General features: G+C 66.1%; 44 protein-coding genes and 2 pseudogenes. 25 read left to right on the plus strand and 21 right to left on the minus strand.

The genetic code is table 11. The features are described from left to right. Both AC1DOX_RS27565 and AC1DOX_RS27570 read left to right on the plus strand, forming a co-directional pair. Positions 1-428: pseudogene (locus AC1DOX_RS27565) on the plus strand (copper resistance protein CopQ); the annotation flags it as partial. A 210-nt stretch (positions 429-638) separates the two neighbouring features. Then, positions 639-1,247: a TetR/AcrR family transcriptional regulator gene (locus AC1DOX_RS27570; RefSeq protein WP_441623916.1), complete on the plus strand. Its 609-nt coding sequence runs from the start codon at positions 639-641 to the stop codon at positions 1,245-1,247. 184 nt (positions 1,248-1,431) lie between these two features. On the opposite strand, the pseudogene xth reads toward AC1DOX_RS27570, so the two are convergent. Then, positions 1,432-2,217, minus strand: a pseudogene (gene xth, locus AC1DOX_RS27575) (exodeoxyribonuclease III); the annotation flags it as partial. Between the two features lie 224 nt (positions 2,218-2,441). On the opposite strand from xth, the gene AC1DOX_RS27580 reads away from it, so the two are divergent. Both AC1DOX_RS27580 and AC1DOX_RS27585 read left to right on the plus strand, forming a co-directional pair. Then, positions 2,442-4,838, plus strand: coding sequence for a helicase C-terminal domain-containing protein (locus AC1DOX_RS27580; protein ID WP_477101604.1), 2,397 nt, complete (start codon positions 2,442-2,444; stop codon positions 4,836-4,838). Positions 4,839-4,947: 109 nt separating this feature from the next. After that, positions 4,948-5,292 (plus strand): thioredoxin family protein, encoded by a 345-nt coding sequence (locus tag AC1DOX_RS27585; protein WP_441623912.1) that lies wholly within the window; start codon positions 4,948-4,950, stop codon positions 5,290-5,292. Here AC1DOX_RS27585 and AC1DOX_RS27590 read toward each other — a convergent pair. Beyond that, positions 5,289-6,209 carry a LysR family transcriptional regulator gene (locus tag AC1DOX_RS27590; RefSeq protein WP_441623910.1) on the minus strand — a complete coding sequence of 307 codons (921 nt, stop codon included), beginning with the start codon at positions 6,207-6,209 and terminating at the stop codon, positions 5,289-5,291. The two genes, AC1DOX_RS27585 and AC1DOX_RS27590, sit on opposite strands and share 4 nt — an antisense overlap. 99 nt (positions 6,210-6,308) lie before the next feature. Here AC1DOX_RS27590 and AC1DOX_RS27595 point away from each other — a divergent pair, with 99 nt between their 5' ends. After that, positions 6,309-7,736 (plus strand): aldehyde dehydrogenase family protein, encoded by a 1,428-nt coding sequence (locus AC1DOX_RS27595; protein WP_441623908.1) that lies wholly within the window; start codon positions 6,309-6,311, stop codon positions 7,734-7,736. 57 nt (positions 7,737-7,793) lie between these two features. On the opposite strand, the gene AC1DOX_RS27600 is transcribed toward AC1DOX_RS27595, so the two are convergent. Then, the gene (locus AC1DOX_RS27600) at positions 7,794-8,267 is read right to left on the minus strand and encodes an Lrp/AsnC family transcriptional regulator (RefSeq protein ID WP_092137733.1); all 474 of its coding nucleotides are present in this window, start codon (positions 8,265-8,267) and stop codon (positions 7,794-7,796) included. A gap of 261 nt (positions 8,268-8,528) precedes the next feature. Here AC1DOX_RS27600 and hppD point away from each other — a divergent pair, with 261 nt between their 5' ends. The 3 genes from hppD (at position 8,529) to AC1DOX_RS27615 (ending at position 12,404) form a co-directional block, all read left to right on the plus strand. Then, positions 8,529-9,602, plus strand: a complete 1,074-nt coding sequence (gene hppD, locus AC1DOX_RS27605) for a 4-hydroxyphenylpyruvate dioxygenase (RefSeq protein WP_441623905.1) — start codon at positions 8,529-8,531, stop codon at positions 9,600-9,602. A 159-nt stretch (positions 9,603-9,761) separates the two neighbouring features. Continuing rightward, complete coding sequence (locus AC1DOX_RS27610; protein ID WP_477114075.1) at positions 9,762-11,153, plus strand: amino acid permease; 1,392 nt, start codon at positions 9,762-9,764, stop codon at positions 11,151-11,153. Between the two features lie 54 nt (positions 11,154-11,207). After that, entirely contained in the window at positions 11,208-12,404 is a 1,197-nt protein-coding gene (locus tag AC1DOX_RS27615) for an amino acid aminotransferase (RefSeq protein ID WP_477114076.1), read from the plus strand. Between the two features lie 72 nt (positions 12,405-12,476). On the opposite strand, the gene AC1DOX_RS27620 is transcribed toward AC1DOX_RS27615, so the two are convergent. Then, the gene (locus tag AC1DOX_RS27620) at positions 12,477-13,619 is read right to left on the minus strand and encodes a 3-deoxy-7-phosphoheptulonate synthase (RefSeq protein WP_441623901.1); all 1,143 of its coding nucleotides are present in this window, start codon (positions 13,617-13,619) and stop codon (positions 12,477-12,479) included. A gap of 114 nt (positions 13,620-13,733) precedes the next feature. Then, complete coding sequence (locus tag AC1DOX_RS27625; RefSeq protein WP_441623899.1) at positions 13,734-14,696, minus strand: GlxA family transcriptional regulator; 963 nt, start codon at positions 14,694-14,696, stop codon at positions 13,734-13,736. 183 nt (positions 14,697-14,879) lie between these two features. Here AC1DOX_RS27625 and AC1DOX_RS27630 point away from each other — a divergent pair, with 183 nt between their 5' ends. Next, positions 14,880-16,070 carry an MFS transporter gene (locus AC1DOX_RS27630; RefSeq protein WP_441623897.1) on the plus strand — a complete coding sequence of 397 codons (1,191 nt, stop codon included), beginning with the start codon at positions 14,880-14,882 and terminating at the stop codon, positions 16,068-16,070. Positions 16,071-16,301: 231 nt separating this feature from the next. After that, the gene (locus tag AC1DOX_RS27635; RefSeq protein WP_477114078.1) at positions 16,302-17,285 is read left to right on the plus strand and encodes a Bug family tripartite tricarboxylate transporter substrate binding protein; all 984 of its coding nucleotides are present in this window, start codon (positions 16,302-16,304) and stop codon (positions 17,283-17,285) included. Between the two features lie 18 nt (positions 17,286-17,303). Here the strand turns inward: AC1DOX_RS27635 and AC1DOX_RS27640 are convergent, their stop codons facing one another. Next, positions 17,304-18,218: a LysR family transcriptional regulator gene (locus AC1DOX_RS27640; RefSeq protein WP_441623893.1), complete on the minus strand. Its 915-nt coding sequence runs from the start codon at positions 18,216-18,218 to the stop codon at positions 17,304-17,306. A gap of 98 nt (positions 18,219-18,316) precedes the next feature. Between AC1DOX_RS27640 and AC1DOX_RS27645 the strand changes: the two genes are divergently transcribed. Beyond that, positions 18,317-19,288, plus strand: a complete 972-nt coding sequence (locus AC1DOX_RS27645; RefSeq protein WP_441623891.1) for a 3-hydroxyacyl-CoA dehydrogenase family protein — start codon at positions 18,317-18,319, stop codon at positions 19,286-19,288. Between the two features lie 19 nt (positions 19,289-19,307). Continuing rightward, entirely contained in the window at positions 19,308-20,150 is an 843-nt protein-coding gene (locus AC1DOX_RS27650; protein WP_441623889.1) for a beta-keto acid cleavage family enzyme, read from the plus strand. A 119-nt stretch (positions 20,151-20,269) separates the two neighbouring features. Here the strand turns inward: AC1DOX_RS27650 and AC1DOX_RS27655 are convergent, their stop codons facing one another. Next, positions 20,270-20,887, minus strand: a complete 618-nt coding sequence (locus AC1DOX_RS27655) for a DUF5666 domain-containing protein (RefSeq protein WP_441623887.1) — start codon at positions 20,885-20,887, stop codon at positions 20,270-20,272. 262 nt (positions 20,888-21,149) lie between these two features. Next, the gene (locus tag AC1DOX_RS27660; RefSeq protein WP_477114077.1) at positions 21,150-21,491 is read right to left on the minus strand and encodes a hypothetical protein; all 342 of its coding nucleotides are present in this window, start codon (positions 21,489-21,491) and stop codon (positions 21,150-21,152) included. A gap of 375 nt (positions 21,492-21,866) precedes the next feature. Here AC1DOX_RS27660 and AC1DOX_RS27665 point away from each other — a divergent pair, with 375 nt between their 5' ends. After that, a complete protein-coding gene (locus AC1DOX_RS27665; RefSeq protein WP_441623883.1) occupies positions 21,867-22,574 on the plus strand; it encodes a glutathione S-transferase N-terminal domain-containing protein in 708 nt (235 codons plus the stop codon). Between the two features lie 24 nt (positions 22,575-22,598). Here AC1DOX_RS27665 and AC1DOX_RS27670 read toward each other — a convergent pair whose 3' ends face one another. Continuing rightward, complete coding sequence (locus AC1DOX_RS27670) at positions 22,599-23,414, minus strand: IclR family transcriptional regulator (protein WP_441623881.1); 816 nt, start codon at positions 23,412-23,414, stop codon at positions 22,599-22,601. 103 nt (positions 23,415-23,517) lie between these two features. Here AC1DOX_RS27670 and AC1DOX_RS27675 point away from each other — a divergent pair, with 103 nt between their 5' ends. Together AC1DOX_RS27675 and AC1DOX_RS27680 are read left to right on the plus strand one after the other, a co-directional pair. Beyond that, entirely contained in the window at positions 23,518-24,501 is a 984-nt protein-coding gene (locus tag AC1DOX_RS27675) for a Bug family tripartite tricarboxylate transporter substrate binding protein (RefSeq protein ID WP_092137718.1), read from the plus strand. A 227-nt stretch (positions 24,502-24,728) separates the two neighbouring features. Then, positions 24,729-27,071, plus strand: coding sequence for a cytochrome P450/oxidoreductase (locus AC1DOX_RS27680; protein ID WP_441623879.1), 2,343 nt, complete (start codon positions 24,729-24,731; stop codon positions 27,069-27,071). 9 nt (positions 27,072-27,080) lie between these two features. On the opposite strand, the gene AC1DOX_RS27685 is transcribed toward AC1DOX_RS27680, so the two are convergent. The 3 genes from AC1DOX_RS27685 to imuA are packed head-to-tail and all read right to left on the minus strand — an operon-like array spanning position 27,081 to position 32,988. Next, complete coding sequence (locus tag AC1DOX_RS27685) at positions 27,081-30,521, minus strand: error-prone DNA polymerase (protein ID WP_441623877.1); 3,441 nt, start codon at positions 30,519-30,521, stop codon at positions 27,081-27,083. Positions 30,522-30,536: 15 nt separating this feature from the next. Further along, positions 30,537-32,165, minus strand: coding sequence for a Y-family DNA polymerase (locus AC1DOX_RS27690; RefSeq protein ID WP_477101607.1), 1,629 nt, complete (start codon positions 32,163-32,165; stop codon positions 30,537-30,539). Continuing rightward, positions 32,074-32,988, minus strand: coding sequence for a translesion DNA synthesis-associated protein ImuA (gene imuA, locus AC1DOX_RS27695; protein WP_441624366.1), 915 nt, complete (start codon positions 32,986-32,988; stop codon positions 32,074-32,076). Before imuA ends, AC1DOX_RS27690 begins: the two co-directional genes overlap by 92 nt. 285 nt (positions 32,989-33,273) lie before the next feature. Between imuA and AC1DOX_RS27700 the strand changes: the two genes are divergently transcribed. After that, on the plus strand, positions 33,274-33,597 hold the full coding sequence (locus AC1DOX_RS27700) for a hypothetical protein (RefSeq protein WP_441624368.1): 324 nt from the start codon (positions 33,274-33,276) through the stop codon (positions 33,595-33,597). 7 nt (positions 33,598-33,604) lie between these two features. Here AC1DOX_RS27700 and AC1DOX_RS27705 read toward each other — a convergent pair whose 3' ends face one another. Both AC1DOX_RS27705 and AC1DOX_RS27710 read right to left on the minus strand, forming a co-directional pair. Further along, positions 33,605-34,534 carry a hypothetical protein gene (locus AC1DOX_RS27705; RefSeq protein ID WP_441624370.1) on the minus strand — a complete coding sequence of 310 codons (930 nt, stop codon included), beginning with the start codon at positions 34,532-34,534 and terminating at the stop codon, positions 33,605-33,607. Continuing rightward, positions 34,531-35,139, minus strand: coding sequence for a nitrogen fixation protein NifQ (locus AC1DOX_RS27710; RefSeq protein WP_441624372.1), 609 nt, complete (start codon positions 35,137-35,139; stop codon positions 34,531-34,533). The genes AC1DOX_RS27705 and AC1DOX_RS27710 overlap by 4 nt, the downstream gene beginning before the upstream one ends. A gap of 337 nt (positions 35,140-35,476) precedes the next feature. Between AC1DOX_RS27710 and AC1DOX_RS27715 the strand changes: the two genes are divergently transcribed. From AC1DOX_RS27715 to AC1DOX_RS27740, 6 genes are read left to right on the plus strand one after another with little or no spacing between them, the layout of a single operon-like run. Continuing rightward, positions 35,477-36,214, plus strand: a complete 738-nt coding sequence (locus AC1DOX_RS27715; protein WP_441624374.1) for a c-type cytochrome — start codon at positions 35,477-35,479, stop codon at positions 36,212-36,214. Positions 36,215-36,227: 13 nt separating this feature from the next. Then, positions 36,228-37,562, plus strand: a complete 1,335-nt coding sequence (locus AC1DOX_RS27720) for a c-type cytochrome (RefSeq protein ID WP_441624376.1) — start codon at positions 36,228-36,230, stop codon at positions 37,560-37,562. 5 nt (positions 37,563-37,567) lie between these two features. Next, a complete protein-coding gene (locus AC1DOX_RS27725) occupies positions 37,568-37,753 on the plus strand; it encodes a hypothetical protein (protein WP_092137708.1) in 186 nt (61 codons plus the stop codon). Beyond that, complete coding sequence (locus tag AC1DOX_RS27730) at positions 37,750-38,334, plus strand: cupredoxin domain-containing protein (protein WP_441624378.1); 585 nt, start codon at positions 37,750-37,752, stop codon at positions 38,332-38,334. Before AC1DOX_RS27725 ends, AC1DOX_RS27730 begins: the two co-directional genes overlap by 4 nt. After that, on the plus strand, positions 38,321-39,943 hold the full coding sequence (locus AC1DOX_RS27735) for a cbb3-type cytochrome c oxidase subunit I (protein ID WP_441624380.1): 1,623 nt from the start codon (positions 38,321-38,323) through the stop codon (positions 39,941-39,943). The genes AC1DOX_RS27730 and AC1DOX_RS27735 overlap by 14 nt, the downstream gene beginning before the upstream one ends. Before the next feature lie 32 nt (positions 39,944-39,975). Then, a complete protein-coding gene (locus tag AC1DOX_RS27740) occupies positions 39,976-40,773 on the plus strand; it encodes a c-type cytochrome (RefSeq protein ID WP_441624382.1) in 798 nt (265 codons plus the stop codon). A 114-nt stretch (positions 40,774-40,887) separates the two neighbouring features. Here AC1DOX_RS27740 and AC1DOX_RS27745 read toward each other — a convergent pair whose 3' ends face one another. The 6 genes from AC1DOX_RS27745 to AC1DOX_RS27770 all read right to left on the minus strand — a co-directional run bounded on the left by AC1DOX_RS27745 (position 40,888) and on the right by AC1DOX_RS27770 (position 48,365). Next, the gene (locus AC1DOX_RS27745; protein ID WP_441624384.1) at positions 40,888-41,382 is read right to left on the minus strand and encodes a DUF1579 domain-containing protein; all 495 of its coding nucleotides are present in this window, start codon (positions 41,380-41,382) and stop codon (positions 40,888-40,890) included. Positions 41,383-41,591: 209 nt separating this feature from the next. Further along, the gene (locus tag AC1DOX_RS27750; protein ID WP_441624386.1) at positions 41,592-41,996 is read right to left on the minus strand and encodes a DUF2880 domain-containing protein; all 405 of its coding nucleotides are present in this window, start codon (positions 41,994-41,996) and stop codon (positions 41,592-41,594) included. A 75-nt stretch (positions 41,997-42,071) separates the two neighbouring features. Further along, on the minus strand, positions 42,072-45,188 hold the full coding sequence (locus tag AC1DOX_RS27755) for an efflux RND transporter permease subunit (protein ID WP_441624388.1): 3,117 nt from the start codon (positions 45,186-45,188) through the stop codon (positions 42,072-42,074). 6 nt (positions 45,189-45,194) lie between these two features. Then, positions 45,195-46,349 (minus strand): efflux RND transporter periplasmic adaptor subunit, encoded by a 1,155-nt coding sequence (locus tag AC1DOX_RS27760; protein WP_441624390.1) that lies wholly within the window; start codon positions 46,347-46,349, stop codon positions 45,195-45,197. A gap of 2 nt (positions 46,350-46,351) precedes the next feature. Beyond that, positions 46,352-47,749 carry a TolC family protein gene (locus tag AC1DOX_RS27765; protein WP_477112641.1) on the minus strand — a complete coding sequence of 466 codons (1,398 nt, stop codon included), beginning with the start codon at positions 47,747-47,749 and terminating at the stop codon, positions 46,352-46,354. A gap of 187 nt (positions 47,750-47,936) precedes the next feature. Continuing rightward, positions 47,937-48,365: an auxiliary protein of the heavy metal cation-transporting efflux system HmyCBA gene (locus AC1DOX_RS27770; protein ID WP_441624394.1), complete on the minus strand. Its 429-nt coding sequence runs from the start codon at positions 48,363-48,365 to the stop codon at positions 47,937-47,939. Between the two features lie 356 nt (positions 48,366-48,721). Between AC1DOX_RS27770 and AC1DOX_RS27775 the strand changes: the two genes are divergently transcribed. From AC1DOX_RS27775 to AC1DOX_RS27785, 3 genes are all read left to right on the plus strand, one after another. Continuing rightward, positions 48,722-49,105 (plus strand): hypothetical protein, encoded by a 384-nt coding sequence (locus tag AC1DOX_RS27775; RefSeq protein WP_441624396.1) that lies wholly within the window; start codon positions 48,722-48,724, stop codon positions 49,103-49,105. A 252-nt stretch (positions 49,106-49,357) separates the two neighbouring features. Next, the gene (locus tag AC1DOX_RS27780; protein WP_092137700.1) at positions 49,358-49,552 is read left to right on the plus strand and encodes a hypothetical protein; all 195 of its coding nucleotides are present in this window, start codon (positions 49,358-49,360) and stop codon (positions 49,550-49,552) included. Between the two features lie 165 nt (positions 49,553-49,717). Then, positions 49,718-50,542 carry an isocitrate lyase/PEP mutase family protein gene (locus AC1DOX_RS27785; protein WP_477101610.1) on the plus strand — a complete coding sequence of 275 codons (825 nt, stop codon included), beginning with the start codon at positions 49,718-49,720 and terminating at the stop codon, positions 50,540-50,542. A 1-nt stretch (position 50,543) separates the two neighbouring features. Here AC1DOX_RS27785 and AC1DOX_RS27790 read toward each other — a convergent pair whose 3' ends face one another. Continuing rightward, complete coding sequence (locus AC1DOX_RS27790) at positions 50,544-51,449, minus strand: LysR family transcriptional regulator (protein ID WP_441624400.1); 906 nt, start codon at positions 51,447-51,449, stop codon at positions 50,544-50,546. Positions 51,450-51,687: the final 238 nt, after the last annotated feature.

Below are 51,687 nucleotides of genomic sequence, written 5' to 3' on the forward strand. Positions count from 1 at the left end.
GCGTGAACGACGCCCGCAGCACCTTCACCGACGGCGCCCGCGTGAACGACCAACGTAGCCCGTTCACCGACGGCGCCCGTGTCGGCAAGACCGACCCCTACACCGATGGTGCCCGCATCGTCGCCGGTCTGGATCGCACCGGTGTATCGAGCGAACCCTCGCGCAGCTTCGACGTGTTCACCGACGGTGCCCGTGTCGGCAAGACCGACCCGTACACCGATGGCGCACGCACCGTCGCCGGCCTGGATCGCGTAGGTGTATCGGCCAGCCCGGCCCGTACGGTTGACTCCTTCACTGACGGCGCCCGCGCCGGCAAGTTCGATCCCTACACGGATGGTGCCCGCATCGTTGCCGGTCTGGATCGCACCGGCGTATCGAGCGAACCCTCGCGCAGCTTCGACGTGTTCACCGACGGCGCCAACGCCTGAAGTCCGCGGCCCGGTAGCGATACCGGGCCAACTGCCTGACCCTGTATCTGGAGTTTCATCATGAGTTTGCGTGACAGTGCCCTGATCCTGGGCGGATGGGTTGTCCTTTGTATTGCCAGCGGATCGGTGCTTTCGCTTGTCGCGCAGTCGCTGTCTGCATAAGAGATATCGACAAGAACCGGAGAGTTCTCCCACAAGGAGACAGTCGCCATGAAAACGCAACCTGTACGCGAACAACTGCTTGAGCACGCTTCCGTGCTGATTCGGCGCAGGGGCTATAACGGCTTCAGCTATCGCGACCTCGCGGACCTCGTGGGCGTCAAGACATCGAGCATCCACTATTACTTCCCGTCCAAGGACGATCTGGTGCTGGAAGTGGTCCGGCTGTATCGCGAAAGCCTGTCTGCGCGCCTCCAGTCCATCGAAACCGATATGCCGCTGGCCGAGCAGGCCCGGCAATATATCCAGCCGCTACGCAATGGCATCGAGGGTGGACAGGTTTGCCTGGCCGGCATGCTGTCCGCCGAAGTGATGGCGCTGCCGGAATCGGTACGCGCCTTGCTGAAGGAACACTTCAGCATGAATGAAGCGTGGATCACGGGCCTGCTGAAGCGGGCCGAGTCCGAACGCGGACGCCCGTATCCGGTACCGCCGCAGGCGCTGGCCAAGGTGCTCTATGGCGCGATCCAGAATGGTCTCATCACGGCCCGGATGTCGGGCTCGACGGACAGGCTGGATGCTGCAGCGGACATGTTGCTTGGCGCGGTCAGCGATACGCAGCAGGCGGCCGCCCGAGAACCGGAAGCCGTGACCGCTTAAATCATCGACTGAATCGAATATGTGGCGCCCGTCGTTTCGCGACGGGCGCCTTTGCTTTTTTGGATGCAGCCGTCGTCGCCGGCGCTTTCCCGGTTGCAGCCTTCTTGACGATGGCCGTCTTTACCGCGGTCTTGCCGGCCGCCGTAGTCTTCGCGGTCTTGTCTTTCGCGGGCGACGCCTTCATCGCGCCTGTCTCCAGCTCGACCCATGCGGGCGCATGGTCGCTCGCCCGCTCCTCGCCTCGCACCCACTTGTCCACGCCGGCGTCCCGCATGCGCGGCGCCAGGTCGACGCTCAGCAGCAGATGGTCGATCCGCAAGCCCGAGTTGGTCTGCCAGTGCTGGCGGAAATAGTCCCAGAACGTATAGACCCGCTCGCCCGGAAAGCGCGTACGCAATGCATCGGTCCAGCCCTGCGCCAGCAAGCGTCGATAGCATTCGCGGCTTTCCGGCTGCAGCAACGCATCCTTGAGCCAGGAGCGCGGGTTGTAGATATCCTCATCGGTCGGCACCACATTGAAGTCCCCCGCCAGCACCACCGGATGCCCGGAGTCCAACAGGCCCGCCGCGTGGCGAATGAGCCGTTCGAACCATGCCAGCTTGTAGTCGAACTTGGGCCCCGGTTGCGGGTTGCCGTTGGGCAAGTAGAGGCAGGCCACCAGCACGCCATTGACTGCCGCTTCCAGATAGCGGCTCTGGCTGTCGTCTTCCGCGCCAGGCAAGCCGCGCCGCGCTTCGATCGGATCCGCATCCTTCGCCAGGATCGCCACACCGTTCCATGATTTCTGCCCGTGCCAGATCGCACCATAGCCCGCCGCACGAATCTCATCGATCGGAAACGCCGCATCGACGGTCTTCAGCTCCTGCAGGCAGACTACGTCAGGCGATTCCCGCGCAAGCCACGCCAGCAGCGCCGGCAAGCGCGTGCGAATGCCGTTGATATTGAACGTGGCGATTTTCAGGCGAGGCATCGGAGTGGGCTCCCTGTAAAGACGTTGGCAACGATGCGCGTTCTTGCCGGCGGATGCACCGCCGCGCGCACGATTCTATGGCGCATCGGCATGCGCGCCACAACCCGCCGCACGACTCCTTCCAGCTACGCGGCGCCGCATGCACATCCATCCCAGGCGGCCTTCACTTCGGCGATGGACACTGTATATTCATACAGTTCTTTCGCCACCCCGTTTTTTGCGCCTTGTCCACCACCTCCTGCCCGCTCACTCCGGAGACCACGCCCCGCTACGTCGTGGCCGTGCGCACGCTTTGCGAATTCACCGCCAAGGCGGGGGATCTCGACCTGCGCTTCACGCCGTCGCCCACTGCTCAGGAAGGCGTGGCAGGACACGGCGTCGTGACGGGCCGCCGTGGTCCCGGTTATGAAACGGAGGTCTCGCTGTCCGGCATGTTCGGCGGCTTGCGCGTGCGCGGCCGCGCCGACGGGTACGATCCGGCAGCCAACCGGCTCGAGGAAATCAAGACCGTACGTGGCGAAGCCGTCGAGGTCCCCGACAACCATCGCGCCCTGCACTGGGCGCAGGCAAAGATCTACGGCTGGCTGCTGTGCGAAGCGCGCGGCCTGGCCGACATCGAGATCGCCATCGTTTATTTCGACATCCTGAGCCAGCGCGAGCGCACGCTGCAGGAGCGCTTTGACGCCGCCACGCTGCGCGCATTTTTCGAGGACAGTTGCCGGCGCTTCCTGCGCTGGGCCGAGCGTGAGATCGCGCATCGCCAGGCACGCGATGCCGGTCTGGTCGCATTGGCCTTTCCGCACGGCGATTTTCGCCCCGGGCAGCGCACGCTGGCCGAATCCATCTACAAGGCCAATGTGTCCGCGCGGACGCTGCTGGCACAGGCGCCCACCGGTATCGGCAAATCGATCGGCACGGTCTTTCCGGCGCTGAAGGCGATGCCGTCGCAGCAAATCGACAAGCTGTTCTTCCTCTCCGCGCGTTCGACCGGACGCGCCGTGGCATTGCAGGCCACTGCTAACCTGCGCGATATACACCACGATGTGCGCGGCGATGACCGCCCCGCGCCGCTGCGTGTGCTGGAACTGATGGCCCGGGACAAGTCGTGCGAGCATCCGTCGCTGGCCTGCCACGGCGAATCCTGCCCGCTGGCGCGTGGATTCTATGATCGCCTGCCGGCGGCACGCGAGGCAGCCAGCACAGCCCCCGTCCTGGATCGCGAAGCCGTGCGCACCATCGCTCGCGCGCATGACGTCTGTCCCTACTACCTCGCGCAGGAGATGATCCGCTGGAGCGATGTGGTGGTGGCGGACTACAACTACTTCTTCGACCGCAGCGCGATGCTCTACGCGCTGACGGCCCTCAACGACTGGCGCGTCAGTGTGCTGGTCGACGAAGCCCACAACCTCGTCGAGCGCGGTCGCGCCATGTACACGGCGACGCTCGATCACCTCTCGTTCCGTGCCGTGCGGCAGTCGGCGCCGGGGGTGCTGGCGCGGCCGATGGATCGCCTCAACCGGCAATGGCGCGCGCTGGCCAAGGACAGCGACGCGGCCTATGAAACCCACGACACGGCCCCGGCGCCCTTTGTCGATGCCCTCGCGCAGCTTTGCGGTGCCATCGTCGAATTCATGAGTGCAAACCCGGGCCAGCATGACGCCACGCTGGAGCGCTTCTATTTCGACGCCCTGCACTTCCTGCGCCTGGCCGAGCAGATGTCCGAGCACGGCGGCAAGCATTCCCTGTTCGACATCACGCGCACGCCGCGCCTGCGCAGCGGCGTGAACGCCCAACTGTGCATCCGCAACCTGCTCCCAGCGCCGTTCCTGCGACCACGGTTTGCCGGCGCGCATTCGACCTCGCTGTTTTCGGCCACGCTGCAGCCGGAGCGCTACTACGCGGACATGCTCGGCTTGCCGGCGACCACGGCGTGGGTGGAAGTCCCGTCGCCCTTCCACGCCGAACAGCTCCGCGTCCATATCGCACGGCATATCTCCACGCTCTACACGCAACGCCAGCAATCGCTGCCCGCGATCGTCGAACTCATGGCGGGGCAGTATGCGGCGCGGCCCGGCAACTACCTGGCCTTCTTCAGCAGCCACGACTACCTGCAGCAGGCGGCCGCAATGCTGGCTGCGCGGTATCCGGACATTCCGATCTGGTGCCAGGCCCGCGGCATGGACGAGGCCAGCCAGGCGGCCTTCCTCGATGCATTCGTGCCCGGCGGCTGCGGCATCGGCTTTGCGGTATTGGGCGGGGTGTTTTCGGAAGGCGTGGACCTGCCGGGAGACCGCCTGATCGGGGCGTTCGTCGCCACGTTGGGGCTGCCGCAGATCAATCCGGTCAACGAGCAACTGCGCGCGCGGATGGAGAGCGGCTTTGGCCTCGGCTACGCGTACGCTTATCTGTATCCCGGGTTGCGCAAGGTGGTGCAGGCCGCCGGACGCGTGATCCGCACCCAGCAGGATCGCGGCGTGGTCTGGCTGATCGATGATCGCTTTGGCCGCGCAGAAGTCCGCGCCTTGCTGCCAGCGTGGTGGGAAATCTCGCCGACCCCGGGGCCTTCCACGGGTCAATCTGGCACGTCGATGGCCGGAATCGACAACTTCCCGGCAAACTGAAAACGGCTGTCACTGGCAGAATGACGCAATCGTCGCTACCCGATGCGCTGGCGTGTTATTCGCTTGCCCGCAACGTATCCAGATCCGCGCCCCAAAAGGAGAATCATCGATGAGCATGACCAAAGATTTCGCCACCACCGAGCCGACACGTGCCGACATCGATACCATGCCCGGCGCCACGCTGCTGGAATTTGGCGCGCCGTGGTGCGGCTTCTGCATGCGAGCACAGCCCTTGATCGAAACCGCCTTCGGCCACCACCCGTCCATCCGCCATATCAAGGTGGAAGACGGCAGCGGCCGGCCACTGGGACGTTCCTTTCGCATCAAGCTGTGGCCCACGCTGATTTTCCTGCGTGACGGACAGGAGGTGGCGCGGCTGGTCCGCCCGGATGACGCGCAGGCGATTGCCAGCGCCATGGCCCAGATCGACGGCCAGGCCGCCACCACGTACTAGGCGGTGCCTGCCGTCAAGCCTGCAGGGCCATCGCCGCGCGCGCGGATCATGTCGATCAGCGCACGCAATCCGGCCGGTATGTGCCGCCGGCCGGGATAGTAAAGACACAGCGGCCCGAATGGCGGCGTCCAGTCCGCCAGGACCTCGACCAGCGTGCCAGCGGCCAGATCGGCGGCTACGTTCCACACGCTCAGTAGCGCAAGCCCCATGCCGGCGCGCGCGGCGTCATGGATCAGCGTGGCGTCATCCAGCGTTAGCGAGCCGGGCACATCTACCTCCATCGACGCGTTGTGGCGCGAGAACTCCCAGCGATACAGCGCGCCGCTAGGCATCCGCGTGCGGATGCAACGATGCTGCATCAGGTCCGCCGGCGTGCGGGGCGCCGGATGCGCGGCCAGGTAGTCCGGGCTGCCGACCACGATCAGCCGCTGGCCGCCACCGATCGGCACGGCGATCATGTCCTGTGGCACGGCTTCCGCCAGCCGGATCCCCGCGTCGAAGCCTTCCACGACGATGTCGATAAGGCGGCCTTCGGTGACGATATCCAGCTTCATCTCCGGATAGCGACGCAGGTAGTCGATGAAGAGAGCCATGGTCTGGCGCGCGGCGCCGACCGAGGTATTGATCCGCAACGTCCCCGCCGGGGTGGTGCCGAAGCTGCCGGCCTGCGTCATGGCATCGCGAATGGCGACCAGCGCGGGCGCAATGCTTTCCACAAACTGCGCGCCGGCCTCCGACAGCGACACGCTGCGCGTGGTGCGATTGAACAGCCGCACGCCAACGCGCCCTTCCAGCGCGGCAATCGCGTGGGACAGCGCCGACGTCGACATGCCCAGCTCCGTTGCCGCCGCGCGAAAGCTCCGATGCCGCGCCACCGCCAGCACGGCCTCCAGTTCATTCAATCCGGAAGTCTGCATTATCCCGATCCATTCAACGATTCATCCGAAATTGTATGGCTAGACGGGTCAATGGCGCATTCGTATGCTGCGGATACGTTTCCATGCATCGGAGTCCTCATGCAGCACATCGAACAGATCTATATCGACGGCGCCTTCGTCACCCCGCACGGCGAGGAGTGGTTTGACCTCTTCAACCCCGCCACCGAACAGGTCATCGGACGCGTACGGCTAGCCGACGTGCTCGACACGCGCCGCGCCATCGCCGCCGCGAAACAGGCGCTTCCGGTCATGGCACGCACGACGAAAGCCGATCGCATCGCGTGGCTGCATCGCATGCACGAGGCGGTGCGCGCGCGCGAGCAGGATCTGCTGGCAGCGGTCGTCGAGGAATACGGCGCGCCGGTCAGCCGTGCGCAATGGATGACCCAGCATGCGTCCAGCGTGCTGCTGGACGCCGCCAACGTGCTGCGCGATTACGATTTCACGCACCGCGCCGGCACGGCCGAGGTCACGATGCAGCCGATGGGCGTGGCCGGACTGATCACGCCGTGGAACAGCAATGCCGGCTTTCTCTGCGGCAAGCTCGCCATGGCCATCGCAGCGGGATGCACGGCGGTCATCAAGCCCAGCGAGATGAGCGCGATCCAGACGCGCATCGTGACCGAGGCGCTGCATCAGGCCGGCTTGCCGCCGGGCGTGTTCAATATCGTCACGGGCCGCGGCGATGTGGTCGGCGCCGAGATCGTCGCGCATCCCGATGTGGCCAAGATCTCGTTCACGGGATCGACGGCTGTCGGCAAGGGCATCGTTCGTACCGGGGCCGAGACGCTCAAGCGCGTGACGCTGGAACTGGGCGGCAAGTCGCCATTCGTCGTCCTCGACGACGCGGACTTTGCGCAGGCCGTGCCGCTGGCACTGAACGCGGGATTCATGAACAGCGGGCAGGCGTGCGTTGCAGGCACGCGCATCCTGGTGCCGGCGAGCCGGCTGGCCGAGTTCGAGGCCCATGTGCGAGACGCCATCGGCCAGTTCCGCTCGGGCGATCCCACCGATCCCACGACGGTCATCGGCCCGATGGTCAGCCAGAAGCAGTGGGAGCGCGTGCAGCGCTATATCGGCATGGGCATTCGGGAAGGGGCAACGCTATTGACTGGCGGCGAGGGCCGCCCGGATGGCAGGAAGACCGGCTGGTTCGTGCGGCCGACCGTGTTCACCAACGTCCGCAACGGCATGGCGATTGCGCGCGAGGAGATCTTCGGCCCGGTGCTGTCGATTATCGCGTACCGCGACGAGGAAGACGCCGTGGCGATCGCCAACGACACGACATATGGGCTGCAGGGCTATGTCGCCGGCACCGATCTCACGCGTGCGCGCCGGGTGGCGGCACGCATCGAGGCCGGCCGTGTGCTGGTGAATACGCTCGCGCACGAACCGGCGGCCCCGTTTGGCGGCTTCAAGCAATCGGGCATCGGCCGGGAATACGGCGTGCACGGGCTGGAAGCCTACCTGGAGCCCAAGGCCACGCTGGGCGTGCTGGCGGCTTGAATGGTGGCTTGAGTGGCGGCGTTCGACGTCCGGTGGTGGCGGTGATGCCGCCGGCGCTCACAGCTCCAGCGGCATCGCACTGGTGCACTTGATCTCGTCCAGGCATACGCTGGACTTCACTCCGCTCACGCCCGGGATGCGCATCAGCGTATCCAGCAGGAAGTCGGACAGCGACTTCAGATCCTTCGCCACGACCTTGAGCACGTAGTCGATGTCGCCGGTCACGGAAAAGCACTCCTGGATCTGCGCCAGCTCCGCCACGAGCCCCTTGAACTTGGACAGGTCGCGAATGTGGCCGCGCTCCATCGTCACATGGATAAAGGCCGTCACGCCAAACCCAAGTGCCGTGCTGTCCAGCCGCGCCTCGTAGCGCTTGATGATGCCGCTCTCCTCCAGGCGGCGGTGGCGCCGCAATGTCTGCGCGGGCGACAGGCTGATTGCCTCCGCCAGCTCCAGATTGGAGGCCCGGCCATGTTCCTGCAGGACCCCCAGCAAGCGGCGGTCCGTGCGATCCAGCTCAGGATTTTGCATTCGCGTTTCCTGGAAACGTAGTTTCGCGAAATTTTATCTCATATTTCAGGGTTTCCCTGCGTGCCTAACGAAATCCTATTTAGCTGGGCGACATATACACTCAATCCCAGTTCAGGCAGCGTTGGAAGCGCCCCGAAGTGCTCAGAGCCCCCCTCCGAGCCCCTCATTCCTCGCCGCCGGCGGAAGCCGCGCATCGATCTCTTCGTGCCGGTTGCCCGAAATATTATTTCCCCTAGCCCCCACTTCCCTGCAGAGCACACCATGGCCGACCTCTTTGAAAACCCGATGCAATTGATGGGCTTCGAGTTCGTTGAATTCGCGTCCCCCACGCCCAACGTCCTGGAACCCCTGTTCGAGAGAATGGGCTTCTCGCTGGTGGCCCGCCACCGCTCTAAGGATGTGCTGCTGTACCGCCAGGGCGAGATCAACTTCATCATCAACAACGAACCGAGCAGCGAAGCCGCCTATTTCGCCGCCGAGCACGGCCCCAGCGCCTGCGGCATGGCGTTTCGCGTCAAGGATTCGCACAAGGCGTATGCCCGCGCACTGATGCTGGGCGCGCAGCCGGTGGAGATCGCCACCGGTCCGATGGAGCTGCGCCTGCCCGCCATCAAGGGCATTGGCGGCGCGCCGCTGTACCTGATCGACCGCTTCGAGGAAGGCAAGTCGATCTATGACATCGACTTCGAATACCTTGAAGGCGTGGACCGCCACCCCGTGGGCCACGGCCTGAAGCTGGTCGACCACCTGACGCACAACGTCTACCGTGGCCGCATGGCGTACTGGGCCAACTTCTATGAACGCCTGTTCAACTTCCGCGAAATCCGCTACTTCGACATCCAGGGCGAGTACACCGGCCTGACCTCGAAGGCGATGACCGCGCCCGACGGCAAGATCCGCATTCCGCTGAACGAAGAATCCTCCAAGGGCAGCGGCCAGATCGAAGAATTCCTGATGGCGTTCAACGGCGAGGGCATCCAGCATATCGCCTTCCTGACGGACAACCTGATCGAAGTCATCGACAGGCTGCAGATGGCCGGCGTGGAGCTGATGACCGCGCCGAACGATTACTACTACCAGGCGCTGGAAAACCGCCTGCCGGGCCACGGCCAGCCGGTGGACCAGCTCAAGGCGCGCGGCATCCTGCTCGATGGCACCACCGAAGGTGGCAAGCCCCGCCTGCTGCTGCAAATCTTCTCGAAGGCCGCCCTGGGCCCAGTCTTCTTCGAATACATCCAGCGCGGTGGCGACGACGGCTTTGGCGAAGGCAACTTCAAGGCGCTGTTCGAATCGCTCGAGCGTGACCAGATCGAGCGCGGCACCCTGAAGGTCTGAGCGCCCCCTCCGGACCCAAGTTTTACCTGGGCCGGCGTCCTCCCGGGGCGCCGGCACCTTCCCCGCCGCCGGCGCCACCCGCGTCGGCGGTCTTTTCAAAGCGTCCACGCCAAGAGACGCGCCCGACATTCCACAAGAATGGGTAGAGGACACAACTCCATGCACGCTGTACAAGAGACAGACGGCACGCTCCAACGCGGCCTAAAGAATCGTCACATCCAGCTGATTGCGCTTGGCGGCGCCATCGGCACCGGGCTGTTCCTGGGCATCGCCCAGACCATCAAGATGGCMGGCCCYTCGGTCCTGCTCGGCTAYGCSGTGGCSGGSATCRTCGCCTTCTTCATCATGCGCCAGCTGGGCGAGATGGTGGTGGATGAACCCGTCGCCGGGTCCTTCAGCTACTTCGCCAACAAGTATTGCGGCCATTTCGCCGGCTTCATGTCCGGCTGGAACTACTGGGTGCTTTATATCCTGGTGAGCATGGCCGAGCTGTCGGCAGTGGGCATCTATGTTCAGTACTGGTGGCCGGGCATCCCGACGTGGATTTCCGCGCTGGCGTTCTTCCTGATCATCAACGCCATCAACCTCGCCAGCGTGAAGTCCTTCGGCGAGATGGAATTCTGGTTCTCGATCATCAAGGTCGCGGCCATCGTCGGCATGATCGGCTTTGGCGGCTACCTGCTGGTCTCGGGCCATGCGGGACCGGAAGCCTCGGTGGCCAACCTGTGGCAGCACGGCGGCTTCTTCCCGAACGGCTTCGGCGGCCTGGTGATGGCGATGGCCGTGATCATGTTCTCGTTCGGCGGACTGGAACTAGTGGGCATTACCGCGGCGGAAGCCGACAACCCCGAGAAGAGCATCCCGAAGGCGACCAACCAGGTCATCTACCGCATCCTGATCTTCTATGTGGGCGCGCTGGCCGTGCTGCTGTCGCTGTACCCATGGGAAAAGGTCGTCACCGGCGGCAGCCCCTTCGTGTTGATCTTCGACGCGATGAACAGCAACCTCGTGGCCCATGTCCTGAACATCGTGGTGCTGACGGCGGCGCTGTCGGTCTACAACAGCGGCGTCTATTGCAACAGCCGCATGCTGCTGGGCCTGGCGCAACAAGGCAATGCCCCCAAGGCGCTGATGAAGGTGAACCGCCGCGGCATTCCGCTGGCCGCACTGGCCGTGTCCGCGCTGGCGACCGGCGCCTGCGTGCTGATCAACTACTTCATGCCTGGCGAAGCATTTGAACTGCTGATGGGCCTGGTGGTGTCGGCGCTCATCATCAACTGGGCGATGATCAGCCTCATCCACCTGAAGTTCCGCCGCGACAAGCGTGCCGCCGGCCAGACCACGCGCTTCCAGAGCCTGGGCTACCCGCTGACCAACTACCTGACGCTGGCGTTCCTGGCGGGTATCCTGTACGTGATGTACCTGACGCCCGGCCTGCGGATCTCGGTGTACCTGATCCCTGTGTGGCTGGCCGTACTTGGCGTAAGCTATCGGCTCCGGCAGAAGAATGCCGGTTCGGCCCTGCCCGCCACCGGCGTCCAGACGCAGTAAGACGCGCGGCGGCCCACGGCCGTCGCCCCTGAACCACCAGCCAGATTCCATCCCATGTTCGAACACATCGAAGCCTTCCCGGGCGATCCGATCCTCTCGCTCAACGAGGACTTCCAGCAGGACCCGCGTACCAACAAGGTCAACCTGAGCATCGGCATCTATTTTGACGACGAGGGACGCCTGCCCGTCATGCAGGCCGTGGCCGAGGCGGAGACGGCGTTGTTGTCGGACATGGGTCCGCGCCCGTACCTGCCGATGGCCGGCATTCCCGGCTACCGCCAGGCCGTGCAAGCCCTGGTATTCGGCTATGACTGCGTCCCCCGTGCAGAAGGCCGTGTCGCCACCGTGCAGACGCTGGGCGGCTCCGGCGCGCTGCGCGTGGGTGCCGATTTCCTGAAGCGCTATTTCCCCACCGCGGAAATGTGGATCAGCGATCCGAGCTGGGAGAACCACCGTGTGGTCTTCGAGCGCGCGGGCTTCAAGGTCAACACCTATCCGTACTACGATCCGGCCACCGGCGGGCTGAAGTTCGACGCCATGCTGGCCGCGATCGAGGCCATTCCGCAAGGCGGCATCGTGCTGCTGCACGCCTGCTGCCACAACCCGACGGGCGTGGACCTGAACCAGGACCAATGGCGCCAGGTCATCGGCGTACTGAAGGCGCGCAAGCTCCTGCCGTTCGTCGACATGGCTTACCAGGGCTTTGGTTCCGGCCTGGACGACGATGCCTTTGCCGTGCGCGAACTGGCCCGCCAGAACGTGCCCTGCCTGGTGGCCAACTCGTTCTCGAAGAACTTCTCGCTGTATGGCGAGCGCTGCGGCGGCCTGAGCGTGGTCTGCCAGAGCGCCGACGAAGCCAGCCGCGTGCTGGGCCAGCTGACCGGCGCCGTGCGCGCCAACTACAGCAACCCGCCGACGCATGGCGCCCGCGTGGTGGCCCGCGTGCTGACCACGCCGTCGCTGCGCGCCAGCTGGGAGCAGGAACTGGCCGCCATGTGCCAGCGCATTGCCCGCATGCGTCAGGCCATCCATGACCACCTGCGCGATCATGTGAAGGGGGAAGCCCTGTCGCGCTACATCACGCAGCGCGGCATGTTCACGTACACGGGGCTGTCCGTCGACCAGGTGGAACGCCTGAAGGCCGAACACGGCGTCTACGTCCTGCGCTCGGGCCGCATGTGCGTGGCCGGCCTGAACGAACGCAATGTGGGCGTAGTGGCCAACGCGATCGGCCAGGTGCTCAAGCACTAAACCACGCCGTTTTGCCATGAAGAAAGCCACCACGAGGGTGGCTTTCTTTTTGGTTCATCAGCGGTGTCCGGCCTACGGCTTCGAATTCAGCTCGCGGCGTGCACTGACCGCCTCGCTAAGTTTGTTCAGCACTGCCACCGAGTCGTCCCATCCGATGCAGGCATCCGTGATGCTCTGCCCGTATGTCAATGCGGACGGCCTGTGTTCGCCAGGGGTAAATTTCTGTGCGCCGGGGAGCAGATGGCTCTCGACCATCACCCCGAAGATCGATTCACTGCCGCTACTGACTTGTTGCGCCACGTCCCCCGCAACGTCGATCTGCCGCTGGTGCTGCTTGGCGCTATTGGCATGGCTGCAATCCACCATCAGCGAATGGCCCAGTCCGGCTGCTGCCAGTTCCCTGCAAGCGGCGGCTACGGATTCCGCATCGTAGTTCGGAGCCTTGCCGCCCCGAAGGATGACGTGGCAATCCGGATTGCCCTTGGTATGCACCGTCGCCACCTGGCCGTTCTTGTGGACCCCCAGGAAGTGATGGGGACGCGATGCGGCCTGGATAGCGTCGATGGCAATCTTGATATTCCCGTCGGTGCCGTTCTTGAAGCCAATCGGCGCCGAAATACCGGAAGCCAGTTCCCGGTGTACCTGGCTTTCGGTCGTGCGGGCACCAATCGCGCCCCAGCAAATCAGGTCGCCGATGTATTGCGGGGAAATCACGTCCAGGAACTCACCGGCCGCCGGCAATCCCAGGCGGTTGATATCCAGCAGCAGGCTGCGCGCAATGCGCAGGCCCTCGTCGATGCGATAGCTCTCGTCCAGGTAGGGATCATTAATGAGTCCCTTCCAACCTACCGTGGTGCGGGGCTTCTCGAAGTACACACGCATCACGATTTCCAGGGAATCCGCGAAACGATGACGCTCCTCCATCAAGCGCCGTGCATACTCGAGCGCCGCCTGCGGGTCGTGAATCGAGCAAGGCCCCATGATCACAAGCAGTCGGTCATCCTCGCCATGCAGGATGCGCGAGATGCGCTGGCGCGTCTGGGTGACCAGTGTTTCGACCGGCGTGCCGCGGATGGGAAAGAAACGGATCAGGTGTTCTGGCGGAGGCAGCGGAATAATGTCGTCCACGCGCGCGTCATCCGTCACGCTGGTGCGATCGGGCGGCGTCTGCCAACCCTCGGCAATCGTGGGCGGTGATTTCTGCGGATCGTTCATGGCTAACTCCTGGGAAAGCTGGAAAGAGGAGACTTGCGGCGGCCGCAAGTGAGGCTCGGCCGCGGAATCTGAAATTCTGTCGCTGCCATGCAGCGGGCAACGAGGTGAAAGATTCTAAGCGACAGCCGTGGGCGCTGGCCCACGAGTGTCCCTGCTCAGGCGGCGGACCGCCTGCGGTGGTTGCCCGGTGGTGCGCACGAACGCGCGCCGCATTCGCTCCCGGTCAGACAAGCCGACTTCCTGCGCGATCACGTCCAGCGAGAGACGACCTTTTTCCAGCAAAAGCCTCGCCGCTTCCACGCGCAGGTGTTCGACTGCCTTTGCGGGCGACTGACCGGTCTCCGCGCTGAATGCCCGACTAAACTGGCGCGGGCTTAGCCCAGCGACATCGGCAAGCTCGTCGACCGTCAATGCGTTGCGCAAATTGGAGTTCGCGTAGTCGATGGCCTTCTGGACCCTGTCGGACTTCGGTTCCAGGTCAAGCAGTGTCGAAAACTGCGACTGGCCGCCCGTCCGTCGATGGTAGATCACCAGCTTGCGCGCTACCGCGCGCGAGACGTCCTGGCCGTGGTCCTTTTCAATCATGGCGAGCGCCATGTCGATCGTCGCCGTCATGCCTGCGGAGGTCCAGATCGGGCCGTCCACGATGAAAATCTGGTCCTCCTCGACAGCGATCTTCGGGAAGTGGCGCTGCAGATCGTGCGCGAACCGCCAATGGGTCGTCGCGCGCCGGCCATCCAGGACGCCCGCATGCGCCAAGATGAAGGCGCCCGTGCACGGTGCCGCGATCCGCCTCGACGTCTTCAGCGACCGCCTGACGAATTCAGTCAGCGTTGCGGAAGCGACGTCAATCTCGACACCAGAGCCAAACATGACCGTGTCAAAGGCGGTGTCACCGATGGGCTGCGAATCGACCCGGATGCCTGCGGACGACAGCACGAGTCCGCCCTCCTCCGACAGAACCGTCACGTCGTACGCACGCTCTTCGAGTACGACGTTCGCCATTTCGAACGCGGTGACTGCCGCCAGGCCCATCAGATAGAAGTTTGGAAATACGACGAAGCCGATCGTGTGCATGGAATACCCAATCTCATGTCCTGAATTGACGGTATATATGACATTTGAGACGTGGTCAACGACGATTATGCTCGACTGGCAGCCAAAGGCTCGGCCTGGCCGAGCCGGTGACTGGGCACCGACTTTGAGGCAATCGCCGCCCCGGAACCCAAATTTCAACCGTATTTCGCAAAGTACTTTCGTATGGATCGTCGATTATTGATTCTGGCACTGGGAATGTTTGCAATGGGGACCGACAACTTCGTCGTCGCCGGCATCCTTCCCGGCGTCGCGGCGTCGCTGCATACCTCCGTCAGCCTGGCGGGCCTCATGGTGACGTGTTATGCGTTGACCTATGCGGTGGCTGCGCCAGTGATGGCAGCCGTGGCGGGCAACTTGCCACGCAAGCTTCTGCTCGTTTCGGCGCTTGGCATTTTCGTCGTCGGCAACGCCTTCACTGCGCTCGCCACCGACTTGCACTGGGTTCTGGTGAGCCGGGCCGTGGCAGGATTTGGCGCCGCGCTGTTTTCCCCGACTGCATTGGGCGTTGCCTCGGCGCTTGCCGCACCTGAAAAACGCGGCCGCGCGCTGGCCGCAGTCACGGCCGGCCTCACCGGAGCAACGGCCCTCGGTTCGCCGATCGGCACTTTTATCGGCGGATTCGGAGGCTGGAGGTCGACGCTCTGGTTTGTCACCGCGCTCGGGATTGTGGCGATGATCGGCGTCTGGACGATGCTGCCATCCGTTCCCCTGCCCGCATCCGTCAGGCTGCGAGAGCGGCTTGCCCCCGTGCGCGACATGCGGATCGCGCTGACCTTGCTCACTTCGCTATTCGCGTTCGGCGGCTTCCTGATGGTCTACACGTATGCGGGCGTGGTGCTGGAGCCCGTGACGGGCGGCGACGAACGCATTCTCGCGGGCATGTTCCTGTTGTGGGGCGTCGCCGCGACGGCCGGGAACCTGCTCTCCGGCCGCCTCGTGGACCGGTTCAAGAGCCGCAACATCATCAATGCGATGCTTTGGATCGCCATCATCAATTTCTGTGCGCTGCCGTGGACCGCCGCGCATCCGTTCAGCGCTGCCATCGCGCTGGCCATCTGGGGGGTATGCGGATGGGGGCTCATCGTTCCGCAACAACACCGACTTGTGCAACTATCGCCGCATGTGGCGCCACTGCTGCTCGCCCTGAACAATACGGCCACATACATCGGACTTGCCTGCTCAGGCGTGCTTGGCGGTGTCGTGCTCCGGTCGATAGGCGCGCAGTACCTGAGTCTCGTCGCGGCCGCGTTGATAACGATGGCGTTCTTTTTTGCCGCAGCCGCGCATCGTTGCATGGAGCGGCCGCGCATGCAGCCTCACGCGACAGTGAGTCGCGAGGCCGAGCCTGTCTGATTCGTCGCCCCCCGATTCCGCGTTGGCTGCAAAAATCCGACGCGGCAGCCCCTTGACCTCTTGAGCTACCGGGCGGAATCCGGCGAGGAACCTGAAGTTGAGGTCTTGATCAATCCGTGGCGGGTAGCTTGATAGACAGCAGAGATCAATAGATCGAAAAATGCAAATTAACGAATGAATCGGGGGCCCTTATACTCCGCCCAATAACAAGGACGATAGGTGGAGACAACCATGCAAAAGACAGCCAGATTCGTTTCGCTTGCCATGCTGATCGCTTCCGGCATCGGAACGCATGGCGTGGCATTGGCGGCTGAAGGTTATCCGTCCAAACCGATTCACTTTGTTGTGCCATACCCGCCTGGCGGGCCTACGGACCTGATGGCGCGGCTGCTGCAAGCCAGCATGCAGTCGCGGCTTGGGGTGCCGGTCGTTGTGGAAAACCGCGCAGGGGCCGGGGGAAATATCGGTACGAGCGCGGTGGCAAAGGCCGCACCGGATGGCTATACGATCCTGCTGGCCGCAAGTGGCCCGATGGCGGTCAACCCGACGTTGTACAAGCAACTGTCGTACAACCCGCTGACCGAACTGGCCCCGGTCATACAGATTTCCGCGTTTCCGCTGGTGCTGGAAGTGAATCCTGGTACTTCGGTCAAGGATGTGAAATCGTTCATTGCCGCGACCAAAAACAAGCCGGGCGAATATAGCTTTGCCTCGGCCGGCAATGGCACCCCGCAGCATCTTGCCGGGGAACTGTTCAATACCGCCGTCGGCGCGAAGATGCAACACGTCGCTTACAAGGGGGCAGGTCCCGCTCTGAATGACGTCCTGGGTGGTCAGGTCCCGGTCATGTTCGATATCCTCGCCAGTTCGCTGACCTATATCAAGGCGAGCAAACTGCGCCCGCTGGCGGTCAGCACCAAAACCCGTTCGCCGGCATTGCCAGATGTGCCAACGCTTGCGGAATCAGGCCTTCCAGGCTTCGAGTTCGTCGCGTGGCACGGTATTGCAGCCCCGGCGGGAACGCCGCAGGCCATCGTGCACAAGCTCAACGGCGTGATCAACGAAATCTTCAAGGATCCGGAGTTCCGCACACGCTGGGAGGCGATTGGGACGCCGGTGGTTGGTGGCACGCCCGAGGCATTCGGTGCGCTGATCCGCAGCGAGACGACGCGACTTGGGAAGATTGTTCGGGATACCGGTGCCACCGTCGATTAGTGGCATGACCCTGGTACGTCAGCGCAGCGGGTCGCCTTTGGCCAGATGCGCGCGCAGCGTGCCCAGCAGCGCCGCAGCCGCTGGCGAAAGACTCCGGTTCCGGGCGGTTACCAGGCCGATGGAGCGTTTCGCCACCGGTGCCGTAAGCAGTCGCTCGACGATGCCTGGGTGCCTCACCGTGCTTGCGGCGATCTCGGGCAACGCCGCCACACCAAAACCACACTCGACCATCGCGGCGATCGTCGGAAGTCGCTCCGACTCGAATGATGGCTGGAAACGAATGCGATTCTGAAGGAAGGCCCACTCCGCATACTGCCGCACGCTGCTTGGGTGAGTCATCGAGATATGGGGCAGGTCAACGGTGTCGGCCCAGCGAATCGCCCCCTTGCTGCGTGCCAGCGTGTGCCCCTTCGGAATCAGGAGTACGAAGCGGTCGGACATCATGGCTTCGTATTGCAGATCCGCTTGCTGCGGGTCCGCTGCGGTCAGGGCAAAGTCGACCTCGCCTGCCCGTACCAGATCGAAGGCGGGGCCGGATAGCGTGTCGAAAACCTTGAGCGTGACCGCAGGGTGCGCGCGGTGAAAGGTCATCAGCACGCGCGGCAGCACCTTGGCCGCCAGCGAGGGCATTGCCGCGACCGCGACGCTGCCACGCTCTGCGTTGGCGATGCCTGTGACCGCGTCGACCGCTTCGCGAAAGGCCGCCTGGACATAGGTGGACTGCCGGATAAAGACTTCGCCGGCGGCGGTGAGTCGCACCGTGCGCGTGGTTCGTTCGAACAGGCGCACGCCCAGTGCTTCCTCGATGCGGAGGACCTGGGTGGATAGCGCGGATTGCGACAGGTGCAATTGCGTTGCAGCCTGTCGGAAATTGAGCGTGCGCCCAAGCAGAAGAATCGTTTCGATGTCGCGCATCGACAGATTGAGCTTCATGTCATTGATCCGTTTTTTGGATCATTCTATAGAAAGCGGTCTGCGCCATCGATCAAGGAAATCCTCAGTACGGAAAACAGGCAAGCAAGGAGAGCGGAATGCAGGAAAGCAGCGTGGAACAACCAGGTCTTCCAACCCCGGGCGCGGCGCATGCGGTTGTAGTGGGCGGCGGCACGATGGGCGCCGATGTTGCGGTGGTACTCACCCGCACGTCCTGCCGGACTACGGTTGTCGAGCCGAATGCCACAACCGCCGCCGCGCTGCGGGCCAGGATCGGCGCCAATCTCGCGGCGATCGGTCGCGAAGCTGGTGCGCGTGACTTGCAGGTGGTAAAGGATCTGGATGCAATCGACTGGAACTCGGTCGACCTCGTCATCGAATGCATCCCCGAGCGCCTGGAGTTGAAGCAGGCATTGTTCGCCCAATTGGTGCGCCTGGCTCGGCCTCACACCATATTGACCAGCAACAGCTCCAGCTTTCCGATCAGTGCCATCGGTGCGGGGCTACCCACGCGCGAGCGTATGCTCGGCCTACATTTTTTTATGCCGGCGCATCTGGTGCCACTGGTTGAGGTGGTGCTTGGCGAAGCCAGCGACATGCGCAACGCGGACGCCCTGATCGCGTTCATGCGTCGCTGCGGCATGGTACCGGTCAAGGTCATGCAGGACCTGCCCGGCTTCCTTGCCAATCGACTGCAGCACGCACTTTCCCGCGAAGCGTTCGACATGATCGATCGGGGTATTGCCTCGCCCGAAGATGTAGACGCCGCAGTACGGTTCGGTTTTGGCTTCCGTTTTCTTGCCGCCGGGCCGGTGCTGCAACGCGATCATGCAGGCATCGACGTACATGCGGCCGCCGCCGCGACGATGTATCCGACCTTCTGCAATGCCGATCAACCGGCGCAATGCCTGCGCGAGCGTGCTTCCGGCGGTCGACATGGCATGAAGAAGGGAGAGGGGTTCTATCGCTGGACGCCCGAGGCCATCGAAGCGGAAAGAGCGCGCTACGACCGCCTGCTGCGCGCTGGCCTCGATCTGATCGCCGCAGAACTGCCAGAGATCCAACCCTGAGCCAAATCCAGACAGAATCATGAGTGAGAATGTATTGCTGGCCGAATCGCCACTGGTTATCACGGTGGCGCCCAACGGCGCCTACAAGACGCATGCCGACCATTCCGCCGTACCGTTGACGCCGGCGGCGCTGGCAGCGGAGGCGCGTGCCTGCCTGGACGCCGGCGCGGCAATGATGCACATGCACGTACGCCGCGAAGACGGTCGCCATTCGCTCGATGTCACCGACTATCGCACCGCGCTGGCCGCGGTGAAGCAGGCCGTGGGCGACGAGTTGCTGGTGCAGGTAACAAGCGAGGCCGCCGGGATCTATCGCGCGCGCGAACAGATTGCGATGGTGCGCGAATTGCGCCCAGAGGCGGTCTCGATCGGCCTGCGCGAAATCGCCGTGCCGGACATCCCTGAGGGTGAGCTTGCCGCATTTCTGCAGTGGCTGGCGGTCGAGGGCGTGATGACGCAGATCATCCTTTACGACGTCGCCGACGTCCAACGCCTGCAATCATTACGCGAACGTGGCCTGATGCCGCCTGGGGCGTGGTCGGTCCTGTTCGTGCTGGGGCGCTACACGGCAGGTCAGACGTCTTCGCCGCGTGATCTGCTGCCCTTTCTGCAAGCCTTCGATCAATCGCTGCCCTGGGCGATGTGTGCCTTCGGTCGTGAGGAACACGCCTGTGCTACTGCAGCCGCGGCGTTGGGCGGTCACGTTCGCGTTGGTTTTGAGAACAACCTGAAGTTGCGCGATGGCAAGGTCGCGCCCGGCAACGCGGCACTGGTTGCACAGGCTGCGGAGGGGGCGAGAGTACTGGGCAGGCCATTGGCTGACGCCGCGGATGCGCGGCGCCTGTACAGCAAAGTGCGTTGAGCTTGCACGGGGGTCGGAAGCGATGATCAACCGACCCTTCGCGTTTCTGTTTCAGCGCGGCGAACTGTCGCTGCAGGACGAGATGGGCGAGGGCGAGAGCGATGGCCCTCGCATCGGCCTTACATCGGCGGCACCACGCCGTTCTTGCCGGCGGAGATTGCCCGCGCGACCAGTGTGCCATCGGCCTGCTTGTTGGCAAACAGCACCACGTTCGTGCCCGTCTTCAGCAGCGAACGATCGCCGGGCTCCAGCTTGACCACGGGCACTTCGGGCGGGACGACGATCGTCTTCTCCCCTTCCGGGTACTTGACCGTGATCGTCCGCCCATGGCTGACCACCACGTTGCCGACCGTGCCGTTGGTCATCGAACTGTTTCCGCGCAGATCCCACGGGCGATGCCCCGCGCCGCTGCCGGCCAGGCTTGGCGGAAAGACGTGGACTTCCAGCGCGCGCAGACTGCCATCGGCCTGCGGCATGGCCGCCGTACCGATATAGCTGCCGGAGGCGATGTCCTTCGGCTCGGCGTTCTCCACGCCACGCACGACGGTGTCCTTCGTCAGAGCCACGTCGACGTCCTTTCCTTCACGGGTATGGACCTTGATCTGGTCGCCGCTGACGGCGACGAGTTGGCCGCGCATGGCGGACTGGGCGTGTGCGGACGCGGGGGTGGCCAGCATGGCCACGAGCATCGCGGATGCGATGGCACCCGAGGCTGACAAGCGTTGAAGCATTGACATGGAATCTCCGGGAGGACGATCGGGACGACGGGGTGCGATCGGTCAAAAGACCCATCACCACGCTCCGCCGAGCCCACAGCGTAGCCGGAAACCGGAAGCTTTGCCGCGCGTCGATTTGCCACCCCAACTACATTGCCAACACCCGCGCCACCCCCTGCACGATCGCGCCACCGAGCAGGCAGATGCTCAGCCAGCCGATCGCGATCCCAACACAGTCTCGAACTTTCATCTTGCTTTCAAGACGCCTGCAACACGCTTGCCGTCAGGCACTTGCCTCCGCACTGAAGTCGCCCACGCGCCGAGGCGGGGCCGACGGGCCGGTCTGATCCCATCCCGCCAGCAATCGGATCGATTTGGACGGCGGTCCCGAATACTTGCTGGCTTCCCCTTCGTCGGCGACACCCGTGCCCCGCCCCGGCGCGGCGGAAATACCCGTGAGGTCGCGCCCGGCCACGATCAGCGGTGTGTCCGCCTGCGTGGTGGTGCGGAAGTCGTAGCCATACCGGTCACCCGCGTGAACGTTCTCTCCGGTTCCTGCCCAGGCACCGCCGGCGGCCAGCCCCATCGCCAAACATAAGGCGCGAATTGAAATAGTCTTTTTCATGTAGCTCTCCTGTTGCCACAAACTACGACTCATATTGTCGTAGAACGAAGCTTAGTCGAGCTACGCGATACCAGCAAGTCCGATTTCGGGGTGACCACTGCCTCGCTGAATGACTTGTTCAAAAAATTCTTGCCTACACGGCGAATGGCGATCGTCGATCGCGCGGATGCGTGGATGCGCGGGCCCAGCCAATCCGCGCCGGATCGTGATGGCCTGAGGCTGAATGGCGTGTGAAAGTGAGGGCGATCCGACGCCGCGCGCGTCGCTTTTTCCGCGCGCTGCATCACGGCGTGAAGCCGCTGCGTCGTTGCCTGCAGACATGCGGCGGACGGTTTACCATCGCCATTTGCCTCGCGTATTTCCCCAGGAGACCTCATGGCAGACTTGTCCGCCTACCCCATTACCCGCAAATGGCCTGCGCAGCATCCGGACCGTCTGCAGCTGTATTCGCTGAATACCCCCAATGGCATCAAGGTATCGCTGATGCTGGAAGAGACCGGCCTGCCCTATGAGCCGCATCTGGTGCGCTTCGACAAGAACGACCAGATGTCGCCGGAATTTCTTTCATTGAATCCGAACAACAAGATCCCGGCGATCATCGACCCCGACGGCCCGGGCGGCAAGCCGCTGGCGCTGTTCGAATCCGGCGCGATCCTGCTCTACCTGGCGGAGAAAACGGGCAAGTTCCTGCCCCCCGATGCGGCGGGCCGCTACGAGATGATCCAGTGGGTCATGTTCCAGATGGGTGGCGTCGGCCCGATGTTCGGCCAGGTGGGCTTCTTCCACAAATTCGCCGGCAAGGATTACGAGGACAAGCGCCCGCGCGATCGCTATGCGTCGGAATCGCGCCGCCTGCTAAATGTGCTGAACGAACGGCTCAAGGGCCGCACATGGATCATGGGCGACGACTACACCATCGCCGACATGGCCACGTTCCCGTGGGTGCGCAATATCGTGGGGTTCTATGAGGCGGGCGACCTGGTCGGCATCAAGAACTTCCCGGAGGTCACGCGCGTGCTGCACGCCTTCCTGGACCGCCCGGCCGTGCAGCGCGCGGTCAACATCCCCAAGCGTCCCGAGTAATCCTCACGCGACGAAGCCGGATCGTCAGGCGGCGTAGCCCAGCAAGGTGCTGATCGCCGCGGCTTCCTCGCGCACGGCACGACCAATCGGCCCGTCGATGGACGGGTCGAATCCCCCGGTGGCGCCGAGCGCCGTCAGCACCGCGCATACGCGCCCCGTGTAGTCGCGCACGGGCGCCGCCACTGCGCTGATTCCCTTCAGATTCGTATCGCGCACCGCTGCGCAGCCATCAGCCGATACCGCCTCGCGCAGCTTGCCGAGCGGATCGTCCGGGTCCAGCTGGGTGCGCTGATCCGGCGTGGCCGCCTCCAGTTCCGCCCTGGCCAGCGCCTGCACGCTGGCCTCGCCGAGCATCCCCAGGAACACCCGTCCGGTGGCCGACCACAGCAGCGGCATCACCGAGCCCGCCCGCACGTTGACCGTCACCGGCAACCCCGGCTCCTCGATCCGGATGATCGTCGGCCCCTTGTTGCCCATCACCGAGACAAAGCACGTGACCTCCAGCCGCTCCCGCAGGCGGATCAGCGACGCCTCGGCCAGCCGGATCGGGTCCGCCTGCCGCATCGCCGCTAGACCGATCTGCAAGGCCTCGATGCCCAGGTGGTACTGCTGCGTACCGCTCTCCTGCGCCACCAGCCCCGCCTCGATCAGGCTGGCGAGGTAGCGATGCACCTTGGCCGGGCTTTCGTCGACGTGGGTCGCGATGGCCGTCAGGCTGGCCCGGCCGCCGAGGCGCGCCAGCCCCTTGAGCACGGCCATGCCGGTTTCGGCGGCCTGCACGCGCTGGCGCCGCTCGCGGGGGCGGGCGTCCGGTGAGGAAAGGTCGGGCTTGGTCGACATGGCGCTGAGGTTAACCCCCATTCAACGATTACGCAATGCGTATATTATTTACGCAAAACAGGCCACCCACCATCCGGCCAAATACCCAGGAGACCGCCCCAATATGCCCCGCCACCGTCTTGCGGCCGTGTGTGCCGCGTCCGCCACGTTCTCGCTGCTTGCCGCCGTGCCCGCCCATGCCGCCGACAACTATCCGGCCAAGCCGATCCGCTGGATCGTGCCCTACGCCGCTGGCGGCGGCTCGGACTTCCTCGCCCGCACCATCGGCCAGGGGCTGTCGACCAAGGTTGGCCAGCCTGTCGTGGTCGACAACAAGCCAGGCGGCAATACGGCCATCGGCGCGTCGGAAACCGCACGCGCCGCGGCGGACGGTTACACGGTGCTCTCGGCAGACAACGGCACGCTAGTCTTCAACCCGGCGCTGTACAAGACGCTCTCCTACAGCCCGACCAAGGACCTGGCGCCGGTGACGCTGCTGGGCCGTTTCCCGATGATCCTGGTGGTTGGCCCGGGCAGCCAGGCCAAGACCGCGCAGGAATTCATCGCACAGGTCAAGGCCACCCCGGGCGGCATCAACTACGGGTCCGCCGGTGCCGGTAGCCCGCACCACCTGGCCATGGAACTGCTGAAGGTGGAAGCCCACCTGACGATGACTCACGCGCCGTATCGCGGTGCCGCCCCCGCGTTGTCCGACGTCGCGGCCGGCCAGATTCCCGCGATGATGGTCGACTACGCCGCCGGCGCCGGTTTCATCAAGGGCGGCAAGGTGCGCCCGCTGGCCGTCGCCAACGCCACGCGCCTGCCGCAGCTGCCCGATGTGCCGACCTTCGCCGAACTGGGCTACAAGAACGTGGAAGCCGCCGCGCTGGTCGGCATGGTGGTGCCGTCGGCCACGCCGCCGGACGTGATCAACGCGCTGAACAAGCAGGTCGTGGCCGCGATCAAGGAGCCCGGCGTCAACAAGAAGCTGGTGGACTTTGGCGTGGAGCCGGTGGGCAACACGCCCGCGCAATACACCGATCTGCTGCGCAGCGAGACCACGCGCTGGACCCGGCTTATCCAGGACCTGAAGATTTCCCTCGATTAAGTAGCGGTCGTTTCAAAAAGATCCTGGCGTCGTTGCCGCGTTTGCCACACTCGCTTGCCGTACTACTTGTACTGCCTGCGGCCGCGCGTCTAGCCAGGACCGCTATCGCTTCATTCTGATAGCACCCCAAGGCCACCCGGCCAACTAGCAGCCCCTTGCATCGCCGCCCCGTGTCCACCGGATGCGGGGCGATCGCCCAGGCCTCACCTCAGTACGGAGCGCGCAGCATGTCCCAATCCCCTTCACCCTCCCGCGCCGGGGGTTGCCCCATCGACCACAGCGCCCTGCGCGCACCGGACGGTTGCCCCGTGAGCCACAATGCCGCAGCGTTCGACCCGTTCGAGGATGGCTACCAGCAGGACCCGCCGGACTACGTGCGCTGGTCGCGCGAGCAGGAGCCCGTGTTCTACAGCCCGAAGCTTGGCTACTGGGTGGTGACACGCTATGCGGACATCAAGGCGATCTTCCGCGACAACCTCACCTTCAGCCCGGCCATCGCGCTGGAAAAGATCACGCCGACGGGCGAGGAAGCCAACGCGGTGCTGGCGTCCTACGGCTATGCGATGAACCGCACGCTGGTCAATGAAGACGAACCGGCTCACATGCCGCGCCGCCGTGCGCTGATGGAGCCCTTCACGCCGGCCGAGCTGGCCCATCACGAACCGATGGTGCGGCAGCTGGCGCGCGAGTACGTCGACCGCTTTATCGACGATGGCCACGCGGACCTGGTCGACCAGATGCTGTGGGAAGTGCCGCTGACGGTGGCGCTGCATTTCCTCGGCGTCCCCGAGGAAGACATGGACCTGCTGCGCCAGTACTCGATCGCGCACACGGTCAACACCTGGGGGCGGCCAAAGCCCGAGGAGCAGGTGGCCGTGGCGCACGCCGTCGGCAATTTCTGGCAGCTCGCCGGCAAGATCCTGGACAAGATGCGCGAGGACCCGTCCGGCCCGGGCTGGATGCAGTACGGCCTGCGCAAGCAGCGCGAGTTGCCCGAGGTGGTGACCGATTCCTACCTGCACTCGATGATGATGGCCGGCATTGTGGCCGCGCATGAGACCACGGCCAATGCATCGGCCAATGCGATCAAGCTGCTGCTCCAGCATCCGGACGTGTGGCGCGAAATCTGCGAAGACCCGGCGCTGATCCCCAATGCTGTGGAAGAGTGCCTGCGCCACAACGGCTCCGTGGCGGCATGGCGGCGCATCGTCACGCGCGACACCGAGGTCGGCGGCATTGCGCTGCCGGCGGGCACGAAGCTGCTGATCGTGACGTCATCCGCCAACCACGATGAACGGCACTTCGCCGATGCGGACCTCTTCGACATCCGTCGCGACAATGCCAGCGACCAGCTGACGTTTGGCTATGGCTCGCACCAGTGCATGGGCAAGAACCTGGCGCGCATGGAGATGCAGATCTTCCTGGAGGAGCTGACGCGCCGCCTGCCCCATATGCGGCTGGCCGAGCAGCGCTTCACGTACGTGCCGAATACCTCCTTCCGGGGCCCGGAACACCTCCGAGTGGAGTGGGACCCGGCGCAGAACCCGGAGCTGGCCGACCCCTCGGTGCTGTCCGCGCGCGCATCGGTGCGCATCGGCGAGCCCTCCGGACACGCGGCCAGCCGCACCGTAGTGGTCGAGCACATCGATCCGGCCGCCGACGGCGTGGTGCGCTTGCGCCTGGCCTCGCCGGACGGCAAGGCGCTGCCGCGCTGGTCGCCGGGATCGCATATCGATGTGGAGTGCGGCAGCACGGGCATCTCGCGGCAGTACTCGCTGTGTGGCGATCCGGCCAATACGGGGGCCTTCGAGATCGCCGTGCTGCGCGAGACGGAAAGCCGTGGCGGCTCGGCATGGATTCACGACAGCGTGCGGCGGGGCGACAGGCTCAAGATTCGCGGCCCGCGCAACCACTTCCGGCTGGACGAGGGCTGCCGCAAGGCGATCTTTATCGCCGGCGGCATTGGCGTGACGCCGGTCAGCGCCATGGCGCGCCGCGCACGCGAACTGGGCATCGACTACACGTTCCACTATTGCGGCCGTTCGCGGAGCGCGATGGCGATGCTCGATGAACTCGTCGCGCTGCATGGCGAGCGGTTGCGCGTGCATGCGCGCGATGCGGGCCAGCGCGCGGACTTCGCCGAGATCCTGGGCGCACCCGATGCCGACACGCAGATCTATGCCTGTGGCCCGGCGCGCATGATCGAGGCGCTGGAGGCGCAGTGCGCCGCGTGGCCCGAGGATGCATTGCGGGTGGAGCATTTCGTGTCGGCACTCGGCACGCTGGACCCGTCGAAGGAGCAGCCGTTTACGGTGGAGCTGAAGGACTCCGGCCTGACCGTCGAAGTGCCCGCCGGCCAGACCCTGCTGACGGCCCTGCGCGGTGCCAACATCGATGTGCAGAGCGACTGCGAGGAAGGGCTGTGCGGATCGTGCGAGGTGCGCGTGCTGGCGGGCGATGTGGATCATCGCGACGTGGTGCTGACCCGCGGCGAGCGCGAGGCGAACAACCGGATGATGGCGTGCTGCTCGCGCGCGGCCAGGGGCGGAAAGCTGGTGCTGGAGCTTTGACGTGGCGCCTCAATGGAAATCCCGGCTCCCTACCAGCAGTCGCCCAAGCAGTGGGCTCAGATCCACCAGCTCCTGCGCGACCAGGTGTTTCACCTCGCCCTGCCGCTGCCATGTGCCGATCACCCCTAGCAGCGTGGCGCCCAGCATCTCCTTGCGCTGACGTTCGACGAGGTCCGGCCACACGATCACGTTGACCGCGCCGGTCTCGTCCTCGATCGACGTAAAGATCGTGCCGCTAGCCGTGGAGGGCCGCTGGCGCACCGTGACGATGCCGCATGCGCGCACCCGCCTGCCGTTGCCACAATGGGACAGCTGCTGCGCGGTCAGGTACTTCAACGCGGTCAGCCGCCGCCGCAGCAGCGTCAGCGGGTGGCACTTCAGCGACAGTCCCAGGCTGGCGTAATCCGCCGCCACGTCCTCGCCGATCCTGGGTTCGGGCAGCAGCAATTCGCTCTCGGCCGGAGGCGCGTCGTGCAGCAGGTCGCGATGCGCGGTCTGCACGGCTGCGCCCCGCGCATGCCAGCGGGCCTGCCGGCGGTGCCCGGCCAGCGAGACCAGCGCGTCGGCCGCGGCCAGCACGTCGATATCGTGCCGGTCCAGCTGCGCGCGGCGTGCCAGGTCCTCCACGCTCTCGAATGGCCGCTCGGCACGCGCGGCCTCGATCCGCAGCGCGGCCGCATCGCGCATGCCCTTCACGCGGTTCATTCCCAGCCGCACATCCCGAAAGCGCTGACCGGGCCGCCGTGGTTCCAGCGTGCTTTCCCAGTGGCTGATCGTCACGTCCACCGGCTGCGTGACCACGCCATGCCGGCGCGCATCCTGCACGAGCTGCGAGGGCGAATAGAAGCCCATTGGCTGGCTGTTGAGCAGCGCATACAGGAACGCATCCGGGTAATGGCACTTGATCCAGGCGCTCACGTACACCAGCTTGGCAAAACTGGCCGCATGGCTTTCCGGAAACCCGTATTCGCCAAACCCTTCGATCTGCTTGCAGATGGCCAGCGCGAACGACTCCGGATATCCACGCGTGGTCAGCGCGCGTACCAGCGCGTCCTGATGCTTCTTCAGGTCGCCACGCCGGCGCCATGCGGCCATCGACCGGCGCAACTGGTCCGCCTGCCCCGGCGTAAAGCCGGCCGCGTCGATGGCCAGCTGCATCACCTGCTCCTGGAAGATCGGCACGCCCAGCGTGCGCCCCAACACGCGGCGAATCACGTCGTTGAAGTAGGTCGGCAGCTTGCCGGTGCGGCGCAGATCCTCGCGCCGCTTGAGGTAGGGATGCACCATGCCGCCCTGGATCGGCCCAGGCCGCACGATGGCCACCTCCACCACCAGGTCGTAGTACTGGCGTGGCTGCAGGCGCGGCAGCATCGACTGCTGCGCGCGCGATTCGATCTGGAACACGCCGACCGTATCGGCCTTGCAGATCATCTCGTAGGTGGCGTCATCGGTCTCCGGCAGGTCTTCCATGCGGCACGGCAGGCCGGCGCGGTCCGGCTCGGGGTTCGGTACCATCGCCAGCGCGCGCCGGATCGCGGTCAGCATGCCCAGCGCCAGCACGTCCACCTTGAGCAGCCCCAGCGACTCCAGGTCGTCCTTGTCCCACTGGATGACGCTGCGGTTTTCCATCGCCGCATTCTCGATCGGCACCAGCCGCGACAGCTTGTGCCGCGCGATCACGAATCCGCCCACGTGCTGCGACAGGTGGCGCGGGAACCCGCGCAACTGCTCGGTCAGGCTGGCCCACTGGCGCACCGCCGGCGATTCGGGGTCCAGCCCGTAACGCGTGAGCCGCGCGAGAAACGCCATGCCGCCGTCCCACCACGCCTGCCCCTTGACCACCTGCTCCACCACGCCGGGGTCGATGCCGAGCGCGCGCCCCACGTCGCGCAACGCACTGCGCGACCGGTACGTGATCAGCGACGCCGCCAGCGCAGCGCGATGGCGGCCATATTTCTCATAGATGTACTGGATGACTTCCTCGCGCCGCTGGTGCTCGAAGTCCACGTCGATATCGGGCGGCTCATCGCGCTCGCGCGAGAGGAAGCGGCCGAACAGCAGGTTGGCCTGCTCCGGGCTGACCTCGGTGATATGCAGGCAGTAGCAGACCAGCGAGTTGGCCGCCGATCCCCGCCCCTGGCACAGGATGCCGCGCCCGCGCGCAAAGCGGACGATGTCGTGCACGGTCAGGAAGAATGGCTCGTATGACTTCTCCTCGATCAGTTCGAGCTCGCCATGGAGCTGGGCCTCCCACTCGGGCGCCATGCCATGCGGAAAGCGTTCCCGCATGCCGCGCTCCACTTCCTTGCGCAGATAGCTGATAGGAGTCTCGTTATCGGGGACCAGCTCCTCGGGATACTCGTAGCGCAGCGTATCCAGCGAGAACTTGCACTGCCCAGCAATCACCAGCGTCTGCGCCAGCGTCTCGCGCGGATAGAGCCGCGACAGCACCTGCCGCATGCGCAGGTGGGCCTCCGCATTGGGCGCCAGCGCCATGCCGCAGGCGGGCAGCGGCTGGCTCAGGCGGATCGCAGTCAGCACATCGGCCAGCGGCTTGCGCGAGCGCACGTGCATGTTGACCGCGCCCGCCGCCACCAGCGGCAGCCCCGTTTCGGCGGAAACCGTCTGCAGGCGCGACCGGTGCAACGCCTCGGCGTGGCCTTGCAAGTGCTCCAGCGCCATCCACGCGCGATCGCCGAAGGTCTCGCGGCACCACGCGGCCTGCGCACGCAGGACGTCCGGATCGGCGCAGTAGTCGGGCAGCAGGATCGCCAGGCAATCGGGCATGCCGCGCAGGTGCGCCTGCGCGGGGGCGGGGTCGGCGATATCCGACGGATACAGCAGGTAGCTGCCCTTCTCCGCGCGCGTGCGGCCCAGCGTGATGAACTCGCAGAGATTGCCGAAGCCCTCGCGGTTCCGGGCCAGCAACACCAGGCGCGGCGGCGGCATGGCGTCCGCCTGCATCGGCGGGGCAGCCAGCACGAAGCGGCTGCCGATGATCAGGTTGAACGCATCGGCCGCGGCCGCGCGGGCTTCCAGCACGCGGTGACGCCGCGCGGCGGCATCGGGGTCCTCATCCTCGTCGACGTCCGGCGGCGGTATCTCGTCGTCATCGGCCCCGGCCTCTTCCGGCGCAAACGCCGCCAGCTCGTCCGCATCGTCGATCTCCCCGGCGGCCTGCCCCGCCGCCAGCCGTCGCGCACTGCGCGCCACGGCTTCCCACATCTCCTCGCGCAGCACCTTGATCGCGTGGTGGGCCCGCGCGGTACCGGCCACCGAGCATTCATCGGTCAACGCCAGCCCGCTGTAGCCCAGCCGGAACGCGCGCGCGATCAGCTCCTGCGGATGCGAGGCGCCGGTGAGAAACGTGAAGTTGGAAATGCAATGCAGCTCGACGTAGTCGGGCAGCGACGGCAGCAGCGAGGAGAGTCCGGGCAGCGATGGCAACATGGCGATCCCCGGGGCTCAGGCAAACAGCCCGTGCAGGAACCAGCGGTATTCGCCGCCATCCTCCTGCCCGTCACGCGTGGGGTGGCCCGGGCGCTCGCGATAGACCCAGCAGCGCAGCCCGTCGGCACGCTCGGCGATGAAGTAGTCGCGCGTGGCCAGGCCGCCGTCCCACCAGCCGGCCTCGATCCGCTCGGGGCGCGTCAGCATGACCAGCGGGCCGTCGTACACCGGCCGGTGCTTGTGCACACGCAGCGACAGCGGCGCTTCCAGCAGCCACAGCGGACGTTCCGGCGGCGGAGCGCCGATGGCGGGCGACCGCGCCGCGCCGCGCGCGGGCGGCTCGTCCACCGGGCACCACTGGTTCGCGCGTTCGGGACGATGGTCGGCCAGCGGGCGCGGCTGCAACACGTTGTCGCGGCCGAGGCGCGCCATCAGCGTGTCGAGCAGGCGGCCCAGCTCGGCAGGCTCCGCACCGGGCTCCGGGAACAGCGAATCGCTCTGCGGCACGCAGGTCTCCATCGCCTCCACGCGCAAGGCCAGGCCGCCCACGGGCGCATGAAAGCGGACCTTGTCGAGCTTTTCGCGCAGCAGCTTCGACAGGTGGGCCGCGTCGCGGCTCGGCTGCGCCAGCCCCAGCGGCACGAGCGTGCTGTCGGTGTCCTCGCCCAGCCGGTAGCGCTCGTGTTCCAGCACCAGCACGCAGCGCGTCACGCCGGCCTGTTGCGCGGCCAGCCAGCCCGAGAGCGCCAGCAGCAGCCGCTGCGCACCGGCCAGCACGCCCTCGGCCGACTCGATCCGGCCCGGCAGCTCCAACCGCTGCGCAAACGTCGGCGGCGCCTCGAACCACGCAAACCCGGTTGGCACCTTGCCATAGGCCTGGTCCAGCCGGTCCAGCAGTTCGGTGCCGATCCGGCGCGACAGTCCCGCGCGCGGCAGGCGGCGCACCTGCGCCAGCGTGCGGCAGCCGACCCCCTCCAGCCATGCCGGATCGGCCAGCGTGTGCAGGCATTCCACCGGCAACCGGTCCAGCAGGCGCGTCATGCGCGCGGCGCTCACCGCCCGGCGCGCGGGCCGCACGATGCCACGCGGCCCGCGCCGTAGCGGCTGGCGCGCGAGCCACGCCGCACCCTGCGCGGTGGTGCCGCTGCCGATCTGCGCGAAGGTACCCAGCTGGCGCACGCGGGCGCGGATGGCCCGGCACAGCGCGCGATGGCCACCAAACAGGCGCAGGCTGGCGGTCACGTCGAGCATGACGGTGGCGGCCTCCGGCTCGGGGTCGATCGTCACGGCCGGCGTGAAATGCAGCAACGTCAGCGCCACCGACGTCATCAATGCGGCCTCCGCCACGGGGTCGCGATCGAGCTGAACGACGTCCGCGGAGAGCGCCTGCACGCCGCCGCGCCGCATGCCGTAGCGCACGCCCAGCGCCATGGCCGGACCGTTGGCCAGCACCACGCGCTCGTGCTCCACCACCGCCACCGGCAGCGCCTGATGCAGCGTACCGGTGTCGGGGGCAGAGGGCGCGAAAGGCGCGGAGGGGGCGCCGGCGGCCTCAGGCCAGCTCGGTTGCAACGCGTCCAGCGACAGGCGCGGCAGGTGCACCGCGATCCAGTACGTGGGCCACGCCGGCATGGTCGTGAACATGATCAGGCCCTGCCGCGACGGCAGGCGAAACAACGGGGGAACCCGCGGGCGCGGCGGCACGTCCGGGCACGTGCGCCATGCCATCGAGCGGCAACAGCAGCGGCGTGTCCCGCACGGGGCCTCGCCGCTTATGGAAGACGATCGACATCACATTGCCGGGCAGCGGTGACAACGCCAGGCGCAGCATGGCTGGCGACGATTCATGCAGCACGCGCAGCGGACGCAACGCCCAGACGACCGTGTCACCGGCCTGCGCCAACACCTGCAGGCGGCGCAGCGCCTCCGGCCGCGCACCGGCCAGCCAGACCAGCACGGCGCCAAAGGCCTGGCTGCGCAGCATCTGCTCGGCCGCCCACAGCATGTCCGTACGCCGGGAGGCCAGCGTGGCCTCCGCCGAGGGCCGTACCCAATAGAGCTGACGCGCGGGCAGCCGGCCATCGGCCAGTCCGGCCGCATTGGGCAGGTACGGCGGATTGACCAGCCCCACGCGGCGCCCTGCGGCGGTCAGGGTGCGCAAGGCCGGCATCAGCAGGCGTAACTCCCCCGCGCCATCCTGCGCCAGCAGCAGTTCCGTCACCGCGCCAGTGGGCCAGCCGCCGCCGGGCAGTTCCGCCGTCAACGCGCCATAGCCGGTCGGGCACACCGGCAGGCGGCCGGCACGGCCCAGCTGGCCGGCGCGCCACAGCCCGGGGTAGCGGTGTTCGAGCTCGCTGACCGCCACCCGGCGCCCGGGTCCGGAGAGCGGGGGCGGCAAGGTCGATAGTGGCGATGGGGATGCGCGGTCCTCCGCCAGGAGCGGTGCGGCATGCGATAGCGCAGTCATTGGCGCGGTCATTGGTGATGCGGGAGGCTCGTGTCGAAAGGTAAAAACCCATCGGCACGCGCGCTGGAAGTTTCTCGATACTGTATGTTTATACAGTATTGGCGCCGACGCAAGAGGGACACGCGCGATGTGGAACAGGCATTGCACAAAGCGAGCCGCGATGGATGGAACATCTTGCTTCCTCCCACTAAAGGGGGGCATCTGTCATGAAAATCCACAACAGATTGCAAACAAATGTCACGTCCGATTGTGCAGTCGAGGGCAGGTGCGGAAAAATGCACGCCTATGAAACGGAATACGCGCGAATGCGTGCATCTGCTGATTGCCGGTCTGCAGCGCGAGGGTCCGCTGCGACGCGATGCGCTGGCCGACACCAGCGGGCTCACGGCCGAGGAAACGACTCGTGCATTGAAGGCGGCGCGGCAGATGAGCGTCGTCGATCATGTGCCCTACGGCCCCGGCACCCTGCCCAACGCCGTGTTCTACCAGCTCACCGGCCGCGAACTGCCGCCCTCGCGCAAGAGCTCCCGCGTGCCACCGGCGCCTGACGACCGCTTCCAGCCACTGCTGGATGCGTGGTGGCACAGCGACGAGCTGGATCGCGCCTGACCGGCGCTCAGTCCACTGGCAACCTGCGCAGTGTGGACGTGCCCTTGCCATGTTCGATGGCGTACAACTGCCGGCGTCCGGCATCGAAGGCGACGCCGCGAATCGACTGGAAGCCCTCCGCCACCACGCTGACCGTACCGTCGGGCGCAATCCGCCGGATCACGCCCTCCCGGCCGCCGGTGAACAGGTCTCCGTTCGGCGCCAGCGCAAACTGGTCGCTGTCGGTCTGGGCCAATACCTTCAGCGTCGATGCCGCGACCGGCACGCGCGAGACCTGCTCCAGGTCCGCCACATAGATCTTGCGCAACGACTGGTCGCCGATATAGAGCACGTTGCCGCGTACGGCCACCCCCACCGGCTTGACCAGCCCCGTCACCAGTTCACGCTCCGTCCCGCGCACGGGCGATACGCTCCGGTCCAGCGTCAGCAGGCTGACGCCGGCGGGCCCCGGCCCCTGCGTGCCGTCTTCGCGGCGTTCGAACCAGCTCACCACATAGGTGTTGGACGATACCGGCCACACGCCGATACGCCGCCGTGCCGGCGCCAGCCCACTGACTTCGCCCGCGACCACCGTGCCCTGCCCCGGCGCGGCCCAGGCGACGCCGCCATCCTTGCCAAATCCAAACCGCGTCACGATGAAACGGCCGTCCGCATCCCGCACGACCTGCCCCAGCCCGGCGCCGCTCGCTGGCGCGGGTGACAGCGTGGCAGCCGTGCTCACGCGGCCATCGTTCGTGCGGGACTGGATGCAATTGCCGGCATCGTCGGTATAAGACACCGCATCCACGGCAGCGCTGTACCAGATGCCGTTGGCCTCGGCGGGCAATGGCGTCTGCGTTGGCCGGCGCTCGACACCCTGCGACGCGCAGGCGGCCAGCACCAGCGCCGCCAGCATGGCTGGCAAGGCGGAAGGCCAGCGGGGTTGGCGCGGCGTCATGCCTTCTGGATGGCTACCGATACAACAGGGGTTTCCGTGAGGGGGGCTTCCGCGCCGTGACAGGCCGCATAGTGATCGCAGCCCTCGCACGACGGCTCGGGACAGGGATGGATGTCCAGTCGCTCGCAGACGCGGTGATAGAAGAACTTCTTCCATTTCATGTCCGTGGTATTGGCTGCGAAAACCGGCTGGAAGACCTGCTCCAGCAACGTGGAGACATCGTGGCGGCCGGACAGGCCCATATCCTGCCAGAGATGCGTGTGGCCAAAGCACCCGGACGCCAGCGCATGCGCGGCCCAGCGGACCTCGGGGCCAATCCGGGCCGGCGTGCGGCCGTCTTCGAGCATCTCGACCAGATCGGCGAATTCGCACGGCAAGGCGTCGGGGTCCTGCGGCGGCACATCGGGCTCCCAGCCCGCCTGGGCCGCACCGGGGAAATAGTGATCGAGCATCTGGCGGAATTCGACCGGCGGCAGCCCGAGCCATTGCGCAAAGCGCGGCAGGCGTCCGGTGCAGGCGGTTTCCAGGACACCCGCCAGCGCCCGGGTCACGGGATCGCCGGGGTGGGCGGCAAAGGCATCGAGCAGCAGCAATGAGCGGTTCATCGACGGGGACTTTCGGAACTCGGCGGGGATATTGTGAAAACGCGGCGCAAACGCGGCGCAAACCCGGTGTGAAAATGGCGGGGACACCTCATATCCCTCACGGCATCGCGGGCCCTGCCTCATCGCAATATATCGACGTATATAACGGTAGTCAAACGTGCATGAGACCTGTCATGCACGCGTCGTGGATCGCGGCAAACGAGGGCAACGAGAGCGGGCAAGACAAGCGCCCCCGACCGGCGGTAACACTTTCATCTCTGCGGAAAAAATCTGCATTTGACATTGCCCGGGTAGCGCATAGGCTGTCTCTGTATGCCTTCTGGACGACACATAGACCATGCGTGCCCCATGGCTGGCCCTGATGTTCGCATCCCTCCTTGCCCTGCCGCTCGCCGGCCGGGCGCAGGCGCCTGCCATCCCCGCTGCCCAGACCGACGCCATTCCCGCGTTCCAGCACGTCGATTCGATGGAAGCCCGCGTGCAGGGCTGCGTCACCTGCCACGGACAGAGCGGCCAGGGCACCAGTAACGGCTACTACCCGCGCATTGCCGGCAAACCCGCCGGCTATCTCTACAACCAGCTCGTTGCCTTCCGCGACGGCACCCGGCGTTATGCGCCGATGAACTACCTCGTCGCCTACCTGCCGGACCCGTATTTGAAGGAGATTGCCGAGTACTTTTCCAAGCAGCGCCCGCCCTTTGCCCCGGCCGAGCCGTCCGGCGCGCCAGCCGCCGCCGTGACGCGCGGCCAGACCCTTGTCACCACCGGCGACGGCAAGCAAGGCATCCCCGCCTGCGCCGCCTGCCACGGCACGGGGCTCACCGGCATGGAGCCGGGCATTCCGGGACTGGTGGGACTGCGGCACGCCTACATCGTCGGCCAGCTCACGCGCTGGAAGGTGGGTGAGCGGCACGCGGCGGAGCCCGATTGCATGAAGCGCATCGCCTCGCGGCTATCCGACGCCGACATCGCGGCCGTGGCGGCATTCCTGTCGCAGCAGCAGCCGCCGAAGGACCCGTCGCCGGAATCGTCCAACCTGGTACGCATGCCGCTGGCGTGCGGCAGCCAGCGGTGAAGCGGAGCAAGCCATGAAAGCGCGCGGGCTGTCTATCCTCCTCATCGGCATCGTGATCCTGGCGGCGGTGGTCGTGCTGGCCCTGCGGCAGACGCATCGCGGGCCGACCGGGAAGCCGGCGCCCGTCACGGCCGCGAGCGGTCCGGCAGCCAGGGGAGCCAGCGCATCCGGCGCGCTCAGCCCGGCCAGCCAGATCATCGTCAAGGGCGAATACCTGGCCCGCGCCGGCGACTGCGTGGCCTGCCACACCGAGCCCAACAACCCGCCGTTCGCGGGTGGCCGCGCCATGGCGACGCCCTTCGGCAACCTCTACGTCCCCAACATCACCCCCGACGACGAAACCGGCATCGGCCAATGGACCGCCGACGACTTCTACCGGATGATGCACACCGGCGTCTCGCGCGACGGCACCCTGCTCTACCCGGCCATGCCGTTCGCCTCGTACACCAAGGTGACGCGCGAGGATTCGGATGCGATCTACGCCTACCTGATGTCCGTCACGCCGGTGAAGCGCAAGAACCATCCGCACGAGTTGCGCTTCCCGTTCAACAAGCGCGAACTGCTGATTGGCTGGCGCACGCTCTACTTCAGGGAGGGCGAATTCCAGCCCGACCCGAAACAGTCGGTGCAGTGGAACCGCGGCGCCTACCTGGTGGAGGGTCTTGGCCACTGCGCGATGTGCCACACGGCCATCAACGCGCTGGGCGGCTCCAGCGAGTCGAAGGAGTTCGAGGGCGGGATGATTCCGAACCAGAACTGGTACGCGCCGTCGCTCACGTCGAACCGCGAGGCGGGGCTGGGCAACTGGCCGCTCCAGGACATCGTCGACCTGCTGCAGGTGGGCGTCTCGCACCGCGCCACCGTCTACGGCCCGATGGCGGAAGTCGTCTACAACAGCCTGCAGTACATGAGCGACGAGGATGTGCAGGCGATGGCCGTCTACCTGAAGGCCCTGCCGCAGCGCGACACCGAACCGCCGCCGCCCACCCAGGAGCATCTGGTGCAGCCGGCCGTGATGGAGGCCGGGCGCAAGATCTACCAGCAGCAATGCGCGATGTGCCATGCCGAGGACGGTAAGGGCCATCCGCCATCGTTCCCGCCGCTGGCGGCCAACCAGTCGATCACGATGCCGTCTCCGGTCAACGCGATCCGCATGGTGCTCAATGGCGGCTACGCGCCGGGCACGCAGAAGAACCCGCGTCCGCACGGCATGCCGCCCTTCTCGCACGTCCTCAACGACGAACAGGCCGCCGCCGTGGTGACTTACATCCGCGTGGCCTGGGGCAATACCGGCACGCCGGTGGCGCCGCCACAGGTCAACGAACTACGCAAGCTCCTCCCCGAGTAGCCGCCATGCCAGATCCGCTGCATCCGATGCATCACGACGAACCGCCTCCGGCCGACCACGACGTGCACCGCGTGGTGAGCGGCGGCCCCACCGGCACCTTTGCCGTGGCCGGCGTGGCCACGGCCATCGTCGTACTGATCTACCTGGCTTTCTACTTCGGCGTGTATGCGCAGCGGGGGCTGATCCAGTGAACGCCACATCGTCAACGCCGGCCACGCCCGACGGCCACCACGCCGAAGCGGTCGCCGTCGCGGCGGAGCGGCGATGGGCCGTGGTGGTGGCGATCATCATCGCCGTGATCATCCTCCTGATGATCTTCGCCGGCGTGCACTGGGCGTCGATGCCGCCTTCGCGCGTGGAGACGGTGAACGTGAAGACGCTGCACCTGGAGGGGGAATTCGTCGAGGGCAACCTCGGCACGGCGGTCGACAGCGACGGCAAGGTGATGGTGCGCCTGGTGGCGCAGCAGTACTCCTTCGAGCCGCAGTGCATCGTGGTGCCGCAAGGCGTGCCCGTGACATTCCGGGGCACCAGCGCCGACGCGATCCACGGCTTCATCGTCGGCACCACCAATGCCAACACCATGCTGGTTCCCGGCTTCGTGGCCACCTTCACCACGACCTTCCCGCGCGCCGGCGAGCAATTGATGCCGTGCCATGAGTACTGCGGCATCGGCCACGAGGCGATGTGGGCGAAGGTGCAGGTCCTGCCACGCGAGGATTTCATGGAGCGTGCCCGCCACGCGGAAAGGATGACCTGTGTTCCTCGCTAGAAAGCTCGTCCTCGCGCATTTCTGGGTGGCCTTCGTGGCCTTCCTCGGCGCCATCCTGCTCGGCGAGTGGCAGATGTTCATCCGCAGTCCGCTGTCGACGTGGGTCAACAATCCCGAGCACTACTACCGGTCCGTCACGGCGCACGGCACGGTCATGGCCTACGTGCTGCCCACGCTGGTGGCGATGGGCTTCGGCTATGCCATCTGCGAACTTGGCCTGAAGCGTCCGCTCGTCGGCCTGCGCTGGGCGTGGGCAGGCTTCTGGCTGGTCATCGCCGGCACCGTGCTCGCGGCGGTGACGATGGGGCTGGGCAAGGCGTCGGTCCTCTATACCTTCTATCCTCCCATAATCGGCAGCCCCTTCTACTACCTTGGCGTGGTGCTGGTGGTGGTCGGCTCGTGGATCTGGGTGGCGTTGATGGCGGTCAACCTGCGTGCCTGGCGGCGCGACAACCCCGGCGCGACGGTGCCGCTCGCGGTGTACGGCACGGTGGCCGGCGCCTACCTGTGGGCGTGGACGTCGCTCGGCGCGGCCATCGAGATACTCGTGCTGATCCTGCCGGCCTCGCTCGGCCTGACCGACACCATCAACGCCGGCCTTGCCCGGGTGTTCTTCTCGTGGACGCTGCACGCCATCGTCTACTTCTGGCTCATTCCCGCCTACGTGGCCTTCTACGCCATCGTCCCGCGCGCCATCGGCGGCAGGCTCTACAGCGACACCATGGGCCGCGTGGCCTTCGCGCTGTTCCTCGTGTTCTCGATGCCCATCGGCATCCACCACCTGTTCGCCGATCCGCAGGTCGGATCAGGCTTCAAGTTCGTCCACGCGGCCATGACGGGGATGGTGTCGGTGCCGACGCTGCTGACCGTCTTCACCATCGTCGCCTCGGTGGAAATCGCGGCCCGCCTGCGCGGCGGCAGCGGCGCCTTCGGCTGGCTGCGCGCGCTGCCGTGGCATAACCCCATGATGCTGGCGGTGACGTTCTCCTTCATCATGCTCGGCTTCGGCGGCGCGGGCGGCATCATCAACATGAGCTACCAGCTCAACGAGTCCATCCACAACACGCAGTGGATCACGGGGCATTTCCACCTGATCTTCGCCGGCGCCATCGTCATCATGTACATGGCGCTCGCCTACGACCTCTGGCCGCAACTGACTGGTCGCGGCCCCCTGCCGGCCGCACTGATGCGGCTCCAGCTCTGGCTCTGGTTCCTCGGCATGCTGGTGCTTTCCCTGCCGTGGCACTGGGTTGGCCTGCTCGGCATGCCGCGTCGCATGGCCTACTACGACTACAGCCATCCGGACCTGCAGCCACAGGCCTGGACCGTGACCGCCTCCACCCTCGGGGGACTGGCGATGGTCATCTCGGCCATCCTCTTCGTTTACATCCTCGCCATCGGCCATCGCCGCCCCCTCGGCACGCCGGCGCCCTATACCTTCAGCGAAACCATCCACCCTGGCGGACGCCCACCTGCGGTCCTCAACGGTTTCGCCCTGTGGGTCGTGATGATGATCGCCCTGACACTGGTCAACTACGGCTACCCCATCGTCCAGCTTGCCGTGCTGGAAAACGCCTCGGTGCCGATCGTGCCGATCGGCAGCCGCTGATCCGCCGCGGCCACCGTCACCGGATACCCGCAATGTCCGAGCAACCCAACTCCTCTCTCGGCGGCAAGTGCGTGCTGGCGCTGGTCGTGCTGACCGTCGTGATGGGGCTGGTCGGCTTCATCTGGCTGCCATCGGTGCAGGGCGATTTCAGCGCGCGCGGGCTCTGGGACGCCATCTGCCGCGCCGCCGGCGTCCCCACGAACTGGAGCGAGGGCGACAAGACACGCGCCAGCCATATCGCCACCAACGTGGTGCTCGACCGCGGCATGGCCCGCGCCGGCTCGGCGGATGTGGTTGGACGCGGCGCCACGCTGGCGCTAAACAACTGCACGATGTGCCACGGCGCGCGCGGGATGACGGCCTCCAACGCGCCCAACCTCGCCGGCCAGTACCCGGAAGTCATCATCAAGCAACTGAATGACTACAAGTCCGGCAAGCGCGGGAGCTCCATCATGGAAACGCTGACCCGCAGGCTGTCGGACCGCGACATCGCCGACCTCGCCGCGTACTACGCCTCGCTGCCCAAGGCGCGCACCGCCCCCACCACCTACGATGAATCCCTGCCCGCGCTGGTGCGCGTGGGCGATCCGCTGCGCAATATCGCACCGTGCATTTCGTGCCATGGCGGGGTCGACCAGAAGTTCGGCGCGCCCTGGCTGGAAGGGATGCCGCACGACTACCTGACCACCGAACTGCGTGCGTTCCGCAATGGCTCGCGGGCCAATGATGCGCAGGGGCAGATGCGGAACATGGCGCGCGCGATGACCGACAAGGAGATCGAGGAGGTCGCGGGGTTCTATGCGCGAAAGGCGGCGGCGGAGGGGCACTAGCACTGGCCCTTGCGCAGGAAAGTCGCGCTGCGCACGCGCAGAGAGGGGAATCGGGAGGATGCCGGCCGCCTCCGCACCAGGCAGGGCCAGGCGGGAGGCGCCGGCGAGGACCTACTACTGGCGCCGGTATGTCGCCTGCATGATCTGCATCCATTCGCCGTTGTCACCCTGCATGAACGAAGTCAGCGTGCGGGTGTTGTCGTCCTGAAACGCGATCACGTCACGGTACTTGGCGCTCTTGCCCGCCACCACATTGCCTTCCGGCGTGAAGGCCGGGCCGTCGGCGCGCAACGTCAGCGTGCGGCCATCGGCCTCCAGGTCGCCTTCGTAGACCCACATATGCGTCATCATCGAGCCGACAAACGTGCCGACGAAATGCTTGCGGGCCGGGTCGTAGCCCAGTGTCATCACGGTGGTCGACAGACCGCACCCGGGCATTTCGCCTTCAGCGCGACACTGCACCCAGACGTCGCCGATCAGGCTTACCTGCTCCGGGATCTTCCACTTCTCGGGCTCGGTCCCCGGGCCCATTTGCGCTTCCCCTTCCCCGATCCATTTGCCCGCCAACTTCTGCAGCCAGCGGTGTTCGTTGGTCGTTTCGGTCTTCATGCGATGGTCTCCTGTGTGCCGCTGATCGATTTGTGTACAGCGTACACAAGAGCTTAGGAGACGAGGTCCGTTGTGTCCAGCGCCGACCCTGCAAAAACCGGCAACATGACAGAAATGTCATGTCGCCGGCTGCCAGGACTGTCAGCAGATGTCGGGAGGATGGCCGGAGAACGGCCGGGAAAAGGGCCGGGAGAGAGGCCTGCGAGGGATTACTGAGGCAGCCGGACTTTCGGCACGATGAACTGGTTACCCGGCGCCCGCATGACATCGCACTGGGCCTCGCCCGTGCGCGACTCGCCAGCCTGGGTCATGAACTCGATGTTGCCGACCACGCTGTACACGTCTTCCGCCACGCGGCGCGTGGTGCCGCGGATCCAGCGGAAATGTCCGGGGTTCGGCAGTGCGGCCTTGACCGCGTTCATGCAGGCAACGGGCGCCTCGGGGGCTTCGGGCTTGCCACCGCGCTGGCCCAGTTCGATGTTGACGGGGGCATCGGCGGCGGATGCCGTGGCCGTGGCGGCTGTGGCCGGGATCGCGACGGCAATCGCGATCATCGGCAATGTCATGGCAGCCAGCGCCGCCAGCACGCGGCGCGCTTGGGTCGGCAGTGTCATGAGGAAAACTCCGGGGGTAAAAAAACGGCCGGCACACGTGAAGCGTGCCGGCCGGGCGCTATTGTACTGCGGCCATCAGACGGACATGTCCTTGGCCTCCGGCTTGTGGTCGTCGAACCAGCGGTAGAGCGTCGGCACCATCACCAGCGTCAGCAACGTCGATGTGATCAGGCCGCCGATCACCACCACGGCCAGCGGGCGCTGCACCTCGGAACCGGGGCCCGACGAGAACAGGAACGGCACCAGGCCCAGCATGGCAATCGTCGCTGTCATCATCACGGGGCGGAAGCGCTGCGTCGCGCCCCGCACCACCGCATTGCGCAGCGACATGCCGGATTCCCGTAGCGTGCGGATGTACGACACCAGCACCACCCCGTTCAGCACCGCCATGCCCCACAGCGCGATAAAGCCCACCGACGCCGGCACGGAGAGATATTCGCCCGTGACGAACAGCCCGATGATCCCGCCGATCGATGCGAACGGCAGCACCGTGATGATCAGCGTGGCATAGCGCAACGAGTTGAACAGCAGGAACAGCAGGAAGAAGATCGCGGCGATGGTGATCGGCACGATGATCTTCAGGTGGCCCATGGCGCGCTCCATGTTCTGGAACTGGCCGCCCCACTCGAAGTAGTACCCCTCGGGCAGCTTGACCTTGCTCTCGGTCGCGCTCTGCAGCTCGGCCACAAAGCCGCCTAGGTCGCGATCCTTCACGTTGATCATCACCACCACACGCCGCTTGGCCATTTCCCGGCTGATCTGCGCCGGACCGTCGCTCACCTCGATCTTCGCCACGCTTTGCAGCGGCACCTGCACGCCGTCCGGCGCGGGCACCAGCAACTGGCGGATGGCCTGAACGTTGTCGCGGAAGTCCTCCGGCAGGCGCACGGCCGCCGCAAAGCGCCGCTCGCCTTCGAAGATGTCCGTGGCGCGCTTGCCGCCGATGGCGATCTCGATGATGTCGTGGATATCCGAAACGTTCAGCCCGTAGCGCGCAATCGCCTGGCGGTCGATTTCGATCGACAGGTATTGCTGCCCGGAAATCCGCTCGATCCGGATGTCCTGCGACCCCTGGATGCCACCCGCCACGCGGGCGATCTCGCCAGCCAGGTCGCGCAGCTTGTCGAGGTCGTCGCCGAAGATCTTCACCGCCACGTCGGACCGCACGCCACTGACCATCTCGTCCACGCGGTCGGAGATCGGCTGCGCCATCACGATCTGCACGCCCGGAATGGCCTTGAGCTTCTCGCGGATGGCGTTGGCGATGTCGTCCTGCGTCCAGCCGTCGGGCCACTCGTCGCGGTCCTTCAGGCTGGCGATCGGCGTGGACTCGTTCTGGCCCTGCGGATCGGCCGGGCTCTCGCCGCGACCCACACCGGACACCACCGACTTCACGCCGGGCACCTCCAGCACCAGCTTGTTGGCCTGCTTCTCGAGCTTGATCGATTCCTCCAGCGAAATATTCGGCACGCGGTCGATCGCCGGCACGATGGAGCCTTCCTTCATCTCCGGGATGAACGACGTCCCCAGCAGCGGCACGATCAGCAGCGTGGCGATGAACACCCCCACCGCCGACAGCACGGTCTTCTTGCTGTTGGCCAGCGCCCAGTGCAGCATGCGCAGGTAGTGACGCTTCATGAATGCGATCAGGCGCGTGTCATGCTCCGCACCGCCCTTGAGCAGGTACGACGACAGCACCGGCGAGAGCGTCAGCGACAGGAACAGCGAGATCGCCAGCGCAATCGAGATCGTAAAGGCCAGCGGGGCGAACATCTTGCCTTCCATGCCGGAGAGCGTCATCAGCGGCAGGAACACCAGGATGATGATGCCCACGCCCACGATCACCGGCGTGGCCACCTCCTGCACCGCCTTGACCAGGATCTCCGTCCTGGTGAGCCCGCTCTTGTCGGCATGCCCCAGCCGCTCGAACGCGTTTTCCACGACCACCACGGACCCGTCCACCATCAGGCCGATGGCGATGGCCAGCCCCCCCAGTGACATCAGGTTGGCGGACAGCCCCATCCTGTTCATCACGATGAAGGTTAGCAATGGCGTCAGCACCAGCGTGGCCAGCACGATCACCGACGAGCGCACGTCCCCGAGGAACAGGAACAGCACGATCACCACCAGCACCACGCCTTCCAGCAGCACCTTGGTCACCGTCCACAACGCGGCGTCAACCAGCTCGCTGCGGTCGTAGTACGGCACGATCTGCAGCTTGCCGGGGAGCATGCCGCGATCGTTGATCTCGGCCACGCGGGCCTTCACGCGGCTCACCACTTCCTTCGCATTGCCGCCGCGCATCATCATGACGATGCCGCCCACGGCCTCCGTCTCGCCGTTCTTGACCAGCGCGCCCTGCCGCACCTCATGGCCGATGGTGACCTGCGCCACGTCGCGCAGATAGACCGGCGTGCCGTCGATCTCCTTCAGCACGATGCTGCCCAGGTCGTCGACGCCACGTGCCAGGCCCACGCCGCGGATCAGATATTGCTCCGCGTAGTGCGGCAGCACGCCGCCGCCGGAGTTGGCGTTGTTGCGCGCCAGGGCCTGGTAGACCTGCTGGATATTGACCCCGTAGTGGCGCATCCGCTCCGGGTTGACCAGTGCCTGATACTGCCGCACGTAGCCACCCTGCGAGTTGATTTCCGCCACGCCCGGGATCGAGCGCAGCAGCGGACGCACCACCCAGTCCTGGGCGATGCGGCGCTCGGCCAGCTCTTCCTGCGTGAGTTCGCGGTTGCCGTCGTCGACGCGGTCCAGCGTGTACTGGTAGACCTCGCCCAGGCCCGTGGAAACGGGACCGAGCACCGGCGTCACGTCCTGCGGCATGCGGCCGGACACCTCGATCAGCCGCTCCATGACCAGCTGCCTCGCAAAATAGACGTCGGTCTTGTCCGTGAACACCAGCGTGATCAGCGACAGGCCCGCCTTGTTCAGCGAGCGCATTTCCTCCAGGCCGGGCAGGCCCGTCATGGACATTTCGATCGGTACGGTGACAAAGCGCTCGACCTCTTCCGGCGAGCGCCCCGTGGCTTCCGTGGCGATCTGCACCTGGACGTTGGTCACGTCCGGGAACGCATCGACCGACAGCTTGCCGGCGGCGCGCAGACCGAAGAAGAACAGCACCACGGCAATCACGCACACCACCAGCCGCTGCTTGATCGCGGCTTCAACCAGGGATGTCATCATGGCCGATTACCCCTGTTCCAGGCGCTTGCGCTCGTTGTCCAGGTGGAAGGCGCCCTCCACGACCACGCGGTCGCCGGGCTTGATGCCGCCCCGCACCACGCGCATGCCGTCGCTCTCGGCGCCCAGCTTCACCTTGGTGAGCCGGTACTGGCCATCCGTCGTTTCCACGTACACCTGCTCGTCGTTGCCATCGCGCACCACCGCGGATTCCGGCACCACCAGCTGATCCACCGGCTGGCCGGCAATCAGCATGCTGGCCAGCATGGCGGGCTTCAGGCGGCCGTCCTTGTTCTCGACCTCGGTGCGGACCAGCACCGTGCGCGATTGCGGGTTCACCGTGCGGCCCACGTAGATCAGCTTGCCGGTGATCGGGTCCGCGCCGTTGCCCAGCGACGGCACCTCGATGTCCACCTTCTGGCCTTCGGCCACCTGCGCGGCCTGCTGCTCGGGCACCTCGGCCACCACCCACACGCGCGACAGGTCCGCCACGGTGTACAGCGCGTCGGCCGGCTGCACCACCTGGCCCTGCGCCACATTGCGCTCCACCACAGTGCCCTGGATGCTGGAGAACACCGGCGAGTAGGAATCGATGCTGCCGTTCCTGGCCAGCGCGGAGACCGCCGCCGCCGACATGCCCAGCACGCGCAGCTGATCGCGGTACGCACGCATCTCGGCGGCGGCAATCGCGTACTCGCTCTCGCGCCGCTGCAGTTCGCCGCGGCCGATCACATCGGCGGCAAACAGCTGGCGTGCGCGTTCCGCATTGCGCGCCTGCAGTTCGTTCTGGGCCTCGGCCTTCAGGAACGCCATCTGCGCGGCGCCCAGCTCGCTGCTGTGCAGGCGGGCAAGCACCTGGCCGGCCTTGACCTCCTGGCCGAGCACGGCATAGAGATCGGTCACGCGGCCAGTGACGCTGGCGCCAATGCGCGACACGCGTTGTTCGTCGAAATCGATCCGGCCCGCCACGCGCAGCATCTCGCTGAATGGGGACGTGGCCACGGGCGCCACCTTGAGCGTGCGCTGCAGGTTGGCCTCGGGCTTGACGATGCCCGGTGGCAGCTTGGGCGGCTCGGCAGCCGGCGCGGGATCTTTGGAGCAAGCAGCCACGGACATCAGCATGACCGCGGCGGCTGTGAGGGAAAGCAGGAAATGGGGGCGCATGATCAGTTCGGATTCGGGGAGACGGGCAGCGACGGCGCGGGGCCGGCAGGCGTGCCGGGCGCGGTCGACATCAGCTTTTCAATCTGGATGGCGGCGACTTGCTGCTCGTACTGCGCGGCAATCAGTTCGCTGCGGGCATTGCGCAGCACCCGCTGCGCATCGAGATAGTCGAGAATCCCGCGCTCGCCAAAGCGGTACGCGGCCTCGGCCACGCCCAGCGCGGACTCGGCCTCGCGAACGATGCCGGATTCCAGCGCGGTGACCTGGGCTTGCGTGATCTCGTACTGGCGGTACGCGGTTTCCAGTTCCTGCGCGAGTTCGAACTCGCGGGCTTCCAGCGCGGTGCGGGCCTGCGTGGCCTGCGCGGTCGCCTCGCCCACCGGGCCGCTGCGGCGGTCCCACAGCGGGATCGTCATCACCAGGCCGATCTGCGAGACGTTGTTATCCGGCTGCCGATCCGTGCTGGCGCGGACCGCCACCTCGGGCCAGCGCAGCGAGCGCTGGTAGTCCACGCCCAGTCGGGCGCGCTCCAGCTCCATGCGGCGCTGATTCAGTTCGGCATTGCCCGCCTGCATGGTGTCCCGCAGGATCGGCAACGGCGGCACCTCGGGCGCACGGCCCAGGTTGCCGGCGAGGCCAAAATGGGCGGGCATGCCGCCGCCCACTTGCTGGCGGAGCGTGGCCTTGGCCTGGTCGACGCGCAACTCGGCCGTCTGCTGCGTCTTCTGCGCGGCCAGCAGCTCGGTTTCGGCCTTGATCAGTTCATAGCGCGGCGCCTCACCTACTTCCACCCGCACTTTCGCGCGCTCCTGGATCTGCCGCATCAGCGTCAGATCTTCCTTCGCCGCGGCCAATTCGGTCTCGCGACGCAGCACCTGGTAGTAGGACACCTTCACGCGCGCGGCCAGATCGCTGCGGAAGCTCTGGCGCAGCGCCTCGGAGGCCTCCAGCCCGCGCCCGGCAATCGCTTCGCGCAGGCTGCGCTGCTGCGGGTAGTCGAACTTCTGGACGATGGCATACGACGGCGCGTTGCCGCTGGTCACGCCCGGCTGCTTGCCGGAGAGCCGCCCGTACATCACCTCCACCTGCGGATTGGGATACGCGCGCGCACTGGTGATGGCGGCGGTAGCGGCATCGACATTGGCCTGCGCGGCATCGACGCCCTTGTTGGTGGACTGGGCCAGCGACAGCAGCTGGTGCAGGTCGAACGTTTCGGCGGCCGGCGTCACCGCCCGGGGCGGCGTGGCGGGGCGCGCGGGCGCGGTCGTCGGAGCTACGGCAGGGGCGGCGCGGGTCACCGGGGTGGCCGGGGCGCCGCCTGGCGCGAGCTGCGCGGCCCAAGCCGGCGCCGCCACAAACGACAGCGACGCGACCCAAGTCAGCGTTTTATTGGTCTTCATGTCGGAAAAAGTCGAGCGATACGGCTGCCCGACGCCACCACGACGGCCATGCCGCACGGCCGGCAGGAACCGGCAGGGATGGCAGGCATCAGCCCGTGACGACAAAGGTCACGGACACGCGGGAGCGCTCAGGGGCAATGAGGACGATCCGCCGGGTGGTCAGGCCACGCGGCGGATGCCGGAACGGTCAGGCGAGGAGATTGGGCGGCCGGAACAGGCCTTCGGGCTGGGGCGCACTGCGCCCCGGGAGCACTTGCGCCACGTCTTCGACAGACTGGGCGAGCTTCAGCGTGGGAACGTCGAACAGCGCACTGGACTCTTCGATTTCGTCGAGCAGGTCCAGCGGATCGAGCAGATCGGCCGACCAGATATTGCAGTAGCCGGGCGGCGGGCCGTTATCGGCCAGCGCGTCGGCATCCGGGTCCAGGCCGCCGTCGCCGGGCAGCACGATCTGCGAGAGATCGTCGCCGGTGGCCAGCATGGCGTAGTCCGGCGCGGCGTCCGCCGTCACGATCGCCTCCACGGCCTGCGGCGTAGCCGCGCGCACGTTCGCCGCTGCCGAAAACGACAGCGCGGACAGGCACAAGGCGGTCAGCAGGAAGAGGAGGAAACGCATCAAATCGGGGGCGGATGACGGGGTGCAGCGCATGCCGCAGCACATGGGCGAAAGTCGCGTGATCGTTTCGTAACGCTCACGCCAGCTGGATTGCTGCGGTACAGCATTGTAACCGAACGCAACAATTGACCGGTCAGCAGGCAGGGAGTTCCGCATCCAGAGCGTGACAGGCGCGCGGGGCTCGCCCGAATCGACCGGCGCCAGTGGGTTGGCTGGCGAGGATTCCGAGGCCGCTGGCATGGAAGCCGGCCATGCCGGTCTCCCCCGTCGACCGATGCGCATTGGACCGCAACGATCCCGCCACCGATAATGGCCGGCTCCACACATATCCAACCCTTCTCATCGATCCCTCCCGCATGCCGAGCGTCACTACCCGCCGACTGAGCCGTCTGAACCGTCTGGCTGCCTGCCTGTGTCTGGTCCTGTCTCCGCTGGCCCGGGCCAGCGATATCAGCTGCGAGCCACCGCCCGCCACCTGCGCCGGCGCGGCCGCCAGCACGCCGGCGTGCGCACCCCGCCCTGCCGAGCGCCTGATTTGTGATCATGCCCTGCTGTCGATGGGCTATGCGCGCATTTATGCGGACCAGCAACGCCTGCTCAAGACCGGCGCCGTCTCCGACGCCGAGATCGCCACATTCCGCAAGAAGCGCGACGCCTGCACGACGCTCGATTGCCTGGACACGGTGTTTTCCGACTGGAAGCGGTTGGCGGCGGAACGCAAGGCAGCCGCACGCCGATAGCTGGCCGGCAGTCCACCCGTCCCACCCCATCGCCACCCGCCGATGTGCCGATGTGCCGATGTGCCGATGTGCCGATGTGCCGATGTGCCGATGCGTCGATGCGTCGATGCGTCGATGCGCCGATAAGCCGCCTGCCTTGGCGCAACGACTATTGGCACTGCCTATGAAGCCGATAACGGATCGGTCTTGGACGCTATCGCTCGAATCCCGCATGATCGGACCATTGGTTTTTTCCCCGCAATGGAGCTCTCCATGAAGTCCGCCCTCCTCGCCCTCTGCGGCGCGGCCTCCCTTCTCGCCTCACTCTCCGCCATCGCCGGCCCCGATTTTGCCGTGATCGAACGTGCCCGCGCCGAGGCCCAGCATCGCCACGCCCGGGCCCAGCAACCCGCCTGCGACGTCACCGCCACCAGCGCCCCCCAGGCGGCCCCCGTCAAGGCCAGCTAAGAGGCAATCCCCCGCCTCCCGCCGCACCCGTCGGCGGCGACATGGCTCCTGCGCACGAACCTCATCGATAATGCGTTTCGACACGGACACCGGACTTCCCGGCGGCCGGCGCCGACATCGCACGATCATTCGGGAGCCATGGCTCTCGTCACGAGGAGACACCGCATGACCCGTACCGTCGCCGAAAAGCGCGCCGCCTTTCGCGCCCTGCATGCCGCCGGCTGCTTCGTGCTGCCGAATCCCTGGGATGTCGGCAGCGCGCTGTACCTGCAAACGCTCGGCTTCCAGGCCTTGGCCACGACAAGTTCCGGCCTCGCATGGTCCGTGGGACATGCTGACAACAGCTTGTCCCGCGACGCCGTCCTGGCACACCTTCGCGAGATCGTCGCCGCCACGGACCTGCCCGTCAACGCGGACTTCGAGAATGGCTTCGGTGCCGATGCCGCGGGCGTGGCGGAGAGCGTCGCGCTGGCGATCGATACCGGCGTGGCGGGGCTCTCCATCGAGGATTCGACCGGCAACGCCGCCGACCCGCTCTTCCCTATCGACGTCGCCGTGGAACGGCTCAAGGCTGCGCGCCGCGCCATCGACGCAGCAGGTGGTGATACCCTGCTAGTAGGCCGTGCGGAGAACTTCTTTGCCGGCCGCCCCGATCTTGACGACACCATCCGGCGACTCCAGGCCTACGCGGCCGCCGGGGCCGATTGCCTGTATGCGCCGGGCATCAAGACGCGCGAACAGATTGCGGCCGTGGTGGCGGCCGTGGCGCCGAAACCGGTCAACCTGCTGATCGGGTCCACATCGGACCTCACGCTGGAGGACGTCGCGGCGCTTGGCGTGCGCCGGATCAGCGTGGGCGGCGCGTTGGCAAGGTCGGCCTGGGGAGGATTCATGCGCGCCGCACAGTCGCTCGCGCTTGGCCGCTTCGATGGCTTCGAGGGCGCGGCGGCAGGCGCCGAGCTCAACGCTCTCTTCCGCGACCGCGCGTGATCTACGGCGCGTGTCCGGCGCCCTGACTAGCATCCGCCACGAAATCGATAAAGCGCCGGACGCGCACCGGGATCTGGGTGCGATGCGGGTAATACATATAGAGGCCGATATTGTTGCTGTCGTACGCCTTCAGGATCGACACCAGCCGGCCCGCCGCCAGATGGTCGTGCACCATATAGGCCGATAGCTGCCCGATGCCCATGCCCGCGCGCACGGCATCGATCTCGGTCTCCACGTCGTTGAAGGTCACCACGGCGGGCACGTCCCGGAACACCAGGTCGCCGTCGATGCTCAATTCCCACGGCACCATGCGGCCCGTCGCCGGGCGGCGGAAACCGGTGCAGGCATGCTTGCCCAGATCGTCGATCGTCTTCGGCTCGCCGTGCCGCGCCAGGTATTCGGGCGACGCGCAGATGATCAGCGGCAGATCGCGCAGCCGCCTTGCCACGAGGTTCTGGCCGGGACTGGTGCCGGCGCGAAAGCCGACATCGATCTTGGCCTCCACGAGATCGGTAAAGAGATCGCTCAGCACCAGGTCGAAGCTGATGCCCGGATACTGCTCGCGAAACGCCTTCATCATCGGCACCAGCAACCGGCTGCCCACGGACGGCGGCGCCGTCAGGCGGATCAGGCCGTCGAACTCGCTGCGGGCGGTGCGGACCTGCTCCAGTGCCTCGTCGAGTTGCCGCAGGCCGGGATCGGCCAGTTCGAACAACCGCGCGCCCTCATGGGTCAGGCTCAGCTTGCGGGTGGTCCGATGCAGCAGCCGCACGCCGAGGTCTTCCTCGAGCGTACGCACCGCCTTGCTGACGGCCTGCGGCGTGATGCCGGCGTCGACGGCAGCCTGCGCAAAGCTCTTCGCGCGCACCACTCCCAGAAACAGCGTCAGCACCCGGGCCTTGTCCATGATTTGCAACCAGCGGTTGTGAATAAGGCAGGATAGTACGCCGGGCCTCCCGAATGACCACGGCACCTGCGCAAGCCCCGGAGTTAAGTCCTGAGCTTTACCCACAAGCTTGGCTCGCTATCCCGAATTAAAGATACGGAACATCTCTGTGATTTCGTGCAAGACGAGGAAGCCTCGCCAGATGACGGTAGCGCCGGGCGGAGGATCGTTGCGGCGATTCAGGTAGCCGCCAAGGGTG

This window comes from Cupriavidus sp. 01L415 (assembly GCF_056400065.1).

Excerpts from the sequence above, each read along its gene's own strand:
- AC1DOX_RS27705 (WP_441624370.1), bottom strand. The coding sequence starts at position 34,534 with ATGACGCCGCGCCAACCCCGCTGGCCTTCCGCCTTGCCAGCCATGCTG.
- AC1DOX_RS27595 (WP_441623908.1), top strand. The coding sequence starts at position 6,309 with ATGCAGCACATCGAACAGATCTATATCGACGGCGCCTTCGTCACCCCG.
- AC1DOX_RS27665 (WP_441623883.1), top strand. The coding sequence starts at position 21,867 with ATGGCAGACTTGTCCGCCTACCCCATTACCCGCAAATGGCCTGCGCAG.
- AC1DOX_RS27725 (WP_092137708.1), top strand. The coding sequence starts at position 37,568 with ATGCCAGATCCGCTGCATCCGATGCATCACGACGAACCGCCTCCGGCC.
- AC1DOX_RS27660 (WP_477114077.1), bottom strand. The coding sequence starts at position 21,491 with ATGAAAAAGACTATTTCAATTCGCGCCTTATGTTTGGCGATGGGGCTG.
- AC1DOX_RS27635 (WP_477114078.1), top strand. The coding sequence starts at position 16,302 with ATGCAAAAGACAGCCAGATTCGTTTCGCTTGCCATGCTGATCGCTTCC.
- AC1DOX_RS27700 (WP_441624368.1), top strand. The coding sequence starts at position 33,274 with ATGAAACGGAATACGCGCGAATGCGTGCATCTGCTGATTGCCGGTCTG.
- AC1DOX_RS27690 (WP_477101607.1), bottom strand. The coding sequence starts at position 32,165 with ATGTTCACGACCATGCCGGCGTGGCCCACGTACTGGATCGCGGTGCAC.
- AC1DOX_RS27750 (WP_441624386.1), bottom strand. The coding sequence starts at position 41,996 with ATGACACTGCCGACCCAAGCGCGCCGCGTGCTGGCGGCGCTGGCTGCC.
- AC1DOX_RS27780 (WP_092137700.1), top strand. The coding sequence starts at position 49,358 with ATGAAGTCCGCCCTCCTCGCCCTCTGCGGCGCGGCCTCCCTTCTCGCC.
- AC1DOX_RS27775 (WP_441624396.1), top strand. The coding sequence starts at position 48,722 with ATGCCGAGCGTCACTACCCGCCGACTGAGCCGTCTGAACCGTCTGGCT.
- AC1DOX_RS27765 (WP_477112641.1), bottom strand. The coding sequence starts at position 47,749 with ATGAAGACCAATAAAACGCTGACTTGGGTCGCGTCGCTGTCGTTTGTG.
- AC1DOX_RS27590 (WP_441623910.1), bottom strand. The coding sequence starts at position 6,209 with ATGCAGACTTCCGGATTGAATGAACTGGAGGCCGTGCTGGCGGTGGCG.
- AC1DOX_RS27600 (WP_092137733.1), bottom strand. The coding sequence starts at position 8,267 with ATGCAAAATCCTGAGCTGGATCGCACGGACCGCCGCTTGCTGGGGGTC.
- AC1DOX_RS27630 (WP_441623897.1), top strand. The coding sequence starts at position 14,880 with ATGGATCGTCGATTATTGATTCTGGCACTGGGAATGTTTGCAATGGGG.
- AC1DOX_RS27745 (WP_441624384.1), bottom strand. The coding sequence starts at position 41,382 with ATGAAGACCGAAACGACCAACGAACACCGCTGGCTGCAGAAGTTGGCG.
- imuA (WP_441624366.1), bottom strand. The coding sequence starts at position 32,988 with ATGACTGCGCTATCGCATGCCGCACCGCTCCTGGCGGAGGACCGCGCA.
- AC1DOX_RS27785 (WP_477101610.1), top strand. The coding sequence starts at position 49,718 with ATGACCCGTACCGTCGCCGAAAAGCGCGCCGCCTTTCGCGCCCTGCAT.
- AC1DOX_RS27615 (WP_477114076.1), top strand. The coding sequence starts at position 11,208 with ATGTTCGAACACATCGAAGCCTTCCCGGGCGATCCGATCCTCTCGCTC.
- AC1DOX_RS27620 (WP_441623901.1), bottom strand. The coding sequence starts at position 13,619 with ATGAACGATCCGCAGAAATCACCGCCCACGATTGCCGAGGGTTGGCAG.
- AC1DOX_RS27755 (WP_441624388.1), bottom strand. The coding sequence starts at position 45,188 with ATGATGACATCCCTGGTTGAAGCCGCGATCAAGCAGCGGCTGGTGGTG.
- AC1DOX_RS27770 (WP_441624394.1), bottom strand. The coding sequence starts at position 48,365 with ATGCGTTTCCTCCTCTTCCTGCTGACCGCCTTGTGCCTGTCCGCGCTG.
- hppD (WP_441623905.1), top strand. The coding sequence starts at position 8,529 with ATGGCCGACCTCTTTGAAAACCCGATGCAATTGATGGGCTTCGAGTTC.
- AC1DOX_RS27650 (WP_441623889.1), top strand. The coding sequence starts at position 19,308 with ATGAGTGAGAATGTATTGCTGGCCGAATCGCCACTGGTTATCACGGTG.
- AC1DOX_RS27675 (WP_092137718.1), top strand. The coding sequence starts at position 23,518 with ATGCCCCGCCACCGTCTTGCGGCCGTGTGTGCCGCGTCCGCCACGTTC.
- AC1DOX_RS27760 (WP_441624390.1), bottom strand. The coding sequence starts at position 46,349 with ATGCGCCCCCATTTCCTGCTTTCCCTCACAGCCGCCGCGGTCATGCTG.
- AC1DOX_RS27740 (WP_441624382.1), top strand. The coding sequence starts at position 39,976 with ATGTCCGAGCAACCCAACTCCTCTCTCGGCGGCAAGTGCGTGCTGGCG.
- AC1DOX_RS27585 (WP_441623912.1), top strand. The coding sequence starts at position 4,948 with ATGAGCATGACCAAAGATTTCGCCACCACCGAGCCGACACGTGCCGAC.
- AC1DOX_RS27715 (WP_441624374.1), top strand. The coding sequence starts at position 35,477 with ATGCGTGCCCCATGGCTGGCCCTGATGTTCGCATCCCTCCTTGCCCTG.
- AC1DOX_RS27670 (WP_441623881.1), bottom strand. The coding sequence starts at position 23,414 with ATGTCGACCAAGCCCGACCTTTCCTCACCGGACGCCCGCCCCCGCGAG.
- AC1DOX_RS27710 (WP_441624372.1), bottom strand. The coding sequence starts at position 35,139 with ATGAACCGCTCATTGCTGCTGCTCGATGCCTTTGCCGCCCACCCCGGC.
- AC1DOX_RS27790 (WP_441624400.1), bottom strand. The coding sequence starts at position 51,449 with ATGGACAAGGCCCGGGTGCTGACGCTGTTTCTGGGAGTGGTGCGCGCG.
- AC1DOX_RS27680 (WP_441623879.1), top strand. The coding sequence starts at position 24,729 with ATGTCCCAATCCCCTTCACCCTCCCGCGCCGGGGGTTGCCCCATCGAC.
- AC1DOX_RS27685 (WP_441623877.1), bottom strand. The coding sequence starts at position 30,521 with ATGTTGCCATCGCTGCCCGGACTCTCCTCGCTGCTGCCGTCGCTGCCC.
- AC1DOX_RS27655 (WP_441623887.1), bottom strand. The coding sequence starts at position 20,887 with ATGTCAATGCTTCAACGCTTGTCAGCCTCGGGTGCCATCGCATCCGCG.
- AC1DOX_RS27645 (WP_441623891.1), top strand. The coding sequence starts at position 18,317 with ATGCAGGAAAGCAGCGTGGAACAACCAGGTCTTCCAACCCCGGGCGCG.
- AC1DOX_RS27720 (WP_441624376.1), top strand. The coding sequence starts at position 36,228 with ATGAAAGCGCGCGGGCTGTCTATCCTCCTCATCGGCATCGTGATCCTG.
- AC1DOX_RS27625 (WP_441623899.1), bottom strand. The coding sequence starts at position 14,696 with ATGCACACGATCGGCTTCGTCGTATTTCCAAACTTCTATCTGATGGGC.
- AC1DOX_RS27640 (WP_441623893.1), bottom strand. The coding sequence starts at position 18,218 with ATGAAGCTCAATCTGTCGATGCGCGACATCGAAACGATTCTTCTGCTT.
- AC1DOX_RS27570 (WP_441623916.1), top strand. The coding sequence starts at position 639 with ATGAAAACGCAACCTGTACGCGAACAACTGCTTGAGCACGCTTCCGTG.